50 protein-coding genes and 5 tRNA genes are annotated in these 55,205 nt (G+C 74.3%); 27 read left to right on the top strand and 28 right to left on the bottom strand.

Annotated features, from left to right (window positions below):
- Positions 1-192: 192 nt before the first annotated feature.
- The 8 genes from AB0F68_RS31790 to AB0F68_RS31755 all read right to left on the bottom strand — a co-directional run bounded on the left by AB0F68_RS31790 (position 193) and on the right by AB0F68_RS31755 (position 9,831).
- The gene (locus AB0F68_RS31790; RefSeq protein ID WP_357344951.1) at positions 193-840 is read right to left on the bottom strand and encodes a hypothetical protein; all 648 of its coding nucleotides are present in this window, start codon (positions 838-840) and stop codon (positions 193-195) included.
- A 205-nt stretch (positions 841-1,045) separates the two neighbouring features.
- Complete coding sequence (locus tag AB0F68_RS31785) at positions 1,046-1,837, bottom strand: zf-HC2 domain-containing protein (RefSeq protein ID WP_357344949.1); 792 nt, start codon at positions 1,835-1,837, stop codon at positions 1,046-1,048.
- Positions 1,834-2,532 carry a sigma-70 family RNA polymerase sigma factor gene (locus AB0F68_RS31780; protein WP_357344947.1) on the bottom strand — a complete coding sequence of 233 codons (699 nt, stop codon included), beginning with the start codon at positions 2,530-2,532 and terminating at the stop codon, positions 1,834-1,836. Before AB0F68_RS31780 ends, AB0F68_RS31785 begins: the two co-directional genes overlap by 4 nt.
- Positions 2,533-2,613: 81 nt before the next feature.
- The gene (locus AB0F68_RS31775; protein ID WP_357344945.1) at positions 2,614-3,471 is read right to left on the bottom strand and encodes a fused MFS/spermidine synthase; all 858 of its coding nucleotides are present in this window, start codon (positions 3,469-3,471) and stop codon (positions 2,614-2,616) included.
- Positions 3,471-4,430: a hypothetical protein gene (locus tag AB0F68_RS31770; protein ID WP_357344943.1), complete on the bottom strand. Its 960-nt coding sequence runs from the start codon at positions 4,428-4,430 to the stop codon at positions 3,471-3,473. Before AB0F68_RS31770 ends, AB0F68_RS31775 begins: the two co-directional genes overlap by 1 nt.
- A gap of 19 nt (positions 4,431-4,449) precedes the next feature.
- Positions 4,450-6,924, bottom strand: coding sequence for an SMC family ATPase (locus AB0F68_RS31765; RefSeq protein WP_357344940.1), 2,475 nt, complete (start codon positions 6,922-6,924; stop codon positions 4,450-4,452).
- Positions 6,924-8,072 (bottom strand): exonuclease SbcCD subunit D, encoded by a 1,149-nt coding sequence (locus AB0F68_RS31760; protein ID WP_357344938.1) that lies wholly within the window; start codon positions 8,070-8,072, stop codon positions 6,924-6,926. The genes AB0F68_RS31765 and AB0F68_RS31760 overlap by 1 nt, the downstream gene beginning before the upstream one ends.
- A gap of 10 nt (positions 8,073-8,082) precedes the next feature.
- Positions 8,083-9,831 carry an ATP-binding protein gene (locus AB0F68_RS31755; protein ID WP_357344936.1) on the bottom strand — a complete coding sequence of 583 codons (1,749 nt, stop codon included), beginning with the start codon at positions 9,829-9,831 and terminating at the stop codon, positions 8,083-8,085.
- 237 nt (positions 9,832-10,068) lie between these two features.
- Between AB0F68_RS31755 and AB0F68_RS31750 the strand changes: the two genes are divergently transcribed.
- Positions 10,069-11,703, top strand: coding sequence for a hypothetical protein (locus tag AB0F68_RS31750; protein ID WP_357344934.1), 1,635 nt, complete (start codon positions 10,069-10,071; stop codon positions 11,701-11,703).
- 15 nt (positions 11,704-11,718) lie between these two features.
- Here the strand turns inward: AB0F68_RS31750 and AB0F68_RS31745 are convergent, their stop codons facing one another.
- Positions 11,719-12,126, bottom strand: a complete 408-nt coding sequence (locus tag AB0F68_RS31745) for a hypothetical protein (protein ID WP_357344932.1) — start codon at positions 12,124-12,126, stop codon at positions 11,719-11,721.
- A 342-nt stretch (positions 12,127-12,468) separates the two neighbouring features.
- Here AB0F68_RS31745 and AB0F68_RS31740 point away from each other — a divergent pair, with 342 nt between their 5' ends.
- Positions 12,469-14,004, top strand: a complete 1,536-nt coding sequence (locus tag AB0F68_RS31740) for a M4 family metallopeptidase (RefSeq protein WP_357344930.1) — start codon at positions 12,469-12,471, stop codon at positions 14,002-14,004.
- Positions 14,005-14,128: 124 nt separating this feature from the next.
- Here AB0F68_RS31740 and AB0F68_RS31735 read toward each other — a convergent pair whose 3' ends face one another.
- A complete protein-coding gene (locus AB0F68_RS31735) occupies positions 14,129-14,962 on the bottom strand; it encodes an alpha/beta hydrolase (protein ID WP_357344928.1) in 834 nt (277 codons plus the stop codon).
- 73 nt (positions 14,963-15,035) lie between these two features.
- On the opposite strand from AB0F68_RS31735, the gene AB0F68_RS31730 reads away from it, so the two are divergent.
- Positions 15,036-16,076 carry a sigma-70 family RNA polymerase sigma factor gene (locus tag AB0F68_RS31730; protein ID WP_357344926.1) on the top strand — a complete coding sequence of 347 codons (1,041 nt, stop codon included), beginning with the start codon at positions 15,036-15,038 and terminating at the stop codon, positions 16,074-16,076.
- 21 nt (positions 16,077-16,097) lie between these two features.
- Here AB0F68_RS31730 and AB0F68_RS31725 read toward each other — a convergent pair whose 3' ends face one another.
- Positions 16,098-16,883, bottom strand: coding sequence for a pyrimidine reductase family protein (locus AB0F68_RS31725; protein WP_357344924.1), 786 nt, complete (start codon positions 16,881-16,883; stop codon positions 16,098-16,100).
- A 150-nt stretch (positions 16,884-17,033) separates the two neighbouring features.
- On the opposite strand from AB0F68_RS31725, the gene AB0F68_RS31720 reads away from it, so the two are divergent.
- From AB0F68_RS31720 to AB0F68_RS31695, 6 genes are all read left to right on the top strand, one after another.
- A complete protein-coding gene (locus AB0F68_RS31720; protein ID WP_357344922.1) occupies positions 17,034-17,579 on the top strand; it encodes a plasmid pRiA4b ORF-3 family protein in 546 nt (181 codons plus the stop codon).
- Positions 17,580-17,826: 247 nt separating this feature from the next.
- Positions 17,827-19,137 (top strand): extracellular solute-binding protein, encoded by a 1,311-nt coding sequence (locus AB0F68_RS31715; RefSeq protein ID WP_357344920.1) that lies wholly within the window; start codon positions 17,827-17,829, stop codon positions 19,135-19,137.
- Between the two features lie 128 nt (positions 19,138-19,265).
- Positions 19,266-20,249 (top strand): sugar ABC transporter permease, encoded by a 984-nt coding sequence (locus tag AB0F68_RS31710; RefSeq protein WP_357344918.1) that lies wholly within the window; start codon positions 19,266-19,268, stop codon positions 20,247-20,249.
- Positions 20,250-20,320: 71 nt separating this feature from the next.
- The gene (locus AB0F68_RS31705) at positions 20,321-21,154 is read left to right on the top strand and encodes a carbohydrate ABC transporter permease (RefSeq protein WP_357344954.1); all 834 of its coding nucleotides are present in this window, start codon (positions 20,321-20,323) and stop codon (positions 21,152-21,154) included.
- The gene (locus AB0F68_RS31700; protein ID WP_357344916.1) at positions 21,151-22,584 is read left to right on the top strand and encodes a GH1 family beta-glucosidase; all 1,434 of its coding nucleotides are present in this window, start codon (positions 21,151-21,153) and stop codon (positions 22,582-22,584) included. The genes AB0F68_RS31705 and AB0F68_RS31700 overlap by 4 nt, the downstream gene beginning before the upstream one ends.
- An 82-nt stretch (positions 22,585-22,666) precedes the next feature.
- Positions 22,667-23,713 carry a LacI family DNA-binding transcriptional regulator gene (locus AB0F68_RS31695; protein WP_357344914.1) on the top strand — a complete coding sequence of 349 codons (1,047 nt, stop codon included), beginning with the start codon at positions 22,667-22,669 and terminating at the stop codon, positions 23,711-23,713.
- 13 nt (positions 23,714-23,726) lie between these two features.
- Here AB0F68_RS31695 and AB0F68_RS31690 read toward each other — a convergent pair whose 3' ends face one another.
- Positions 23,727-24,938 carry an acyl-CoA dehydrogenase family protein gene (locus tag AB0F68_RS31690; protein ID WP_357344912.1) on the bottom strand — a complete coding sequence of 404 codons (1,212 nt, stop codon included), beginning with the start codon at positions 24,936-24,938 and terminating at the stop codon, positions 23,727-23,729.
- Positions 24,938-26,011, bottom strand: coding sequence for a phosphotransferase family protein (locus tag AB0F68_RS31685; protein WP_357344910.1), 1,074 nt, complete (start codon positions 26,009-26,011; stop codon positions 24,938-24,940). Before AB0F68_RS31685 ends, AB0F68_RS31690 begins: the two co-directional genes overlap by 1 nt.
- Positions 26,012-26,161: 150 nt before the next feature.
- Here AB0F68_RS31685 and AB0F68_RS31680 point away from each other — a divergent pair, with 150 nt between their 5' ends.
- Both AB0F68_RS31680 and AB0F68_RS31675 read left to right on the top strand, forming a co-directional pair.
- Positions 26,162-26,866 carry an amino acid-binding protein gene (locus AB0F68_RS31680; RefSeq protein WP_357344908.1) on the top strand — a complete coding sequence of 235 codons (705 nt, stop codon included), beginning with the start codon at positions 26,162-26,164 and terminating at the stop codon, positions 26,864-26,866.
- Between the two features lie 80 nt (positions 26,867-26,946).
- Positions 26,947-28,029: a GNAT family N-acetyltransferase gene (locus AB0F68_RS31675; RefSeq protein WP_357344906.1), complete on the top strand. Its 1,083-nt coding sequence runs from the start codon at positions 26,947-26,949 to the stop codon at positions 28,027-28,029.
- 64 nt (positions 28,030-28,093) lie between these two features.
- Here AB0F68_RS31675 and AB0F68_RS31670 read toward each other — a convergent pair whose 3' ends face one another.
- The 3 genes from AB0F68_RS31670 to AB0F68_RS31660 form a co-directional block, all read right to left on the bottom strand.
- Positions 28,094-29,659, bottom strand: coding sequence for an aldehyde dehydrogenase family protein (locus AB0F68_RS31670; protein ID WP_357344903.1), 1,566 nt, complete (start codon positions 29,657-29,659; stop codon positions 28,094-28,096).
- 267 nt (positions 29,660-29,926) lie between these two features.
- A complete protein-coding gene (locus tag AB0F68_RS31665) occupies positions 29,927-30,451 on the bottom strand; it encodes an isochorismatase family protein (RefSeq protein WP_357344902.1) in 525 nt (174 codons plus the stop codon).
- A gap of 99 nt (positions 30,452-30,550) precedes the next feature.
- Positions 30,551-31,330: an LPXTG cell wall anchor domain-containing protein gene (locus AB0F68_RS31660; RefSeq protein WP_357344900.1), complete on the bottom strand. Its 780-nt coding sequence runs from the start codon at positions 31,328-31,330 to the stop codon at positions 30,551-30,553.
- 360 nt (positions 31,331-31,690) lie between these two features.
- Between AB0F68_RS31660 and AB0F68_RS31655 the strand changes: the two genes are divergently transcribed.
- Complete coding sequence (locus AB0F68_RS31655; protein ID WP_357344898.1) at positions 31,691-34,621, top strand: glycoside hydrolase family 9 protein; 2,931 nt, start codon at positions 31,691-31,693, stop codon at positions 34,619-34,621.
- Positions 34,622-34,680: 59 nt separating this feature from the next.
- Here the strand turns inward: AB0F68_RS31655 and AB0F68_RS31650 are convergent, their stop codons facing one another.
- A complete protein-coding gene (locus AB0F68_RS31650) occupies positions 34,681-35,502 on the bottom strand; it encodes a hypothetical protein (RefSeq protein WP_357344896.1) in 822 nt (273 codons plus the stop codon).
- Between the two features lie 111 nt (positions 35,503-35,613).
- On the opposite strand from AB0F68_RS31650, the gene AB0F68_RS31645 reads away from it, so the two are divergent.
- Complete coding sequence (locus AB0F68_RS31645; RefSeq protein ID WP_357344894.1) at positions 35,614-36,135, top strand: DUF488 domain-containing protein; 522 nt, start codon at positions 35,614-35,616, stop codon at positions 36,133-36,135.
- 51 nt (positions 36,136-36,186) lie between these two features.
- A complete protein-coding gene (locus AB0F68_RS31640; RefSeq protein ID WP_357344892.1) occupies positions 36,187-36,711 on the top strand; it encodes a GNAT family N-acetyltransferase in 525 nt (174 codons plus the stop codon).
- Positions 36,712-36,732: 21 nt separating this feature from the next.
- Here the strand turns inward: AB0F68_RS31640 and AB0F68_RS31635 are convergent, their stop codons facing one another.
- Genes AB0F68_RS31635 through bioB form a run of 3 tightly spaced genes read right to left on the bottom strand, consistent with a single transcriptional unit; the run spans position 36,733 to position 38,468 of the window.
- A complete protein-coding gene (locus tag AB0F68_RS31635; RefSeq protein WP_357344890.1) occupies positions 36,733-37,239 on the bottom strand; it encodes a GNAT family protein in 507 nt (168 codons plus the stop codon).
- 1 nt (position 37,240) lies between these two features.
- The gene (locus AB0F68_RS31630; RefSeq protein WP_357344888.1) at positions 37,241-37,465 is read right to left on the bottom strand and encodes a hypothetical protein; all 225 of its coding nucleotides are present in this window, start codon (positions 37,463-37,465) and stop codon (positions 37,241-37,243) included.
- Positions 37,466-37,472: 7 nt separating this feature from the next.
- On the bottom strand, positions 37,473-38,468 hold the full coding sequence (bioB, locus tag AB0F68_RS31625; protein ID WP_355643452.1) for a biotin synthase BioB: 996 nt from the start codon (positions 38,466-38,468) through the stop codon (positions 37,473-37,475).
- 169 nt (positions 38,469-38,637) lie between these two features.
- On the opposite strand from bioB, the gene AB0F68_RS31620 reads away from it, so the two are divergent.
- The 4 genes from AB0F68_RS31620 to AB0F68_RS31605 are packed head-to-tail and all read left to right on the top strand — an operon-like array spanning position 38,638 to position 42,929.
- Complete coding sequence (locus AB0F68_RS31620) at positions 38,638-39,774, top strand: 8-amino-7-oxononanoate synthase (RefSeq protein WP_357344952.1); 1,137 nt, start codon at positions 38,638-38,640, stop codon at positions 39,772-39,774.
- Complete coding sequence (bioD, locus tag AB0F68_RS31615; protein ID WP_357344886.1) at positions 39,771-40,505, top strand: dethiobiotin synthase; 735 nt, start codon at positions 39,771-39,773, stop codon at positions 40,503-40,505. The genes AB0F68_RS31620 and bioD overlap by 4 nt, the downstream gene beginning before the upstream one ends.
- Positions 40,506-40,560: 55 nt before the next feature.
- A complete protein-coding gene (locus tag AB0F68_RS31610; RefSeq protein ID WP_357344883.1) occupies positions 40,561-42,255 on the top strand; it encodes a histidine kinase in 1,695 nt (564 codons plus the stop codon).
- Positions 42,252-42,929 carry a response regulator transcription factor gene (locus AB0F68_RS31605; RefSeq protein ID WP_357344881.1) on the top strand — a complete coding sequence of 226 codons (678 nt, stop codon included), beginning with the start codon at positions 42,252-42,254 and terminating at the stop codon, positions 42,927-42,929. The genes AB0F68_RS31610 and AB0F68_RS31605 overlap by 4 nt, the downstream gene beginning before the upstream one ends.
- Before the next feature lie 15 nt (positions 42,930-42,944).
- Here the strand turns inward: AB0F68_RS31605 and AB0F68_RS31600 are convergent, their stop codons facing one another.
- From AB0F68_RS31600 to AB0F68_RS31585, 4 genes are all read right to left on the bottom strand, one after another.
- Positions 42,945-43,766 carry an ABC transporter permease gene (locus AB0F68_RS31600; protein ID WP_357344879.1) on the bottom strand — a complete coding sequence of 274 codons (822 nt, stop codon included), beginning with the start codon at positions 43,764-43,766 and terminating at the stop codon, positions 42,945-42,947.
- Positions 43,763-44,695 (bottom strand): ATP-binding cassette domain-containing protein, encoded by a 933-nt coding sequence (locus AB0F68_RS31595; protein ID WP_357344877.1) that lies wholly within the window; start codon positions 44,693-44,695, stop codon positions 43,763-43,765. Before AB0F68_RS31595 ends, AB0F68_RS31600 begins: the two co-directional genes overlap by 4 nt.
- A 69-nt stretch (positions 44,696-44,764) precedes the next feature.
- Entirely contained in the window at positions 44,765-45,928 is a 1,164-nt protein-coding gene (locus AB0F68_RS31590; RefSeq protein ID WP_357344875.1) for a cytochrome P450, read from the bottom strand.
- 9 nt (positions 45,929-45,937) lie between these two features.
- Entirely contained in the window at positions 45,938-46,606 is a 669-nt protein-coding gene (locus AB0F68_RS31585) for a 50S ribosomal protein L11 methyltransferase (protein WP_357344873.1), read from the bottom strand.
- A gap of 195 nt (positions 46,607-46,801) precedes the next feature.
- Between AB0F68_RS31585 and AB0F68_RS31580 the strand changes: the two genes are divergently transcribed.
- On the top strand, positions 46,802-47,635 hold the full coding sequence (locus AB0F68_RS31580; RefSeq protein ID WP_357344871.1) for a hypothetical protein: 834 nt from the start codon (positions 46,802-46,804) through the stop codon (positions 47,633-47,635).
- 20 nt (positions 47,636-47,655) lie between these two features.
- Here AB0F68_RS31580 and AB0F68_RS31575 read toward each other — a convergent pair whose 3' ends face one another.
- A complete protein-coding gene (locus AB0F68_RS31575) occupies positions 47,656-48,258 on the bottom strand; it encodes a TetR/AcrR family transcriptional regulator (protein ID WP_357344869.1) in 603 nt (200 codons plus the stop codon).
- 274 nt (positions 48,259-48,532) lie between these two features.
- Between AB0F68_RS31575 and AB0F68_RS31570 the strand changes: the two genes are divergently transcribed.
- The 3 genes from AB0F68_RS31570 (at position 48,533) to AB0F68_RS31560 (ending at position 48,799) form a co-directional block, all read left to right on the top strand.
- Positions 48,533-48,605: transfer RNA gene (locus AB0F68_RS31570), tRNA-Gly, on the top strand.
- A gap of 34 nt (positions 48,606-48,639) precedes the next feature.
- A tRNA-Cys gene (locus AB0F68_RS31565) sits at positions 48,640-48,710 on the top strand.
- A 14-nt stretch (positions 48,711-48,724) separates the two neighbouring features.
- Positions 48,725-48,799, top strand: a tRNA-Val gene (locus AB0F68_RS31560).
- Between the two features lie 49 nt (positions 48,800-48,848).
- On the opposite strand, the gene AB0F68_RS31555 is transcribed toward AB0F68_RS31560, so the two are convergent.
- Positions 48,849-49,838, bottom strand: a complete 990-nt coding sequence (locus AB0F68_RS31555) for a helix-turn-helix domain-containing protein (protein ID WP_357344867.1) — start codon at positions 49,836-49,838, stop codon at positions 48,849-48,851.
- A gap of 69 nt (positions 49,839-49,907) precedes the next feature.
- On the opposite strand from AB0F68_RS31555, the gene AB0F68_RS31550 reads away from it, so the two are divergent.
- Positions 49,908-50,726 carry an isocitrate lyase/phosphoenolpyruvate mutase family protein gene (locus AB0F68_RS31550; RefSeq protein ID WP_357344865.1) on the top strand — a complete coding sequence of 273 codons (819 nt, stop codon included), beginning with the start codon at positions 49,908-49,910 and terminating at the stop codon, positions 50,724-50,726.
- 87 nt (positions 50,727-50,813) lie between these two features.
- Here the strand turns inward: AB0F68_RS31550 and AB0F68_RS31545 are convergent, their stop codons facing one another.
- On the bottom strand, positions 50,814-51,053 hold the full coding sequence (locus tag AB0F68_RS31545) for a DUF6458 family protein (protein ID WP_091311496.1): 240 nt from the start codon (positions 51,051-51,053) through the stop codon (positions 50,814-50,816).
- A gap of 173 nt (positions 51,054-51,226) precedes the next feature.
- Here AB0F68_RS31545 and AB0F68_RS31540 point away from each other — a divergent pair.
- The 3 genes from AB0F68_RS31540 to AB0F68_RS31530 all read left to right on the top strand — a co-directional run bounded on the left by AB0F68_RS31540 (position 51,227) and on the right by AB0F68_RS31530 (position 52,151).
- A tRNA-Gly gene (locus tag AB0F68_RS31540) sits at positions 51,227-51,299 on the top strand.
- Positions 51,300-51,355: 56 nt separating this feature from the next.
- Positions 51,356-51,430 (top strand) — tRNA-Val (locus AB0F68_RS31535).
- A 103-nt stretch (positions 51,431-51,533) separates the two neighbouring features.
- Positions 51,534-52,151, top strand: a complete 618-nt coding sequence (locus AB0F68_RS31530; RefSeq protein WP_357344863.1) for a hypothetical protein — start codon at positions 51,534-51,536, stop codon at positions 52,149-52,151.
- An 11-nt stretch (positions 52,152-52,162) separates the two neighbouring features.
- Here AB0F68_RS31530 and AB0F68_RS31525 read toward each other — a convergent pair whose 3' ends face one another.
- Positions 52,163-53,113 (bottom strand): hypothetical protein, encoded by a 951-nt coding sequence (locus AB0F68_RS31525; protein WP_357344861.1) that lies wholly within the window; start codon positions 53,111-53,113, stop codon positions 52,163-52,165.
- 288 nt (positions 53,114-53,401) lie between these two features.
- Here AB0F68_RS31525 and AB0F68_RS31520 point away from each other — a divergent pair, with 288 nt between their 5' ends.
- A complete protein-coding gene (locus tag AB0F68_RS31520) occupies positions 53,402-55,048 on the top strand; it encodes a PKD domain-containing protein (protein WP_357344859.1) in 1,647 nt (548 codons plus the stop codon).
- Positions 55,049-55,205: the final 157 nt, after the last annotated feature.

Here is a 55,205-nt window from a genome sequence, read left to right as displayed (position 1 = left end):
CGGGCAGGGCCAGCACGGCCGACTCGACGAAGAGGCCCTCCGCGGCTGGCAGCCCGAGCCGCTTCTTGACCAGCCCGTAGCCGGCGAGCCGCGCCGGGACGCGGGGCTGCCGGTTCGCCGCTGTCCCGGGACCACGACGGTGTCCGGCCGCGCCCTCCCCGGCTGCGACCGGCCACCGTGTCCGGGGGTCCGTCAGTACGAGTAGCCCGAGTCCCCACCCGAGTCACCCGACGCCGGCGGGGCGACCGCCTTCGGGGTGCCGGTGGGCAGGCAGGTGAGGTTCTTCTTGCCGTTCGGGCTCACGACGAACCAGGTGCCGCCGACGCCCTGGCCCTTCCACTGGCCCGGCTTCTTGTCCCCGATGTAGCGGTAGACCGGCCAGCCCCCGATGGTGATCTGCCGGGTGCCGTCCTGGCGGGTGACGGTGCCGACCTTGTCGTCGGAGACCCCCTGGAGCTGCGGGTTGCCGTCGGTCAGCGCGGGCGGCCAGACCTGGGCGCACTTGTCCACGCAGTTGGACTGCGGCGGGTCGGCCGAGTCCTTGTCGAACCGGTACAGCACCCAGCCGTCCTGGTCGGTGACGACCTGGCCCATCCGGGGCAGCTTCTTGCCGACCAGCTCGTCGGTGAGCTTCACGTCGGACGGGGGCGCCTTCTCGACGGCGGGCGCGTCCGGGGACGCGGAGGCTTCCGGTTCGGCCGACGCGGTGGGTTCGGCCGCGGCGACGGCGACCGGCTCGGCCGCGCTCGAGTTCGCCCCGTCGTAGCCCGCGGGGGCGCAGGCCGTTAGTGCGACCATCGCGCTCGCGACGATGACGGTCGTCCGCTTCAGGTGTGCCACGTGCCCTCCTCGTTCTTGGCAGTTCGCCGAGTAGTACGGGCGGTGCGCTGTCAAGGTTGAAGAGAAAAGGGTGCTCCATTTCACAGTGGATCCGTTGAACCGATCCGGTCGCCGGCGCGTACGGGAGCACGGCGGGTCACGATCCCCGGGCACGACGGAACGGCGCCGGGCGGTGTCGCTGCCCGGCGCCGGCGTTCCGGCGGGATCAGAGGTCGTCCACCGTCACCAGCGGGCTGGCCACACCGTTGACGTCGACCGACTGCACCTGGATCTTCTCGATGTCCTTGAGCGGCGCCGAGGTGGAGGCGCTCAGCTCCAGCGGCAGCTGGTTGGTGTTCGTGCCGTAGCCGCCGCCCGGCACCGACCAGGTGGAGACCACCTCGCTGGTGGCGTTCTTCCGGACCACCACGAGCCGGCAGGTGCGCGGCCCGGGCAGCCGGGTGAGCTGGAGGTCGATCTGGGTGCCGTACTCCTTCGACGCCAGCCACATGGTGGTCTTCACGCCGGTGCCGGGGTCGACCGCGTTGTGCTGGTCGCCCTCCTGAGCAGTGCCGTTGCCGACGCCGGGGTCGTTGGGGTCGGACGGCTCGCCGCTCGGCGGCCCGGTGACGGGCGCGGTCAGCGTCGGCTCCGCCTGCGGGATCCGCTTCCCTTCGTCGCCGTCGAACCCCCCGGCGGCGGCGACGCCGCTCAGGCCGCCGAACACCACCACGGCCGCCGCAGCGGCCAGCATCTGCCGCATCCGGGTCCGCCGCCGGTCGCGGCGGACCGCCATGAGGGTACGGTCCAGCAGCGCGGGATCGGTGTGCGTCTGCTCCAGCGCGGCCATCGCCTCGCCGTCGATGCCGGAGAGCATCCCCACCACCGGGACCATGGTCTCCAGCTCCGCCGCGCACGCCCAGCAGGTGGCCAGGTGCTCCTCGAACCGCTCCGCGTCCTGCGGATCCAGCACGCCGAGCGCGTACGCGGCGACGTCCATGTGGTCCGCGCGGCTCATTCCGTCACCCCCCTCTCCTGCAGAGCCGTGCGCAGCGCGCGCAGCGCGTAGTAGACCCGCGACTTCGCGGTGCCGAGCGGAAGGCCCAGCTCCTCGGCCGCCTCGGGCACGGTACGCCCCCGGAAGTACGTCGCCACCAGGATCTCCCGGTGGGACTGGCTCAGCGTACGCAGCGCGTCCGCCACCGTCATGGTGCGCAGCACCCGGTCGGTGCTGTCCGCCTCGGCGAACGCGGTCAGGTCCCGGTCGTAGGCCTCCGCCGGGCGGGCCTGCTCGCTGCGGTGCTCGTCGATGGCGATCCGCCGGGCCACCGTGACCAGCCACGGGCGCAGCGAGCCCTGGCCCTGGACGCCCAGCCGGTGCGCGTTGCGCCAGGCCCGCAGCAGCGTCTCCTGCACGATGTCCTCGGCGCGCTGCCGGTCCCCGCCGGTCAGCCGCATCACGAACATCAGCAGCGGCCCCGCGTGCTCGGCGTACAGCAGCCGGATCAGCTGGTCGGAGTGGCTGGCCTCGGCGGACGTCGCCTGGTGGCGTCCGGGCGCCGGTCGCGGCGTCACCGGGTCATTCTGGCGATCCGAGGGGCGGGCGTCGAGCCCTCGACCCGACCTCGACGCGCGCGACTGGGGCTGTGCCCGGGCGAACATCCACTCGGGCCTCGCCACCTCGCCGTGCCAGCCGGCCGCCACCGCATGCATGAGACCTCCGCTGTCCAATGACGTCAGCCGACCCCCCACGGGCATGGCCGCCCGGTGGTACGGACCGGCCCGCCGAGCGGATCAACGCCGGACGGAAAAAATTCCGGGCGGGGGTGGGGTGGAGTCGGTGGCGTCGGCGTCGTGGACCACCGGGACGCCCCCGGCGAACCGGTCCAGCTCGGCGCCGGCCAGCACCCGGCCGGGGAACCAGTCGCCGGCGGCCCGCCGGGTCAGCTCCGGCACCGGCGGCTCCACTCGGGACGCGACCAGCACCAGGTTGCCGTAGCGCCGGCCGCGCAACACCGCCGCGTCACCGACCAGGCAGGCCCGGGGCAGCACGGTGCGCACCGTGGCCACCTGCCCGCGGGCGTGCCGCAGCGGCGGGCCGTCGGCGACGTTCGCCAGGTAGCAGCCGTCGGGCCGGAGCACCCGGGCCACCTCGGCGGCGTACTCGACCGAGGTCAGGTGGGCGGGGGTGCGGGCGCCGGCGAAGACGTCCGCGACCACCACGTCGTAGCTGCCGTCGCGGCTCGACGTCAGGGTGGCCCGGGCGTCGGCCACCCGGACCCGCAGCCGGGGGTCGGCCGGCCAGGGCAGCTCCCGCCGCACCAGGTCGACCAGCGCGCCGTCCACCTCGGACACCCGCTGGGTCGAGCCCGGGCGGGTGGCCTGGACGTAGCGGGGCAGGGTGAGCGCGCCGCCGCCCAGGTGCAGCACCCGCAGCGGCGCGCCGGCCGGTGCGACCAGGTCGATCGCGGCGGCCAGCCGCCGGACGTACTCGAACTCCAGGTGGGTGGGATCGGTGAGGTCCACATGCGACTGCGGGGCGCCGTCGAGCAGCAGCGTCCAGGAGCCCGGCCGGTCCGGGTCGGGCACCAGCTCGGCCTGCCCGGTGTCGACCTGCGCGACCGCCCGGTCCGCGCCGCGTCGCCGGCCCATCAGCGCCGGATCCCCCGGGCCGCCGCGGTGAGCACCCGGTGCAGCAGCCGGGCGTCGCCGAGCATCCCGCGCAACCGGCGCTCCAAGCCGGCGATCGGGATCAGGTTCTGCGGGGCGCGCGGATCCTTGTACGGGGTGGAGGCGAACCGGGGCAGCGTGACCAGGGACAGGTCAGCCAGCTCGATCGCCTCGGCCTCGGTCAGGTCGGCGGAGCACTCCACCCGCACGATGCCGGCCCAGGGCGCGCCGCCGGCCACCGGCAGCCGCAGGTACCAGGAGTAGCCGCCCCACGCGGTGCCCAGCCGGAACACCGGGCAGCGCTGCCCCGGGGCCAGCCCGGTGACCACCGCGGTGAGCCGGCCGTCCAGGTACTGGCTGTGCTGGGTCTTGATGTAGCCGAGGGTGCGGGGCAGGTTCCGCCGGCTGCGCAGCGGCCCGTCGACCACCAGCAGGTCGCCGTCGGTTCGCACCGCGTCGGAGACCGCCACCTCCAGGGCGGTCAGCGGGCCCTGCACGGCGGCGGGCAGCTTGCTCAGCTCGCCGGTGCCGCTCACCCGGTGCACCGGGTAGCGGATCGCGCCGGCCACCACGTCCTGCGCCGACGGGCTGGCGGTGAACAGCCCCCGGCCGACCCGGGCTCCGGCCAGCTCCGCCGCGCCCCGCTCCAGGTCGCAGCGGACCACCCCGGCGGCGTACGAGGCGGCGATGCCCGGGAACGAGGCGCCGTCGTCCTCCGCCGTCCACACGCTGGCGTCGATCCGCCGCACCCCGTCGACCAGCAGCACCACGTGCGGGGTCGCGACGTCGCGCCGGACGTCGACGGCCCTCCAGTCGGTGGCCGGCAGTTCGACGTCGGCGTCGACCTGGGCGCTGCTCGGCGCCGCCGGCCCGCCCCCGCCGGCCGCCTCGAACGACGCCCCGTACGCCGGGTCCCACGCGTCGACGAAGAACCTCGTCACAGGGCCGCCCTTCTCACGCTCACAGGCCGGTTCGTTCCACGCGGGCGGTGCGGGCGTCCTTGCGGACCTCGAAGCGGACCGGGATCCGCTCGGCGAGCGCCGGCACGTGGGTGACCACGCCGACCATCCGGTCACCCCGGGCCGCCAGGTTCTCCAGGGTGGCCGCGACCGTGTCGAGGGTGGCCGCGTCCAGCGTGCCGAAGCCCTCGTCGAGGACGATCGACTCCAGGCTGGCCGCGCTGGTGGACATCCCGGCGAGCTGCTCGGAGAGCGCCAGCGCCAGGGCCAGCGACGCCTGGAACGTCTCCCCGCCGGACAGGGTGCGCACCCCGCGCCGCAGCCCGGCGTCGTGGTGGTCGACCACAGAGAACTCGCCCTTGTCGTGCACCAGGTCGTACTGGCCGCCGGAGAGCTCGCGCAGGATCCGCGAGGCGCCGTCGACCAGCAGGTCCAGGGCCTCGGCCAGCAGCCAGCGCTCGAAGTTGTTGGCCCGCAGGTGCCCGGCGAGGGCGCGCGCCACCCGCGCCTCCCGCTCGTGGCCGGCCCGCTGCTCGCGCAGCTCGGCGGCCTGCTCGCGGCGTTCCTCCAGCCGGCGCAGCTCCGCCTCGGCCCGCTCGACCGCCACGGCGGCGTCGCGCTGCGGGTCCTCCGGCGCGGCCAGCCCGGCCGCGTCGAAGAGCCCGCCGATCCGCTCCGCCACCCCGCCCGCCGCGGCCTCGGCGGTGTCGACGGCGGCGGCCAGCCCGGCCCGGTCGGCGCGCCGCCGCCCGGCCTGCTCACCGGCCCATTCGGCGAGGGCCGTCCAGGCGGCGGCCACGTCGTCGCGGTCGGCGGCCGGCGGGCCGAACCGGGCCAGCCCGTCCCGGGCGGTGTCGAAGTCGCGCCAGGCCCGGCGCAGGCGCTCCTGCGCCCCGTCGAGGCCGGCGCGGGCCCGGCGGGCGGCGTCCCGGCCGGCGCGCACCGCGACCGCCGCCTCCTCCAGCGCGCGGCGCAGCCGGGCGTGCTCGGCCAGGGACGCGCGCAGCGCCTCCGGCGGGACGGTGTCGGCGAGCTGCGCGTCCAGCTCGGCCAGCCGGGCCCGGACCTGGTCGTGCTCGGCCCGGGCGCGTAGCAGCACCCGGTCCAGCTCGCGGGCGGCCGCGTCGCGCTCCTGCACCACCCGCTTGGCGGCCTCGCTGGCCGTCCGGGCCGCCTTGCCGGCCGCGAGCGCCCGGGCCACCGCCGACCCCTTCGGCACGGCCGGCACCCGGGGGACGGGCTGCTCGCAGACCGGGCAGGGGGCGCCGTCGACCAGGTGCGCCCGCAGCGCCACGGCCTGGTCGGTGGCCTTCGCCTCCTCGTGCGCCCGGAACGCCGCCTCCAGCTCGGCCTCGGCCCGCTCGGCGTCGGCCCGGGCCGCGGCGAGGGCCCCGGCCGCCGCGTCGTGCTCGGCCTGCGCCGCGTCCACCGCAGCGCGGACCGCCGCCGCGTCGCCGGTCAGTTTCTCCCGGTCGGCGTACGCCCTGAGCTGGAGGCGCAGCGCGCTCTCGTCGCCGGCCGCGGCCAGTTCGCCGCGCAGCTTCTCCTCGCGCTCCTCGGCCAGGCCGACGGCGGTGACCGCCTCGTCGGCGGCGGTGCGCGCGGCCGCCACGGCCCGGGCCAGCTCGGCGATCCCGTCCGGTGGCCGTACCCCGGCCAGCACGGTCAGCTCGCCGTCGAGCGCGGCGAGGGCCGCCGCCTGCTCGCGCGCCGTCGCCCGCGCTCGCTCCAGCTCCGGTACGGCCGCCGCGACCGCCCCGGCCAGCCCGCGCATCCGGTCGGCCCGCTCGCGGGCGGCGGCAAGGCTCTCCTCGTCGATGTCGGCGAGGCCGCCGAGCATCTTGTCGACCGTCTCCAGCTTCGCCTCGGCCTGCCCGGCGCGCTCGGTGGCCTTCTTCTGCACCTCCTCGTAGACGCCCAGCCCGAGGAGGTTGACCAGGATCTGCTGCCGGGTGGCCGGCTTGGCGTGCAGGAAGTCGGCGAACTGCCCCTGGGGCAGCACCACGCAGCTGGTGAACTGCTCGTAGGGCAGGCCGACCGCGTCGAGCACCGCCTGCTCCATCTCGGCCGGGGTGCCGGCCACCACCTCGCCCAGGTCCTCGGGGCTGAGCCCGGTGTCGAGCTTGGTGATGTCGAACCCGGGCGGCATGAGCTGGAGCCCGGCGTTGGCGGTCTTCACCGTGCCCCGGCCGTCGCGGCGGACCACCCGGGTGGCCACGTACCGGTCGCCGGCGGACTCGAAGACCAGCCGCACCCGCGCCTCGGTGGCGGACGGGGCGAGGGCGTTGGCCAGGCCCCGGGTGCCACCCCAGCGGGGCACCGTGCCGTAGAGGGCGAAGCAGATCGCGTCGAGCACCGTCGACTTGCCCGAACCGGTCGGCCCGACCAGCGCGAAGAAGTCGGCGTCGGTGAAGTCGACGGTGGTCTCCTCGCGGAAGACGGTGAAGCCCGCCATGTCCAGCCGCATCGGCCGCATCAGTGATCGACCTCCTCGAGCAGCTCGTCGAAGAGCTCCTGGACGCCGTCGTCGGCGTGGCCCCGGCTGCCCAGGTAGTCGGCGAACAGCTCGCGCGGCGAGCGGCCGGCCCGCTGGGCGGTGCGGGTGCCGGTGCCCGGTGCGGGCACCAGCTCCGGGTCGATCCGGATCTCCAGGGCGCGGGGGAGCAGTTCCTGCACCTCCTCGCGCAGGCCGGCGCGGGGCTGCTCGCGGACGTAGACGCGCAGCCAGCCCTCGGGCGCCTCGATCTCGGCGAGCTGGGCCAGCGTGCCGCGGACCGTGCGCAGCGGGACGGCCCCGGGCACCGGCACCTCCCGGATCTGCGCCGCGGTCGTCGCGGTCACCTCGACGATCGTCACCGAGCCGATGTTCTCCTGCTCGCCGAAGTCGACGGCGAGCGGGCTGCCGCTGTAGCGGATCGGGCAGGGGCCGATCACCCGCTGGGAGCGGTGCAGGTGGCCCAGCGCCACGTAGTGCGCGTTGCCCGGGAAGACGGTGGCCGGCACGGCGTAGCCGAGCACCGTGTGCGCGTCGCGCTCGCCGCCGCCGGTGCTCGCCCCGACCACGGTGAGGTGGGCGGTCACCAGGTGCACCCGATCCGGTTCGCCGAACCCCTCGGCCAGCCGGGCGAGGACCCGCCCGAGGTGGTCGGCGTAGGTCTGGTTGGCCTCGGCGGGGGTCAGCTCGTACATCTCCACGGCCCGCACGGCGTAGCGCTGGGAGAGGAAGGGCAGCGCGGCGACCTGCCAGCGCTCCCCGTCGCGGGTGGCGCCGTCGATGACGTGCTCGGCCGGGTTGTCCCGGACGCTGCCGCGCAGCGTGATGCCGGCGGCCTCGGCCCAGGGGCGCAGCGCGTCGAGCGCCGCGCCGTTGTCGTGGTTGCCGCCGATCGCCACCACGTCGGCCCCGGTGCGGCGCAGCGCGGTCAGCGCCCGGGTGACCAGCCGGGTCGCCTCCGGGGTGGGCGCGGCGGTGTCGTAGAGGTCGCCGGCCACGATCACCAGGTCGGGCCGCTCGACCCGGGCGATCTCGATCACCTGGGCGAGCACCTGCTTGTGCTCCTCGGCCCGGGACTGCCCCTTGAGGACCTTGCCGACGTGCCAGTCGGAGGTGTGCAGGATCTTCATGGTCAGCCCTCTAGAACGGGATGTCGTCGTCGGCGGTGCCCGAGCCGACCACCGCGAACGGGTCGGCCGCCTGGGTGATCGAGCGCAGCGTCTCCGAGGGCGCCCGGCCGGCCTCGGAGACCCGGGTGGCCCAGGCGGGGAAGGGGAACTCCAGGCAGAGCGGGACCGGGATGTCGGGCTGGTTGACGAACATGGTGCCCGGCTTGGCCAGCAGGGCCCGCTGGCGCTGGGCGGGTGGGAGGAAGCCGTATTCCGGGCGGGAGGCCTCGGCCGGGTCGAGCCGGCCGACCACCCGGACCGCCGAGTTGGTGACGATCCGCCGCTCCACCTCGCTGGCGGTCTGCTGGGCGCCGACCAGGATCACCCCGAGCGAGCGGCCCCGCTCGGCGATGTCGAGCAGCACCTCCTTGATGGGGGAGGAGCCCTCCCGGGGGGCGTACTTGTTGAGCTCGTCGAGGACGACGAAGAGCAGCGGCTTGGCAGTGCCGGCCTTCTCCTTGCGCTCGAACTCGCTCTTGAGCGTCACACCGACCACGAAGCGCTGCGCGCGGTCCGGCAGGTTGTGCAGGTCGACCACGGTGACCTGGGCGGACTCGGCGGTGTTGATGGAGTGCGGGCGGCGGGTGGCCAGGTCGCCCCGGATCAGCCGGCCCAGGTCCTTCTTGCTGCCGATCAGCCGGCGGGCGAACGCGTTGACCGTGCCCAGGCCGACCGCGCTGCCCGCCCAGTCGCTCCGGGTCTCGTCGTCGTTGAGCTGCTCGACGACGTGGTCGACCAGGTCGGCGTAGGAGCCCAGCCGGACCCCGTCGATGCTCACCCCGCCGTCGGCGGGCTGAGCGTATCGGGCCAGGTGGGCGGCGACCGAGTGCACGACCATCGTGTACTGCTGCCGCTCGTCGTCGGCGTCGGCGAAGACGTAGGGCAGCAGGCGGTCGGCGCAGAACTCGCTCAGCGTCCAGTAGAAGCTGTCCACCCCGGTGAGCCGGCTGCTCACGTCGGGCGTGCCGGAGGAGTCGCCGACCCGGGGCGGGGCGTAGACCCGGACGTCGGGGAAGGCGCCCGCGTCGAGCCCGAGCTTGGCGTAGCCGGCCCGGGTGGCGTCGTCGAGCCGGGTGTTGGGGTGGTCGAGGAAGAGCAGGTCCTCACCCTTGACGTTGAAGATCAGCGCCTTGGCGTTGACCGCGTCGCCGCCGAGCACTCCGGAGCGGAAGACCGAGTAGAGCAGGAAGGTGGCGAAGCTGGTCTTGGTGGCCACGCCGGAGATGCCGGAAATGGAGACGTGCGCGCCCCGGGTGCCGTCGAGGAAGTCGGCGTTGAGGTAGACCGGGACGCCGTCGCGGCCCATGCCCATCGGGATGCGCCGCTCCATCCGGTCGAAGTGCAGCGCCCGGGCCCGGGCGTCGCCCTCGGCCCGGTGCACCACGGCGCCCGGGGTGGGCGGCACGTAGAACTCCGGGTCGACCCGGGTGGTGGTGATCTCGGCGGCCTCCTGCACCTGGGCCGGCAGGGTGCCGTCGGCGATGGCGAACACGTCGGAGTCGAACTGCGCCCCCTCGTGCCGGGCGCGCACCTGGGTGACCACGCCGGCGATGGTGACCGGCTCCCGGTCGGGCAGCTCGCGGCGGGTCACCACGACGTCGTCGAGCTGGAGGTAGCTGCCGGGGGCGACCGCGGTCCAGAAGGTGAGCGGGGTGGCGTCGGCGGTGCCGAGCACGCGGCCGACCCCGTCGCCGGGGCCGTCGAGCAGGTCGTCGGTCATCGGCTGTCTCCGGTCGGCTGGTCGTCCCGTTCGCGGCGCACGTCGTGCATCCTGCCCGAGGGATGCGACAGGTTGCCACGCGACGCGGCGGACGACACCTCGCCGGTCCGCCGACCCTGCGCAGCGGGACCGCCCGCTGACTCTCCGTACGCTCCGGTCGGCCATTCCGGCACCGCCGGGCCGGCTCCCGGGAGATCCTGCAAGGGCCCGAGGACGGAAGGCACTGAAGGAGCGGCGGTGGAGGCACTCCGGAGCCGGACGGCGATGCTGCTGGTGCTCGCCGTGCTGCCGCCGGTGGTGCAGGAGGCGGTGCTGGTCGGCATCGGCTTCCACGGCGCCCGGGGGCTGGCGCCCCAGGTGACCGCGGTGTGGCCGTACGACTCGTACCACGACCTGCGATGGCTGCTGGTCTACCACGACTCCTGGTGGAACTTCCTGCTCGGGCTGGTGGCGCTCACCGTCTTCCGTGGCCTGCTCAGCGCCGGGCTGACCGCGCTGGCCTGGCCCGCGGGGCCGGCGCGTCCCGCGTTCGGCTGGCTGGTCCGGCGGAACCTGGAGGTGGCCGCCCTCGCTCTGGTGATCATCTCGCCCTGGGCCGCCATCTCGGTGGCCTTCTCGGCGGTCGCGCTCTCCCTCTACCTGTTCGCCTCGCTCGCCCCGATGCTGGTGCTCGCCCCGTTCCTCCAGCGCGCCGGAGTGGTCCGGCACTGGTGGCGGGGCCTGCCGACGGTCGAGTTGCTCGGCTGGTCGGTGCTGAACTTCGTGGTGCTCACCGTGGCGGGCGCGGTCATCTCCAGCACGCCGGGATGGTGGGGCGTCCCCCTGGCCGCACTGGCCGGCCTGATCAACGGCCTCCTCTGGCAGCGGACCGTGGCGGCGGCCGTGCTGCCCGCCCGGATCCGCCTGGCCCGGATCCCGGTCGCGCCGGTGGCGATCATCCTCACCATGGCCGCCGCGGTCGGGTCGCAGTCGCTCGTCGCCGTCGCGGTGGGCCCGCCGAGGGAGTGGCTGCCCCCGGTGGTCACCGAGCGGCTGCCCGACCGGGTGCCGCACGCGGTCATCGCCATCGCCGGGCACGACTCGCAATGGAGCGGCGTGCTGCCGACGGACCCCCGGGTGGAGCGTTTCTCCTACGCGGGCCTCGACCGGCAGGGTCGGCCGCTGCCCTACGGGCCCGAGGCGACACACCGCTCCCTGGACTCCAGCGCGGTGCTGCTCGCCGCGCAGATCGACGAGCTGCACCGCCGGACCGGGCGGCCGATCGCGTTGCTCGGGTTCAGCGAGGGGGCCATGGTGGCGCGGACCTACCTGGACAAGTGGGCGCAGCCGCTGCCGGTGGAGGCGGTGCTGCTGTTCAGCCCGCTCATCCAGCCCGGCCGGGCCTACTACCCGCCGCCGGGGTATTCCGGGTGGGGCGTGGCGGCCGGCTGGGAACTGCGCGGGATCTTCTGGCTCGCCAACCTGGGCCGGCGGGTCAAGAGCCATCCGGACGAGCCGTTCGTGCGGTCGGTGCTGGTCAACGCGCCCTTCTACCGCAACCGCACGCTCTGCCCGGTGGCCGGGGTCCGCATGATCGCCTTCCTGCCGACGGTCAGCGCGGCCGAGGCACCGCCCGGCGAGTACAGCCGGATTCCGGTCTTCCAGATGCCCGCCCTGCACGGCGGGCTGATCGGCCAGCGGATCGCCGAGGAACGGGTGGTCGACTTCCTGGCCGGCGGCCGGGTCGACGAGCCACGCCGGGAGTACCGCCTGCTCCAGCGGCTGGGCGCCGCGTGGCAGGCCCCGCCGCTCGCCCTGACGGTCAATCCGGTGTGGGCGGCCGGCCGGGAGGGCGACCCGGCCTTCTCCGCGCGGATCTGCGAGCCGCGCTGACCGGAGGCGCCGGCCTCACCCTCCGCCGGCCGTGCGGCGGTGGCGGAGCAGCAGCCGGATCGCCGCGACGTCGACGGCGGTCACCAGGACCGCCCGGATCGGCGCGTACGGCAGCATGAGCAGTTCCACGGCGATCGCCAGCGCGGCACAGCAGATCGCGACGGTGGCCGCGCCGCGCCGGCCGGTGAGCGCCATCAGGCCGGCGAGCGCGACCGCGGTGCCGGTCGTCAGGTGCAGCCAGATCCAGCCGGTGACGTCGACGGGGTAGAGCCCGCCGTCGGCCAGCACCATGAACGCCCCGGATCGGAGCATGCCGTACGCGGCCAGCACGTCGGCCAGGCCGGTGGCGACCAGCAGCCCACCGGCGAGCAGCGGGCGACCGGTCCGCTCCGGCGCCGTCCCGGTCACCTGCGCAGAACGCATTCCCCGAGGTTACGGCGCTGACGGCGGGCCGGTTCGCGAGTCGGCCGGACCCGATCCGGAGGACCGTGGCGCCCCGCGCCGGAGGCGCCCTCACCGCGCCGGGCGGTGAACGGGACGCGAAAAGTCTGGAAAAAATCTTGGCCGCAGGTCGTGACAGACAAGGGTCGGGTGCGGCAAGAATGTGCAACAACGCATCGAGGATCTTTCCTCCATCGATCCCTGGTGCGTAGCCGCTGCCGTGTGACCTGCACAGACGCGGCCGATCCGGCGTGCCCTCCCACGGCGGGTCACCCGTCGGTCGGAACCCCCCCGACCGGCAGTCCTAGTGAAGGTAGGAACTTCATGCGTCGTACCACTCTCCTCGGTGGGCTGGCCACGGCGGCGCTGCTCGCCGCCACCGGCACGCTGCCCACCACGGCCTCCGCCGCCCCCGTCTCCGGTGACGCGTTCACCCGGGCGGTCGCCCAGCTCAAGGCCCACTCGGGCAGCGCGCTGGTCGCCGACGGCCAGAGCTTCACGCTCAAGAACGTGCAGACCGACGCCGACGGCACCGAGCACGTCCGGCTCAACCGCTACTCCGACGGCCTGCCGGTGCTGGGCGGCGACACCGTGGTCCACCTCGGCAAGGGCAACACCTGGAAGGGCGCCAGCCAGAGCCTCGCGGCCGCGCCGACCCGGGGCGCCAAGGCCCGGGTCAGCGCCGCGACCGCCGGCCGGGTCGCGCTCGCCGCCTCCACCGCCGCCACCCGCCGGGTCGACGGCAGCCAGCTCGTCCACGACGCCGACGCCACCGGCACCACCCTGGCCTACGAGGTCGTGGTGGGCGGCGCGTACGCCGACGGCACCCCCAGCGAGCTGCACGTGCTGGTGGACGCCACCACCGGCAAGGTGCGCGACTCCTGGGAGGGCGTGCAGAGCGAGGGCACGGGCAACACCTTCCACTCCGGCACCGTGACCGTGGGCAGCACCCTCTCCGGCAGCACCTACCAGCTCGCCGACGCCACCCGGGGCGGTCACAAGACCTACGACCTCAACGGCGGCACCAGCGGCACCGGCACCCTGGTCGCCAGCGCCTCGAACGTGTTCGGCGACGGCACGCTGGCCAACCGGCAGACCGCCGCGGCCGACGCCGCGTACGGCGCGCAGAAGACCTGGGACTACTACAAGACCGTGCACGGCCGCAACGGCATCCGCAACGACGGGGTCGGCGCGTACAGCCGGGTGCACTACAGCAGCAACTACGCCAACGCGTTCTGGAACGACTCCTGCTTCTGCATGACCTACGGCGACGGTGGCTCCGGCTGGTACCCGCTGACCTCGCTGGACGTGGCCGGTCACGAGATGACCCACGGCGTCACCAGCAACACGGCCGGCCTGCGCTACAGCGGTGAGTCGGGCGGTCTCAACGAGGCCACCAGCGACATCTTCGGCACCCTCGTCGAGTTCTCCGCCGCCAACAGCAACGACCCGGGCGACTACCTGATCGGCGAGAAGGTGCGCAGCAGCGGTCCGCTGCGCTACATGGACAAGCCCTCCAAGGACGGCTCCTCCGCCGACTGCTGGAGCAGCTCGGTGGGCCGGCTCAACGTGCACTACTCGTCCGGCGTCGCGAACCACTTCTTCTACCTGCTCGCCGTGGGCAGCGGCTCGTCGGCGTACGGCAACAGCCCGACCTGCAACGGCAGCACCGTGACCGGCATCGGCAACGCCAAGGCCGGTGCCATCTGGTACCGCGCGCTCACCCGCTACATGACCTCGCGGACCAACTACGCCGGCGCCCGCACCGCCAGCCTGTCAGCCGCCGCCGACCTGTACGGCACCAGCAGCGCCGAGTACAACACGGTGGCCGCCGCCTGGTCGGCCGTGAGCGTCAACTGATCGCCCGCCCCGGCGTCGGCGGCCTCCTCCGCCGTCGACGCCGGGCAGCCGCGCTCCCGACGGCGGGCGCGGGTACGCCACCCCGGCGTCCCGCGCCCGCCGCCGTCATGCCGGGGAGTGCGCCTCAGCCGTCGGCGAGCACCTCGCGCAGCCGGGCGGCGAAGGCCGGCGGGTTCTCGGCGAAGCCGATGTGCCCGCCCGGGAACATCGTCGGCGACGTGCCCAGCTCCGCGGCGAGCGCCCGCGAGGTGCGGTCGCAGACCTCACCGGTCGACCGCTCGCCGAGGCCGACGACGACCCGGGTCGGGCCGTCGCGCAGGGCGGCGACGTCGGGCCGGAACCGGGTCGTGCCGCGGATCATGTGCAGGTACTGGAAGTGCTCGTCGGCGGCCGCCTGCGGGTCCGGCTCGCCGCCGAACATGCCCAGGACCATCTCCTCGGGCAGGTGGATGTTGGCGTTGGCGAGGAACTTGCGCCCGGCGCCGAGCCGATCGCCGGCGCGGTAGGTGGCGATCATGTCGTCCTCCCGGGCCAGCAGTTCCTCCCGGTCCGGCAGCAGGCCGAGCAGCGGCGGTTCGTGCGCGACGATCGTGTGCACCTGCGCGGGACGGGCCTGGGCCAGGGCGAGGACGGTCACCGCGCCGCCGCTGGACCCGAGCACGGCCGCCGGACCTGCGTCGACGTGGGCGAGGAGCCGGGCGAGGTCCTCGGCGCGCAGCTCGGGCGTCGAGTCGCGGTGCGGGTCGTGCAGGACGCTGCGCCGGATCCCGCGCGGGTCGGTGGTCAGCACGGTGTGCTCCGCGGCCAGGAGGTCGGCCAGCGGCGCGAAGGCGTCGGCGTCCATCGGGGCGGCGACCAGGGCCACGAGCGGGCCCTGCCCGCGCACCTCGTAGTACAGCCGCCCGTCGGGCACCTCCAGGGTGCCGGCGGTGACGGGCGCGGTGGACATGCTGCTCATCGGGTCCTCCAGAATCGTGCCGGGGCGAGCCGTACACCTTCCAGACCCCGGTGGTGGGGCAGAATCGTCGGTTGTGAGCGTCATTTCGTCGACCGCCACCGGAGCTCCGGACCCGGCCCCGGTCGACGAGGTCGCCTTCACCGCGCTGGTCGCGCCGCTGCGCCGGGAACTGCACGCCCACTGCTACCGGATGCTCGGCTCGGTCCACGACGCCGACGACGCCCTCCAGGACGCGCTGCTGCGGGCGTGGCGCGGACTGCCGGCCTTCGCGGGACGCGGCTCACTGCGCTCGTGGCTGTACACCGTGGCGACCCGGGTGTGCCTCGACGCCATCGCCGGTCGCGCCCGGCGGGCCCTGCCGGTCGACCTCGGCCCGGCCAGCGACCGCGCCGTACCGGACAGCCGCCCGGACCACGAGGTCTCCTGGCTCGGCCCCTACCCGGACACCGGCCTCGCGGCCGGTCCCGTCCCGCCGGGCGCGCGGTACGAGCAGCGCGAGGCGGTCGAGCTGGCCTTCGTGGCCGCGGTGCAGCACCTGCCGGGCAACCAGCGGGCCGCCCTGCTGCTCTTCGACGTCCTCGGCTACTCCGCCGCCGAGATCGCGGCGATGCTGGGCACCTCGGCCAGCGCGGTGAACTCGGCGCTCGCGCGAGCCCGCCGGGTGCTCGCCGAGCGGGCTCCCGCCGCCTCCCAGCAGCGCACCCTGCGGATGCTGGACGACGTCCGGCTGCGGGAGGTCGTCACCGGCTACACCACCGCCCTGGCGAACGGTGACGCCGATGCCCTGGTCGCCCTGCTCGCCGAGGACGTCACCTGGTCCATGCCACCGATGCCGCACTGGTACCGGGGCGTCGCGACGGTGCTGGACTTCGCCCGGTCGGCGCCGCTCGGCCCCTGCGGCGCCTGGCGGCACCTGCCCACCGGCGCGAACGGCCAGCCCGCCGTCGCGGGCTACCTACGCGCGGGCGCGACCGGCCCGTACCTGCCGTGGTCGGTCGACGTGCTGACGCTGCGAAACGACCGGATCGCCCGGATCACCTCGTTCGTGGGCGCGGCGCACTTCGCGGCGTTCGGGCTGCCGGACTCGTTGCCGTCGGACCCGCCGGGTCGCTGATCGTGTGAAGGGCGCCGGCGGTCAGGCGGCGGGAGAGGCGCCGGCGGGCGGCGCGCCACCCGGGTCGCGGGCGTAACGCAGCATCAGCACCCCGTCGGCGGCGGCCAGCACGTGGCGCAGCGGCAGGTGCCGGGGCGCGCTGCCGTCCCCGGCGGTGATCCGGCCCGGGCCGGCCCCGGCGAGCAGCGGCGCGACGGTCAGGCACAGCTCGTCCACCAGGTCGGCCGCGGTGAGCGCGCCGAAGAGGTGCGGCCCGCCCTCGCAGAGCAGTTGGCCCAGCCCCCGCCGGCGCAGCTCGGCCAGGCCGGCGGCCAGGTCGACCCGCTCCGCGCCGCAGCGGACGAGATCGGCCACCTCGGTGAGCCCCGGCGGCGGTTCGGCGGCCGCGCCGGTGAGCACCAGCGGCCGGACCGGCGCGTCGGCGAAGCACGCCTGGGCCGGGTCGAGGTCCAGCGAGCCGGAGACCACCACCAGGGTCGGATATTCGGCCAGGCCCTGCTCGCGGCGCCAGGCCCGGCGCGCGTCGCCGAGCCGGACCGCCCGGTAGCCCTCGTGGCGCAGCGTGCCGGCGGCCACCACCAGGCCGTCGCAGAGCATCCGCAGCAGGCCGAAGACCCGCTTGTCCGGCTCCCCGGAGAGCCCGGCGGAGTAGCCGTCCAGGGTGACCGCGCCGTCGGCGCTCGCCACGAAGTTCACCCGCAGGTGGGGGTGCGGGGCGCGGCCGTAGAGCGCGGCGAGTTCCGGGTCGGTCAGCGGCCCGGTGACGGGCGCCGGCCAGATCCGTTCGATCGGGGTTCCGACGCTCATTCGCCGGCCGGACCGGTGACCGGAGGGGTGGGTTCGGGGGTACGGTGCTGGCAGTCGCACCACTTCCGGCCTGGACAGTCGTCGTGCCGCCGCTCCCGGCACGCTCGGCAGATCATGTAGGCAGCCTATGCCGAGGAAGGATGGGACAGCATGTCGCGTCAGATCTTCCAGCTGAAGGTCTCCCTCGCCGGGGTCCGGCCGCCGGTGTGGCGGCGGGTGCTGGTCCCCGGCGGCTACACCCTGGACCGGCTGCATCGGGTGGTCCAGCATGCGATGGGCTGGCGGGACTGCCACCTGCACTCGTTCGACATCGACGGCCGCCAGTACGGCGTACCCGATCCGGACGGCGAGCTGGCGCTGCGGGACGAGTTGGACGTCCGGCTGGACGCGGTGGTGGGCAAGGGCGACCGGTTCCGCTACACCTACGACTTCGGCGACTGGTGGGAGCACGACCTGGTCGTCGAGGACGTCTGCGCGGCCGACCCGGACGAGCGCTACCCGGTCTGCGTCGAGGGGGAGCGTGCCTGCCCGCCGGAGGACGTCGGCGGCCCCGCCGGGTACGCCGTACTGCTGGCCGCGCTGGCCGACCCCGGGCACGCCGAGCACCGGATGATGCGGGAGTGGGCCGGCCCGGGCTTCGAGCCGGACTCCTTTGCCGCCGACCGGGCCACCACTCTGCTGCGCCGCTTCTGCTGACCGCACTCCCCGGAGGGCTCCGGGGATCGACGCGGTAACGATCTGGGAACGCTCCCAACGATCTATTGACACCCCTGACACCTGGCGGCAATCTCATGGGAGCGCTCCCGGATGACGTGTGTCTCAAGCCACATCGCTCGTCGCGGCGGCGCCCCAGAACCAAAGCCTCACCACGTGACCTGCCGGCCGACGGGCCGGCGCGGGTCAGAAACCACCACACGGATTACCCACCTGAGAGGGGTCAGGGATGAGCGTCATGAGGCGCCGGCTCCGCACTGTTGCGGCCGTCGTGCTCGCCGCGGGCGTTGCTCTCGGCAGCGCAGCGTGCAGCAAGAAGAACGACGAGGGGTCGACCGGCGAGGGCGGCCAGGTCAAGCTGGTCCTGCAGACCTTCCAGAACTTCGGCTACGACCAGGCCATCAAGGACTTCGAGGCGGCGCACCCGAACATCAAGGTCGAGCACCAGAAGATGGGCGAGCTGCGCGACTTCCAGCCGAAGCTGGTGCAGTGGCTCGCCGCCGGCAGCGGTGCCGGCGACGTGGTCGGACTGGAGGAGGGCGTCCTGCTCGGGTACGTCCAGAACCCCGACAAGTTCGCCAACCTGCTCGACCTGGGCGCCGGTGAGGTTAAGGCCAACTTCCCCGAGTGGAAGTGGAACAACGCCCTGACGCCCGACGGCAAGAAGCTGATCGGGCTCGGCACCGACGTCGGTGGCCTGGCCATGTGCTACCGCAAGGACCTGTTCCAGCAGGCCGGTCTGCCCACCGACCGGGACGAGGTCTCGAAGCGGATGACCACCTGGCAGGACTACATCGCGCTGGGCAAGGAGTTTAAGGCCAGCGGCAAGGTCAAGGCCGCCTGGCTGGACAGCGCGACCAGCCTGATGCAGCCGTACGTCATGCAGAACTCGGAGACCTTCTTCTTCGACAAGGACAACAAGTTCATCGGCGACACCAACCCGGTGATCAAGCAGACCTGGGACATGGGCCTGTCGATGGCCAAGGACGGGCTGACCGCCAAGACGCAGCGGTGGAGCGCCGACTGGGACGGGGCTTTCAAGAACTCCGCGTTCGCCACGCTCCCCTGCCCGGCCTGGATGACCGAGGGCGTCATCGCCCCGAAGTCCGGCCCGGCGAACTCCGGCAAGTGGGACATCGCCAACATCCCCGGCGGCGGCGGCAACTGGGGTGGTTCCTACCTGGCCGTCCCGGCGCAGACCAAGCACCCGAAGGAGGCGTACGAGCTGGCCAAGTACCTGACCAGCAAGGAGGGCCACCTGGCGGCGTTCAAGGAGGCGGGCGCGATGCCGTCCGACATCGCCGGCCTCGACGACCCGGCGTTCAAGGACAAGACGAGCGAGTACTTCAGCGGTGCGCCCACCGGCAAGATCTTCGGTGAGAGCGTCAAGAACATGAAGCCCGTCTTCCTCGGCGCCAAGCACCAGCAGGTCTGGGAGACCATCTTCGAGCCGCAGATGCAGGCGGCCGAGCGTGGCCGGCTCAGTTCGGATGCCGCCTGGAAGAAGGCGGTGGACGAGGCCAAGAAGGCGACCAGCTGAGTCGCCGGTGACCGGCCGAGCCCACGGGGATCCGCTGCCCGTGGGCTCGGCGGCGGCGCCCACACCCGACGCAGGGTGTGGGCGCTGCGGCGAGGTCGCCGCCGCCCCACCTCCCGGAAGGACCTGCAATGAGTTCTACTGTCGGCGCGGTGCCACCATCGCGCGCCGCCTCGCCGCCCCCGTCCGCCCCGCTGCACCGGCGCCGGTCGTACCGGCTCGGCCGCTGGGACCTCAAGTACTCCCCGTACCTGTATGTGGCCCCGTTCTTCGTCCTCTTCGGGGTCTTCGGCCTCTTCCCGGTCCTCTACACGGTCTACGTGTCGCTCTTCGACTACGAGCTGCTGAGCGGAACCAAGGAGTTCGCGGGGCTGGAGAACTACCGCCTCCTGCTGCAGGACGCCCAGTTCTGGAACGCGGCCTACAACACCCTCGGCATCTTCGTGCTCAGCACCGTGCCGCAGCTCATCGTGGCGCTGATGCTCGCCAACCTGCTGAACCGGCAGATGAAGGCCCGCACGCTGCTGCGGATGGGTGTGGTCATCCCGAACATCACCTCGGTGGCCGCGGTCGGCATCATCTTCGCGCTGATCTTCGCGGACCGGTACGGCCTGATCAACTGGTTGCTCGGCACGGTGGGATTCGACCCCATCGCCTGGCGGGACAACCGCTTCGCCTCCTGGTTCGCCATTGCCTTCATGGTCGACTGGCGGTGGACCGGCTACAACGCGCTGATCTACCTCGGTGCCATGCAGGCCATCCCGAAGGACCTGTACGAGTCGGCGTCGCTGGACGGCGCCTCGACCTGGCGGCAGTTCTGGGCGATCACCGTGCCGCTGATCCGGCCGACGATCCTCTTCACGATCATCATCTCCACCATCGGTGGCTTCCAGATCTTCACCGAGCCCCTGATGTACGGGAACGGGCTGGTCCGCGGCGGGGTGGACCACCAGTTCCAGACCCTGGCCATGTACATCTACGAGAAGACCTTCACCGGGAACTCCGAGTACGGGTACGGCTCCGCGATGTCCTGGTTGCTGTTCATGATGATCATCATCTTCGCGCTGATCAACTTCGCGCTGGTACGCCGGTCCGTGAAGGGGGACAAGAAGTGACCACCACGCAGACCCTGCCGCGCTCGGTCACCCCGCCTCCGGTGCCGTCCCGCCGCCAGGGCCGCGGTCGGCTGCCCGGCGCCCAGCTCTGGCAGGCCAGTCCGCTGACCTACCTCGCGCTGATCCTCGGCGGCGTACTGTCGATCTTCCCGATCATCTGGTCGTTCATCATCGCCTCGCGGGACAACAGTGCGGTCTACGAGATGCCGCCGATCCCCGGCGACCAGCTGTTCACCAACGTCGACCGGATGCTCGCCAACGAGGACGCCGCGTTCGTCTACGGTCTGGTCAACTCGGCCGTCGTGTCGACCGTCGTCACCATCTCGGTGATCTTCTTCTCCAGCCTGGCCGGCTTCGCCTTCGCCAAGCTCAAGTTCCGGGGCAGCAACGCGCTGCTGCTGATCATCATCATGACCATGATGGTGCCGACCCAACTCGGTGTCATCCCGCTCTACCTGATGATGGTGGAACTCGGCTGGACGGGCACCCTGCAGGCGGTCATCGTGCCGTTCCTGGTGCAGGGCTTCGGCGTGTTCATGATGCGCCAGTACGCGATGTCCGCGATCAGCGACGAGCTGATCGAGGCAGCCCGGCTCGACGGCTGCTCCAGCTGGCGGATCTACTGGAACGTCGTGCTGCCCGCGCTGCGGCCGGCCGCGGCGGTGCTCGGCCTGCTGACCTTCATGCAGACCTGGAACGAGTTCCTCTGGCCGTTCATCGTGCTCACCCCGGACACCCCGACGGTGCAGTACTCCCTGAAGATCCTCTCGTCCGGGCTGTACCAGACGGATTACGTGGCACTCTTCGCTGGCACCGCGCTGGCGACCCTGCCACTGTTGATCGTGTTCATCATCTTCGGCCGCCAGATCATCGGCGGAATCATGGAAGGCGCCGTCAAGTCGTGAGCAACCCAGCCAGCCCGCCCGCCGTCGGCGTCCTCGACCAGGGCGCGGCCCTGACCTTCCCGCCCGGCTTCCTCTGGGGCGCGGCGACCGCCGCCTACCAGATCGAGGGCGCGGCGACCGAGGGCGGCCGCACCCCGTCGATCTGGGACACCTTCAGCCACACCGAGGGGCGGACGGTGGCCGGGCACACCGGTGACGTGGCCTGCGACCACTACCACCGGATGCCCGACGACGTGCCGCTGATGGCCGACCTGGGGCTGCGGTCCTACCGCTTCTCCGTCTCCTGGCCGCGGGTGCAGCCCGGCGGCGCCGGGGCGGTCAACGAGGAGGGGATGGACTTCTACCGGCGCCTCGTGGACGAGCTGCTGGGTCACGGCATCGAGCCCTGGCTGACCCTCTACCACTGGGACCTGCCCCAGTCGCTGGAGGACGCGGGCGGCTGGCCGGCCCGGGACACGGCCGCCCGGTTCGCCGACTACGCCCAGCTGGTCGCCGACGCCCTCGGCGACCGGGTGAAGTACTTCACCACCTTCAACGAGCCGTGGTGCTCGGCCTTCCTCGGCTACGGCTCCGGCGTGCACGCGCCGGGCCGCTCGGACGGGGCGGACGCGGTCCGGGCCGGGCACCACCTCATGCTCGGGCACGGGCTGGCCGTGCAGGCGCTGCGGGCGTCCCGCCCGGAGGCGCAGCTCGGCATCACGGTCAACCTCTACCCGGTCACCCCGGCCACCGACTCGCCGGCGGACGCCGACGCCGCCCGCCGCATCGACGCGCTGGCCAACCGGTTCTTCCTCGACCCGGTGCTGCGCGGGGCGTACCCGGCGGACCTGACCGCCGACCTGCGCAAGCTCACCGACTTCGGGCACGTCCGGGACAGTGACCTGGCGGTCATCTCGACCCCGCTGGACATGGTGGGGGTCAACTACTACAGCCGGTACGTGGTGGCCGCGCCGGTGGAGAGCGCCCCGGCGGAGGAGTACTGGCGGGCGCCGTCGTGCTGGCCGGGCAGCGAGGACGTGCGGTTCGTCACCCGGGGCGTCCCGGTGACCGACATGGGCTGGGAGATCGACGCCCCGGGCCTGGTGGAGACGCTGGAGCGGGTCCACCGGGACTACACGGACCTGCCGCTCTACGTGACCGAGAACGGCTCCGCGTTCGTGGACGCGGTGGTCGACGGCCGGGTCGACGACCAGGACCGGCTGGCCTACTTCGACGCGCACCTGCGCGCCGCGCACGCCGCGATCAGCGCCGGCGTGCCGCTCAAGGGCTATTTCGCCTGGTCGCTGATGGACAACTTCGAGTGGGCGTGGGGCTACACGAAGCGTTTCGGCATGGTGTATGTCGACTACGACAGCCAGGCCCGGATCCCGAAGTCCAGCGCCAGGTGGTACGCCGATGTGATCCGACGCAACGGCCTGGCCGCACAATAGGCTGGGCCAGCCAGTAACGGGCGGCCCGGCGCCGACGCCTCAACAGGTGCCGGGCCCGCCCGATGTCGGAGGAGCACAGACGATGACAACGCAGCGCACGCGGTCGCTCGGGCGCCCGACCCTCGACGCGGTCGCGGCCCGCGCCGGCGTGGGCCGCGGCACGGTCTCCCGGGTGGTCAACGGCTCGCCGCAGGTCAGCCCGGAGGCCCGGGCGGCCGTCCAGGCGGCCATCGCCGAGCTGGGGTACGTGCCGAACCGGGCGGCCCGGGCGCTGGTCACCCAGCGGACCGACTCGGTGGCACTGGTGGTCTCCGAGTCGGGGGAGCGGGTCTTCACCGAGCCGTTCTTCGCCGGCATCGTCCGGGGCGTCAGCTCGGCGCTGCTGGAGACCCCGATGCAGCTCTGGCTGGCCATGGCGCAGACGCAGATCGAGCGGGAACGGGTCGAGCACCACCTGACCAACCAGCACGTCGACGGCGTGCTGCTGCTCTCGCTGCACGACGCGGACCCGCTGCCCACCCTGCTGGAGGAGCGTGGCCTGCCCACCGTGCTCGGTGGCCGGCCGGCCCGGATGCTGCACCCGAACGCCCAGCCGGCCTGGTTCGTCGACGTGGACAACGTCGGCGGCGCCCGGCAGGCGGTGGAGCACCTCTTCGCCCGCGGCCGGCGGCGCGTCGCCACCATCGCCGGCACCCAGGACATGGGCGCCGGCCTGGCCCGGTTGTCCGGCTACAAGGAGGCGGTCCGGGCCGCGGGCGGCGACCTCAACCCGGACCTGATCGCGTACGGCGACTTCAGCGAGGGCAGCGGCACCGCCTGCATGCGCCGGCTGCTGGAGGTCTGCCCGGACCTGGACGCGGTCTTCGTCGCCTCCGACCTGATGGCCTTCGGCGCCCTCCGCGCGTTGCGCGAGGCCGGCCGCCGCGTGCCGGAGGACGTGGCGGTGGTCGGCTTCGACGACGCCCCGATCGCCCGGCAGGCCGAGCCGCCACTGACCACGGTCTTCCAGCCGGTGGAGGAGATGGGCCGGCAGATGGCCCGGCTGCTGGTCTCGCGGATCCGCGGCGAGGAGCTGCCCAGCCCGCACGTGCTGCTGGACACCAAGCTCATCCACCGCGCCTCCGCCTGACCCCCGGGCGGGGTCAGGACCAGCGGCGCAGTTCGCGCTTGGCCAGCGACGACCGGTGCACCTCGTCCGGGCCGTCGGCCAGGCGCAACGTGCGGGCCTGCGCCCAGAGGGCCGCCAGCGGGGTGTCCTGGCTGACGCCGGCCGCGCCGTACCCCTGGATGGCCCTGTCGATCACCCACTCGGCCATCGCCGGCGTGGCGATCTTGATGGCCTGGATCTCGGTGTGCGCGCCCTTGTTGCCCACGGTGTCCATCAGCCAGGCGGTCTTGAGCACCAGCAGCCGGGCCTGCTCGATGCGCACCCGGGACTCGGCGATCCACTCGCGGATCACGCCCTGCTCGGCCAGCGGGCGGCCGAACGCGATCCGGTCCAGGGCCCGCCTGCAGAGCAGTTCCAGGGCGCGCTCGGCCATGCCGATCAGCCGCATGCAGTGGTGGATCCGGCCCGGGCCGAGCCGGGCCTGGGCGATGGCGAAGCCGGCGCCCTCGGCGCCGACCAGGTTCGCCGCCGGTACCCGCACGCCGGTGAAGTCGATCTCGGCGTGCCCGCCGTGCGGCGCGTCGCGGTAGCCGAAGACGGTCATGCTGCGGCGTACCGTCACGCCCGGGGTGTCCCGGGGGACCAGGATCATGCTCTGCTGGCGGTGCCGGTCGGCGCCCGGATCGGTCTTGCCCATCACGATGAAGATCTCGCAGCGCGGGTCCATCGCCCCGGACGACCACCACTTGCGGCCGTCGACCACGTACTCGTCGCCGTCCCGGACGATCCGGGTGGCGATGTTGGTGGCGTCGGAGGAGGCCACCTCCGGTTCGGTCATGCAGAACGCGGAGCGGATCTCCCCCGCCAGCAGCGGCGTGAGCCAGCGGTCCCGCTGCGCGTCGGAGCCGAACTCGGCCAGCAGCTCCATGTTGCCGGTGTCGGGGGCGGCGCAGTTCAGCGCCTCCGGTGCCAGGTGCGGGCTGCGCCCGGTCAGCTCGGCCAGCGGGGCGTACTGGAGGTTGGTCAGCCCGGCGCCGTAGCGCGGGTCAGGCAGGAAGAGGTTCCACAGGCCGCGGGCGCGGGCCTCGGCCTTCAGCTCCTCCAGCACGGGCGGGCGGGCCCACGGGTCGCCGGCCGCGAGCACCTGCTCGTGGTGCACCGGCTCGGCCGGGTGGACGCACTCGGTGAGGAACGCCTCGACCCGCTCGCACAGCTCGACCGTCTTGGCGTCGTACGCGAACTCCATCACTGTCCCCTCACCGCGCGCAGACCGTGCTCGACCAGCGGCGCCACCATCTCGCCGATCCGGTCGAAGCCCTCGCCGAGCGTCTGCCCGAGGGTGTGCCGGTAGTGGATGCCCTCGCAGATCACCGCGAGCTTGAAACAGCCGAGCGCGACGTGCCAGTGCAGCGGCCCGACGTCGACGTCACTGCGGCCGGCGTACCGGTCGATCAGTTCGGCGCCGGTGGGGAAGCCGGCCCGCGGGCCGATGCCGTCGGCGACCGGGTTGCCGTCGGCGCTGTCGCTGTCGCCGAGCACGTCCCAGTAGGTCAGCAGCAGGCCCAGGTCTGCGAGCGGATCGCCGAGGGTGGCCATCTCCCAGTCGAGCACCGCCCGCACCGCCACCGGCTCGACCGTGGCCAGCAGGTTGTCCAACCGGTAGTCGCCGTGCACGATCCGCCCGGCGTTCGCGCCCTCCGGCACGCTGCCGGCGAGCACGTCCCGCAGCTCGTCGATACCGGGCAGCGGGCGGCTGCGGGAGCGGTCGAGCTGCCCGGCCCAGCGGCGGACCTGCCGGGCCAGGTAGCCGTCGGGGCGGCCGAAGTCGGCCAGCCCGACCGCGCCCGGCTCGACCATGTGCAGCCCGGCGAGAGTGTCCATCATCGCCATGGCCAGGTCGCGCCGCTGGCCGGCGGTGAGCGCGTCGGTCTGCTCCCGCCGCCGGTAGACCTCTCCGTCGACCTTCTCCATCAGGTAGAACGGCGCGCCGATCACGTCGGCGTCGGGGCAGAGCAGCAGCGCCTCGGGGACCGGCACCGAGGTGGGGGCGAGCGCCGAGATCACCCGGTACTCCCGGGCCATGTCGTGGGCGGTGGCCAGCACGTGCCCGAGCGGCGGTCGGCGCAGCACCACCTCGCGGTCGCCGGCGCGCAGCAGGTAGGTCAGGTTGGACTTGCCCCCGGCGATCAGGCCGGCCGAGAGCGGCCCGGCCAGCTCCGGCCGGTGCGCGGCCAGATACCCGGCCAGCCGGTCGAGGTCGAGCCCGCGCGGGGCCGAGCCGGCCGGGAGCTGCGGTGCGTCGACGGCCGGATCGGTCATCCGGTTAGTTGATGGCAGCTCAGCTTTGTTGTCAAGGTCGGATGTTCCCGGCGGGACATGCCGCTGCAACGGGGGCGAAATGGTCAACCGGCAGGCTGGGGCCCAGCCTGCCGGCCGCCACGGCCGGCCCGCCGAGCGGAGGGACCAGACATGCTGCTGAGAGTTCGGGTGACCCTGCCGGACCGACCGGGCACGCTCGGCCAGGTGGCCCGGACGCTCGGCGTCTCCGGCGCCGACATCGTCCAGGTGGTGGTCCTGGAGCGGCTCGGTGGCCGGGCGGTCGACGACTTCACCGTGGTCTGGCCGGGCGCGGCGCGGGTGGAGCGCCTGCTCGCCGGCCTGGCCGCGATCCCCGGCGTACGGGTGGACGGGGTGTGGCGGGCGATCGGCGCGCCGACCACCACGGGGCAGGACGCCGAGCTGCTCGCCCAGGTGGCGGCGAACCCGACCGACGGGGTGGCCACCCTCGTCGACGCGGTGCCCGGGCTGCTCGCCGCGGACTGGGCGGTGGCCGCGGTGGTCCCGCTGGACTGGGCGGCGCGCAGCGGCGGCGCCGGCGCGGCGACGGTCGGGTACGCCAGCTGGCGCGCCCCGGTCCCGCCCCGGCTGCCGGAGGTGACCCCGCTGCGGGCCCGCGCCATGACCGCCCCGGACGGGCAGCACTACGCGGTCGCGCCGTTCGGCCGGGCCGGCCTGGTGTTGGTGGTGGCGCGGGAGCACACCGAGCCGCTGGCCGCGGCCGCCTTCCATGCCACCGAGGTGGACCGGCTCGCCCAGCTGGTCCGGGCCGGCGCGGTGATCCTCGGCGACCGGCTGGACCTGGTCGGCGCCCCGCCCGTGACCACCATCACCTGACCGCTCCCGCCGTTTCACCGGTGGGCAACGGGGGCGCAACAGGCGGCGGGCAGGGTCGACGGTGAGGAAGGGAGCGAACCATGGCGCTGTGGCGGATCCGTGCCACCGTGGACGACCGGCCGGGCTACCTGTCGGTGCTCACGGCGAGCCTCGCGTTGCGCGGGGTCAACATCCTCACCGTGCAGGTGCACACCACCGAGGTGGGGGCCGTCGACGACTTCCTGGTCGATGCGCCCGACCAGCTCACCGAGGCCGACCTGCGGGCGGCTGTCGAGCGGGGCCGGGGCCGGGACTGCTGGGTCGCGCGCAGCGAGGCGCGCGGCCTGGCCGACCAGCCGACCCGGGTGCTCGGGCTGGCCGGCCGGCTGGTCCGGGACCCGGACGCGGCCGGCGAGAGCCTGCGCGTCCTGCTCGGCGCGGACGCGGTGACCTGGCGGCCGACGCCGGCCGTCCCGCTGGGCGGGGTGGACGAGACCACGATGCTGCTGGCCGACCCGGTCGGCGGCTCGTACGAGCTGCGCCGCCGGGAGCCGAGCTTCACCCCGGCCGAGTACGCCCGGGCCCAGGCCCTGGTCGAGTTGGCCGCGACGGTGGCCCGCCGGGACGCCGACCGGGTCACCCTGGTGCTGCCCGACGCGGCCGAGGTGCTGGTGCGGCCCGCCACCGCCGACGACCTGCCGGGCGTGCTGGAGCTGCACGCGGGGTGCTCGGACCGGAGCCGGCAGCGGCGCTACCTGAGCGGGACGGGGCACCCGCCGGCCGCCCGGCTGCGCCGGCTGCTCGAACCGGTCCGGGGCCTGACCCTGGTCGCGATGGCCGGCTCCGGTGGGGCGGCGGAGGTCGTGGCGATGGCCAACCTGCTCGGCGAGGGGGACGAGGCGGAGGCAGCGCTGCTGGTACGGGACGACTGGCAGCGCCGGGGTCTCGGCTCGGCCCTGCTGCGGCGCCTGCTCGGGCACGCCGACGCGGCGGGCCTTGCCGCCGTGCTGCTGCACGTCCAAGCCGGGAACACCCCGATGCTGCGCACCGTACAGGGGCTGAACCGGCCGACGTCGGTGGGGCGGGACGGCACGCTGCTCACCGTGACCGTGCCGCTGGCTCCCCGCCGGTCCGGGGCGCCCCGGCAGGCCGACGCGACCGCGCGGGCACGACGGTCGTACTGACCCCACGGCCGCACGACAGGGCCCCCGGTGCGGGGGCCCTGTCCGTGTCCGGGCCGGCCGACGGTCAGGTGGCCGGGTAGCTGCTGTAGTCCGGGAAGTTGCCGTAGAGCCGGCCGTCGCCGCCCACGGTGACCGCCTGCACCAGCAGGTCGCCGCCGACGAAGGCGCCCTTCCAGGACGCGCCCCGGCCGCCGAACGGCTCCTCCCGGTCGCCGCGGGAGCGGGGCTTGTTGATACCCACCTTGAACGCCTGGAGGTCGACCGCGAGCTTGCCGGCCAGCTCCTCGTCGTCGCAGGCGAGGGAGGCGACCAGCGCGCCGTTGGAGGCGTTCATCTGGGCCAGCAGCTCGTCGGTGGTGTCCACCACGACGATGGTGTCCACCGGGCCGAACGGCTCGGCGTGCATGAGCCGGGACCGGCCGGGCGGGGCGAGCAGCACCGCCGGCGCCACGTACGCGGAGGTGTCCTGCCCGTCGAGGAAGGGGGCGCCGTCGAGCTTGCCCCGGTGCAGCGGCACCGCGCCGCCGCGGACCGCCTCGTCGACCTTGCGGCGCAGCTCCTCGGCCTTGGCCGCGCTGATCAGCGGGCCGAAGTCCAGCTCGGGCAGCGGGTCGCCGGCCGACCAGTCGTCCCCCACGGCGAGCGGGTGTCCGAACCGGACGGAGCGGACCACCGGCAGGTAGACGTCGAGGAACTCGTCGACCAGGTCGCGCTGCACCACGAACCGCGGGTACGCGGTGCAGCGCTGTTTGCCGTACTCGAAGCCCTTCTTCAGGTGCGTGGCGAGCAGGTCCCACTGGGAGAAGTTCCAGATGCCCCAGGCGTTGAGGCCCTCCTGCTCGATGAAGTGCCGCTTGTCGGAGTCGAGCAGCGCGGCGGCCACCTTGCCGCCGTTGGAGCGGCCGCCGACGAACGCCACGGCGCCGATCTCCGGGGCGCGGACCAGGACCTCGGAGAGCTCCTCGCCGCCGCCGGAGAGCAGGGTGGCGGGCAGCCCGGCGCGACGCATCAGCGCGTGTGCCACGGTGAGGCAGACCGCCCCGCCCTGGGACGGGGTCTTGGCGATCACCGCGTTGCCGGCCAGCAGCTGCACCAGCTCGGCGTGGACCAGGACGCTCATGGGGTAGTTCCAGGAAGCGATGTTGCTGACCGGGCCCGGCAGCGGCTCGCGGCCGTCGGCGAGCATCCGGTCGATCTCCTGCACGTACCAGCGGACGCCGTCCAGCGCGCGGTCGACGTCGGCGCAGGCCAGCCGCCACGGCTTGCCGATCTCCCAGACCAGCAGCATGGCGAGCAGGTCGCGGTGGGCGGTGAGGGCGTCCAGGGCGTCGTCGACCCGGGACTTGCGCTCGGCGAGCGGGGTCTGTGCCCACTCCCGGTGCGCGGCGGCGGCGTGCGCGACGGCGCCGCGCGCCGCCTCGGCGTCGAGGCGGGCCAGGTTGACCAGCACCGTGTTGTCGACCGGGGTGCGTACCGGGCTCGGCGTGCCGACCGCCCGCCACCCGCCCTCGACGAGGTTGTGCAGGGTGGCGACGCCGTCGGGCGCGGTGCCGAAGGCCTCCGGCGCGGCGGCCACCGCGCGGGCCAGGGTGTCGGACCAGGAGGTGCCGTCGGCGAGTCTGAGAGCCATCGCGTTCTCCTCAGGGTTGTCCGGGGGAGCGGCGGCGTCGATGGCACCGCTGGTGTCGCGTACTGTCCCGCGCGGCCGAGCGCGCGGGCAACCGTACGCTCGTATGCCAGGACGGCCGTCCCGCCGCCGCGACACGTCGCCGTCCGATCGGTGCCGGCTTGACCTGGGGGTACGCGGGCAATCTATAGAAGTCCGTCGATTATGTGATCCAGCTCCGGGCGGCGTCGACCGGGTTACCCGTCAGTACGGATCGGTCCCTCGGCCGGTTCAACCGCGCAGCGCGGCGATCGCCTCCGCCGTGGTGCAGACGGTGCCGAGCCGCCGGAAGACGTAGTCGACCGCGAACTCGTGGGCGTACGCGTCCAGACCCGACATCGCGTCGTGCGGCAGCACCACCCGGTAGCCGATCTCCTCGCCGATCCGGGCGGTCTGCTCGACGCCGAAGTTGGTGGCCAGTCCGCCGATCACCAGGGTGTCGACCCCGCGGGCCCGCAGTGCGGCGTCGAGCCCGGTCTCGTGGAAGGCGCCCCAACTGTGCTTGACCACCGCCAGGTCGCCCTCGCGGGGCGCCACCTCGGGCAGCAGTTCGCTCCCCGCCGGCTGCGGATCGGGGCCGGGCCGGTCGACGCGGACCACCACCACGGTGGCGCCGGTGGCGCGGGCCGCGTCGGCGAGGGCGAGGCAGCGCTCGACCACCTCGGGGCCGGTGTGCGGGGCGGTCGGCAGGTCCACGATGCGGCGCTGGAGATCGATCAGGACGACGGCGGTGCGGGCGGGGTCGAGAGCATCCACTTCAAGATCATATCGAACCCGGGTCGCCATGGCGGCCCGGAACGGCGGAACCGGCCGCCGGACGAAGGTTCGACGGCCGGTTCCGGGCCGGTGTTCGGCTCAGCTGGTGAAGGTGATCTTGTCCCGGCGGCGACGCAGCGCCATCAGGAGGACACCGCCGCCGATCAGGGCGAGGCCGGTGAGCGAGATGCTGGTGACGGCCACGCCGGTGAGCGGCAGGCCGCCCTCGGTGCCGCTGCCACCGCCCGCGCCGCCGCTGACCGAGATGCCCGGCGCCGGGGTGCCCGACGGGTTCTCGGACGGGTTCTCCGAGCCGCCCGGCGTCGGGGTCGGCGTCTCCTCACCCGGGGTGGATGTGGTCGGCGGCGTGGTCGGGGACGACTCGCAAGGCTTCAGCCAGAAGACCTTGTGCTTGTCGTCGAACGCCTTGCCGTCGGTCAGGTCCACGTCGAGCTTGATGTGGTAGCCCTGCTGCTCATTGAGCGTCAGCCCGGTGAGGTCGAGGTCGTTCGCGGAGAGCTTGATGACCTCGTCGTGGTCGTTCTCCGCGCCGGAGGCCGGGTCGTCGCTGATCAGCACGTTGCTCTTCGACCAGACGATCTTGTCTTTCGGGGTGGCTGACGGCGGCTGCGCCCAGAGCGTGATGTTCGCCTTCTGGTCCTGGTCGAAGTTGAAGAACTCCAGCTCGAAGTCGCAGGTGACGTGCGGCTGGTTGTCGACCTTGTCCGAGAAGGGCGCTCCGTCGATCTTGACGGTGCCGTTGTCGCCCGGCGGGTTGTGCGGGTTGCCGGTGGCCCAGGCCGGGGTGGCCAGCCCGAGGATGGCCGTGGCGGCGGCTGCGGTGAGGGCCGCGCGCGCCACGTGCCGACGCTGTGGCATGAGGAATCCTCCGAGATCGGGAGAGGGGACGGCACATCATGCCATGTCGGCACCCGTCCGGCGACATCGGACGAACGGCCTGAGCTGCGACGATGTGCCGCGCGAAGATCGAAGTCGATGCCACTTCCTGCGCGTGTCGGCGTAACGCGGAAGAGGGCTACGGCGCTGCGCACGTTCCGGGCCCGCCGACGGCCCGTCTTCCCAAACCGGTGACGTCGAGATTACATTGTCGACTATCCATGGGAGCGCTCCCGCGCCTCCGCGGTCCACCCCACCACCACAGCCGTCGGCAGCCCGGACCTCCCGAGGCCGTCCCCCTCCGGTCCGGCTGCCGCCCGGCGCCACCCACAGGAGCTCGCCATGCCCCGTCCGACCCCGCCACCTCGTGGCCGGTCCCGGCTCCGCCGGCTGCTCGCCGCCGGCGCCGCGCTGGCCGCCGGCCTGGCCACGGCCGTCGCCGTCATACCGTCCACGCCGGCCGCCGCCGCGCCCGCGTTCAACTACGGCGCGGTCTCTGCCAGCACCGGCGCGCGGACCGGGAGCGCCCTGGCCGCGCCCGCCTTCAATTACGCGGAGGCGTTGCAGAAGTCATTGTTCTTCTACGAGGCGCAGCAGTCCGGGAAGAAACCCGCCTGGAACCGGGTCTCCTGGCGGGGCGACTCGGCGCTCACCGACGGCGCGGACGTCGGCCTCGACCTCACCGGCGGCTGGTACGACGCCGGCGACCACGTGAAGTTCGGCTTCCCGATGGCGTTCAGCGCCACGATGCTGGCCTGGGGCGCGGTCGAGTACCGGGAGGGCTACGTCGCCTCCGGCCAGCTCCCGCACCTGCTGAACAACCTGCGCTGGGTCAACGACTGGTTCGTCAAGGCGCACCCCGCGCCGAACGTCCTCTACGGACAGGTCGGCAAGGGCGACGACGACCACAAGTGGTGGGGACCGGCCGAGGTGCTGCCGATGGCGCGGCCCGCGTACAAGATCGATGCGAGCTGTGGCGGCGCGGACCTGGCGGGGGAGACGGCGGCCGCGATGGCCGCCTCGTCGATCGTCTTCCGCCCGACCGACGCCGCCTACGCCGACAAGCTGCTCGGCCACGCGAAGCAGCTCTACACCTTCGCCGACACGGTGCGGAAGAGCTACCACGAGTGCATCACTGACGCGACCAGCTTCTACCGGTCCTGGAGCGGCTACCAGGACGAGCTGGTCTGGGGCGCGGTCTGGCTGTACCGCGCCACCGGCGACGCCGCGTACCTGACCAAGGCGGAGAGCGAGTACGACAAGCTCGGCACCGAGCCGCAGTCCACCACCCGCTCCTACAAGTGGACGATCGCCTGGGACAACAAGCAGTTCGGCACGTATGTGCTGCTGGCCAACCTGACCGGCAAGCAGAAGTACGTCGACGACGCCAACCGCTGGCTCGACTACTGGACCGTCGGGGTCAACGGACAGCGGGTGCCCTACTCGCCCGGCGGCATGGCCGTGCTCGACTCCTGGGGCGCCCTGCGCTACGCCGCCAACACCGCCTTCGCCGCACTCGTCTACAGCGACCGGACGAGTGACGCCACCCGCAAGGCGCGCTACCACGACTTCGCCGTCCGGCAGATCAACTACGCGCTCGGCGACAACCCACGCAACTCCAGCTACGTGATCGGCTTCGGGACGAACTCGCCGAAGAACCCGCACCACCGCACCGCGCACGGCTCCTGGTGGGACAGCCAGACCGTGCCCACCGAGACCCGGCACGTGCTCTACGGCGCGCTGGTCGGCGGCCCGTCCTCGGCCAACGACGCCTACACCGACAGCCGTTCGGACTACGTCATGAACGAGGTCGCCACCGACTACAACGCCGGCTTCACCTCCGCCCTGGCCCGGCTGGCCTCCGAGTACGGCGGCAGCCCGCTCGCCGGCTTCCCCATCGCGGAGACGCCCGACCTGGACGAGTTGACCGTCGAGACCACGGTGATGCAGGCCGAAACCCGGGCCACCGGGCTCAAGGCGATCATCTACAACAAGTCCGCCTTCCCGGCCCGAGCGCTGACCACCGCGAAGTTCCGCTACTACTTCCGCCCCGACGGCACCGGCCCGGTGCAGGTCACTCCCGGCTACACCCAGGGCTGCCCGTCACCCACCACGGCCAAGCAGCTCTCCGGCGACATCTGGTACGTCGAGGTCGACTGCACCGGCTGGACCATCGCGCCCGCCGGGCAGTCGCAGCACCGGATGGAGGTGCAGTTCAAGGTCGGCGTGCCGGAGGGCGGCACCTGGGACCCCACCAACGACCCCTCCTACCAGGCCACCGCCGGTCCCAACCGGAAGGTGCCGCTCTACGCCGGCGGGACGCGGGTCTGGGGCGAGGAACCCGGACCGGCCACCCCGGACACCACCGCGCCCACCGTGCCCGGCACCCCGGTCGCCTCGGCCGTCACGGCCACCGGCCTCACCCTGACCTGGCCCGCCTCCACCGACACCGGCGGGAGCGGCCTGGCCGGCTACGAGGTCACCCGGGCACAGACCGGCAGCGACGCGCTCGTGCTGGTCGAGGCCCCGACCAACACCCTCGCGGTGACCGGGCTGCTGCCCGAGCGGACGTACCAGTTCACGGTGCGCGCCCGCGACGGCGCCGGCAACCGGTCGGCGGCCTCACCGGCCCTGACGGTGACCACCCCGGCCGCCCCCGCAGCGGACACCACCCCGCCCACCGCCCCGGGCACGCCCACCGCCTCGGCCCTCGGCCCGACCGGCCTCACCCTCGCCTGGGGCCCGGCCACCGACAACGTGGGCGTCACCGGCTATCGGGTCTACCGGTCCGGGAACATCCTCGTCGGGTCGACCACCGGGACCACGCTGGCGGTCACCGGGCTGACCGCCGCCACCGCGTACACCTTCACCGTGGTCGCGGTGGACGCGGCCGGCAACGTCTCGGCGGCCTCGCCGTCGCTCACCGTCACCACCGCGGACCCGCCGACCGGCGGCGGCTGCGCGGTGATCTGGACGGCCAGCACCTGGGACACCGGGTTCACCGCGAACATCACCATCACCAACACCGGGACCAGCGCGATCAACGGCTGGACGCTCGCCTTCACCTTCCCGAGCAGCGGGCAGAAGGTGGGCCAGGGCTGGTCGGCGAACCTCACCCAGACCGGCACGGCGGTGACCGCGACGAACGTGTCCTACAACGGCACCCTGGCGGCGGGGGCGTCGACCAGCTTCGGCTTCAACGGCACCCACACCGGCACCAACCCGAAACCCACCACCTTCACCCTCAACGGCTCCCCCTGCACCGTCTCGTAGCGGTTGTTCGCGCGATCTTGGACAGTTGCCGTTCATCCCGAACGGCAACTGTCCAAGATTCACTTCGGCGGATGCCAGCCGGCGGCGCGGAGGGCGCGGCGAAGGGTCTCGGCGACCTCCTCGGGGTGGGTGCGGACCAACCAGGCGGGGAAGCGGAGGATCCGGTCGCCGCTGGTCCAGATGTCGTTCTGCCGTCGCATGTCGTCGGCCCAGTGCCGGACGTCCATGTGGTGCGCCCCGTCGACCTCGACGTGCAACCGCCACTCCCGCCAGTACGCGTCCAGCCAACGGACCCGGCCGGTCTGATCCGTGCGGCGTTTCTGCAGGTCCGGGCGGGGCAGCCCATGCCGCCGGCACAGCGCCAGGAAGTCCAGCTCCGACAGCGCCTGGGCGCCGCCCGCGATGTCCGCCGCCGTCTGCCGGACCAGGTCGCGGCGTCGCGCCCGAGGCAGCACCGTCAGCACGGCCTCGATCTCCTCCGGAAGCACCCGGCGCTGCTGGCAGGCGGACGCCAGGACGAGCTGGGCCTCCCGCGTGCTCCGCGCCCAGCTCGCGCCATCGACCACCGCCCGTGCCGTCGTGGTCCGGGGCGGCCGGGCGCGCTGGAGGTGCGCCTCGGGCAGCACGGTGGTGCGGTGCGCCACGACCCCGGGCATGTCGATCGGGAGCCGGCGCGGCAGCGTCCTCACCCGCCGCTCCGCCGGTACCAGCACGTGCAGCGGCTCTGGTGGCAGGCCACGGACACCGGCCTCGGCCGCGGCGGTCACCCCGGCCAGCACGGCGCGCGGTCCAGCGGCCTGGCCGGTCGTCAGCACCCCCGCCTGCTCGAACGCCAGCCACTCCAACGTCCCCGCCTCGTCGGCGGGCAGCACCCTCACCACCCGCCCGAGTCTCCGCCCGACGATGCGGCTCCGCCGTCCCGTCCACAGATCTTGGACACTTACCGTCCGCGTCGAACGGTAAGTGTCCAAGATCTGGGGGAACCTGAGGGCGTGTTGGTGACGGTGGGGCACGGGGCCGCGGATCGGGAGCAGTTGGGGGACCTGCTGGCCGGTGCCGGGGTGGCGCTCGTCGTGGACGTGCGCCGCTATCCGGCGAGCCGGACCAACCCGGACGTCCGGCGTGAAGCGCTCGAACGCTGGCTGCCCGAGCGGGGAATCGACTACCGCTGGGAGCCTCGCCTGGGCGGCCGCCGGCACGTCCGCGCCGGGGAACCGGAGCCGGACACCTGGTGGACCGTGGCCGCCTTCCGGGCGTACGCCGCGTACACCCGCACGCCGGACTTCGACACGGCGCTGGACGACCTGCTCGCCGACGCCGACCGCCGGACGACCGCGGTGATGTGTAGCGAGAGCGTCTGGTGGCGCTGCCACCGGCGGTTGATCGCCGACGTGGCGGTGCTCGGTCGCGGGGTGCCGGTGGCGCATCTCATGCCCGACGGCCGGCTCACCCCGCACCGCCCCGCCGAGGGCGCCCGCCGCCTCCCCGACGGCCACCTGCTCTGGGACGGCTGACCGCCCCGAACTCGGTGGCCGAGCCACGGATCACGCCGCTAGCCTGCCCGCATGCCGGAGCTGACCACCCCGACCGCCCGCCTGCACCGGTCCTGGCTGGCCGCCCGGGACGACTGGGGGCGGGGCGTCCACCAGGACGGCAGCGGCCTGAAGCCGAGCGACGACGTCGACTCGCCGGAAGGCTTCGCCACCTGGGTACGCCAGCTCAACGACGCCGCGGACGAGTCGCGTCTGCCGGCCGGGCTGGTCCCGGCGCTCTACTGGTGGATCGTCGAGGGCGACGTGGTGCTGGGCGCCGTCACCCTGCGGCTGCGCCTCAACGACTTCCTGATGCAGGCCGGCGGCCACATCGGCTACGGGGTGCGGCCCGCGGCCCGCCGGCGCGGGCTGGCGACCTTCGCGCTCGGCGAGGCGCTCGCCGAGGCGGCCCGCCGGGGCATCGACCCCGTCCTGGTCACCTGCGACGTCGACAACACCGCGTCGGCGCGGACCATCGAGCGGCACGGCGGCGTGCTGGAAGACGTGCGGGACACCGAGCTGGGCCGTCTCCGGCGCTACTGGATCCGGACCCGCTGAGCGGGGGCGATCGCGGCCGGCTCAGTCGCGCATGTCCTCGGCGAGCAGGTCCATGAGCAGGGCGTCGTGCCAGCGGCCGTCCGCGCCCCGCTCGTAGCGGCGCATGATGCCGACCGGCCGGAACCCAACCTTCGCGTACGCCCGGATGGCCGCGGTGTTCGCCGCCGCCGGGTCGATGGTGAAGCGGTGGTGGCCGTACTCGTCCGCCAGGTGCCGGGCCAGGGTGCGGATGGCGTCCCCGCCGAGGCCGGCGCCCCGGGCCTCCGGGTCGAGGAAGATGTCCAGGCTGGCGTGGCGGTAGTCGGGGTCGGTCTCGGCGTACCACTGGATCGCGCCGACCAGCTTTCCGTCGTGCTCGATCACGTAGACGGTCAGGTCGTCGTCGGCCAGGTCGGCGCGGACCGCCTCGTCGAGGTCGTCGTCGCCGCGCCACCAGCGGCGTACCTCAGGGGTGGCCCGGATCGCCGCGAGCGCCGGCACGTCGGCGTCGGTCGCCGGCCGCAACGTCACCGCCCGCCCCCGCAGCATGTCAGCCCCGAATCTCGCCGTGCTCGACGCAGACCGCCGACCAGCCGGTCGGCACGACCTGCACCTTCATCCGCCGCCGGCAGTGCGCACACCAGCGTGGCGGCTCCAGCGCCCGGGCCGCCGCGCACGCCTGGTGCGGGCCCCCCGCCACCGACCCGCCGCAGCGGTCGCACCAGCGCGGCAGCGCGGCGCTGGCGGGCGTCGCGGGCTCGACAAGCTCGGTCACGTCGTCCTCACAGGGTGGCGGAGAGCGCCTTCACCGGCATCTTCAGGTCGTCCAGCAGCTTCAGGTCGTCGGTCGCCGGCCGGCCCAGCGTGGTCAGGTAGTTGCCCACGATGACCGCGTTGATCCCGCCGAGCAGGCCGTCCCGGGTGCCCAGGTCGCCGAGGGTGAGCTCCCGGCCGCCCGCGTACCGGAGGATGGTGCGCGGCATGGCCAGCCGGAACGCGGCGATGGCCCGCAGGGCATCCTTGCCCTCGACCACCGGGCGGTCGGCCAGCGGGGTGCCCGGGCGGGGGTTGAGAAAGTTCAGCGGCACCTCGTGCGGGTCCAGCTCGGCGAGCTGCGCGGCGAACTCGGCGCGCTGCTCCACCGTCTCGCCCAGGCCGAGGATGCCGCCGCAGCAGACCTCCATGCCGGACTCGCGGACCATCTTCAAGGTCTCCCAGCGCTCCTCGAAGGAGTGCGTGGTGACCACGTTCGGGAAGTAGGAGCGGCAGGTCTCCAGGTTGTGGTTGTAGCGGTGCACGCCCATCTCGACCAGCTCGTCGACCTGCTCCTGGGTGAGCATGCCGAGCGAGGCGGCGACCTGGATGTCGACCTCCGCCTTGATGGCGGCCACGCCCTCGCGCATCTGCTTCATGAGCCGGGCGTCCGGGCCGCGCACGGCGGCCACGATGCAGAACTCGGTCGCCCCGGTCGCCGCGGTCTGCTTTGCCGCCTCGACCAGCGCCGGGATGTCCAGCCAGACCGAGCGGACCGGCGAGGTGAACAGGCCGGACTGGGAGCAGAAGTGGCAGTCCTCCGGGCAGCCGCCGGTCTTCAGCGAGACGATGCCCTCGACCTCGACCTCCGGGCCGCACCAGCGCATCCGCACCTCGTGGGCGAGCTGGAGGGCGGCGGGCAGGTGCTCGTCGGGCAGGTTCAGCACGGCGAGGACGCCGGCCTCGTCGAGGCCGACGCCGTTCTCCAGCACCTGGGTGCGGGCCTGGTCGAGGATCTCTGGCATGGCTCGTACCCTACAAGGCCCCTCGGAGGCCGGGAAACGGCCGCGTCGGGGCCCCGCGAGCAGGCCCGGCGAGCCGGACGGCGCCACGCCGGGGCCGTCCGGCCGGGTGGTAACTTCGCCCCGCGGAAGCGCCCGGCAGGGGCGACGGGTCGGGGAAAGGGACGTGACGGTGGCGGACTGGCTGGCGGCCCTGGACCGCCGCGCCGAGCTGCGGGCCAAGGCGGGGCTCACCCGCACGCTGCACCCGCGCGACGCCGGCGACGCCGTGGTCGACCTGGCCGGCAACGACTACCTGGGCCTGGCCACCCACCCGGAGGTGACCGCCGCCGCCGGGCGGGCCCTGTCGGCGTACGGGCTGGGCGCGACCGGATCGCGGCTGGTGCGCGGCTCCACCGACCTGCACCACGCCCTCGAGGACGACCTGGCCGACTGGCTCGGCGCCGAACGGGCGCTGGTCTTCTCCTCCGGTTACCTGGCCAACCTCGCCGCGGTCCGGGGCCTGGTGCAGCCACGTACGCTGCTCGTCTCCGACGCCCACAACCACGCCTCGCTGATCGACGGCTGCCGGATCTCCGGCGCCGAGACGATCGTCACCCCGCACGCCGACGTGGCCGCGGTGGCCGCCGCGCTGGCCGCCGCCCCGGGCCGCCCCGCGGTGGTGGTGACCGAGTCGGTCTTCTCCGTCGACGGCGACCTCGCCCCGCTGGCCGCGCTGCACGCGGTGGCCCGCCGGCACGGCGCGCTGCTGCTGGTCGACGACGCGCACGCGCTCGGCGTCACCGGCCCGGCCGGGGCCGGCGGGGTGGCCGCGGCCGGGCTGGCCGGCGAGCCCGACGTGGTGGTGACCGCGACCCTGTCCAAGGCGCTCGGCGGGGCCGGCGGGGTGGTGGCCGGGCCGGCGGAGTTCGTCCGGCACCTGGTGGAGACCGGCCGCACCTTCATCTTCGACACGGCACCGCCGCCCGCGGTGGTGGCCGGGGTACGCGCCGCCGTCCGGCTGGCCCGGGCCGGCGACGGTCTGCGGGCCGAGCTGGCCGAGCGGGCCGCCCGCGCGGTGGCCCGGCTGGGCGGGGCGGGCCTGGAGGTCTCCGCCCCCGACGCGGCGGTGGTCTCGGTGACCGCCCCCGGTCCGGAGGCGGCGACCGCCTGGGCGGCCGACTGCCGGGACCGGGGCGTGGCGGTGGGTTGTTTCCGGCCGCCGTCCACCCCGGACAGCCGGTCCCGGCTCCGGCTGACCATCAGCGCCGGGGTCGACCGGGCCGGCTTCGAACGGGCACTGGACGTGATCGTGGAGTGTGCACCATGACGAACGGCAACGGCTGGACCGGGCCGGTGCTGGTGACCGGCACGGACACCGAGGTGGGCAAGACCGTGGTGACCGCGGCGATCGCCGCCGCCGCCCAGGCCGCCGGGCTGCGGGTCGCGGTCGTCAAGCCCGGCCAGACCGGTACGGCCACCGGCGACCCCGGCGACGTCGACTCGGTGACCCGGCTGGCCGCCCCGCTCACCGGCCGGACCCTGGCCAGCTACCCGGACCCGCTCGCCCCGCTCGCCGCGGCCCGGGTCGCCGAGCTGGAGCCGCTGGAGCTCTACACCGCGGTCGACGCCGTCCGCGAGGAGATCGACAAGCACGACCTGGTGCTCGTCGAGGGGGCCGGCGGGCTGCTCGTACCCATGGGGCTGCGCCCGTCGGGCGAGCCCTGGACGGTGGCCGACCTGGCGGTGTCGCTGGGCGCCCCCGCCGTGGTGGTGGCCCGCGCCGGGCTGGGCACGCTCAACCACACCGCCCTGACCCTGGAGGCCCTCGAACGGCGGGCCATCCCGGCCGGCGTGGTGATCGGCGCCTGGCCGGCCGAGCCGGAGCTGGTGCACTGGCTCAACCTGTCCGACCTGGTGCCGAACCTGCTGGGCGCGGTGCCGATGGGCGCCGGCGGGATGGACCCGGGGGTGTTTCGCCGGTCCGCCCCGGGCTGGCTCACCCCGGCCCTCTACGGCGTCCTCGACGACTGGCGCGCCTGGGCCGAGGAGAGCGGCTGAGCACCTGACTTTCGTCGGTGTCCGCACCCCGCCGGACGTCGGTAGCGTGGCCGCCGTGGAAGCGCGAACCCCGCCGCTCGGCCGGCGCCGGGGGGGTGACCTGCTGCTCTGGGCCGTGATCGCCGCCCCGGTGACGTACGCCGGGCTCACCCCGCCCTGGCCCGGCCACGCCGTGCCGCTGCTGGTCGCCTCGCTGGCGCTGCTCGGTCTCGCGGTGGCGCTCGGCCGCCGGTGGCCCCTCGCGGCGCTGCTGGCGGTGGTGGTCGGCTCGCTGGTCGACGGCAACTTCGTCTTCGCCATCCCGGTGTTCAGCTACCTGGCCGGGCGGCGCAGCGCCGGCGCCGGCCGGGTGGCCGCGGTCTTCGGCGCCATCGCGGTCGCCGGCACCGCGCTCAACCTCGGGCTGCTCGGCACCAACCCGGCCACCTGGTTCCTGCTCGCCTCGGTGCTGCTCTTCGCCGGGGTGTTCCCGTGGCTGCTCGGCCGGCTGCGCCGGCAGCAGCGGGCGCTCGCCGAGGCCGGGGCGCGGCACGCCGCGGCCGAGGAGCGGGAGCGGCGGGCCGCGGTGGAACGGGTACGGCTGCGCGAGCGGGCCCGGATCGCCCAGGACATGCACGACTCGCTGGGGCACGACCTGAGCCTCATTGCGCTGCGTGCCGCCGCCCTGGAACTGGCGGCCGATCTGCCACCCGCCCACCGGGCGGCGGCCGGCGAGCTGCGGGCCAGCGTGGCCGCCGCCACGGAGCGGCTGCACGACGTCATCGGCGTGCTGCGCGAGGAGCGGGCCGGCTCGCTGCGGCCGGCCGGCGAGACGGTGGCGGAGCTGGTCGACGGCGCCCGCGACGCCGGGCTGGCGGTCGCGCTGCGCGCCGACCCGGACGGCGCGGACCTGCCGCCGCTCGTCGCGCATGCCGTGCACCGGGTGGTCCGCGAGGCGCTGACCAACGCCGCCCGGTACGCCCCCGGCGCCCCGGTGACCGTCACCGTCGACCGGCGTGACGCGGAGGTGGCGGTGTCGGTGGTCAACGGGCCGGCTCCGGCCGGACCGCTGCCCGGGCCGGCGTCGCACGGCTCCGGCCTGCTCGCCCTGCGGGAGCGGGTCCGTCTCGCCGGGGGCGTCCTGGACGCCGGTCCCCGGGACGGGGGCTTCGCGGTGACCGCGCGCCTGCCGCTGACCGCCGCCCCGGCGCTCGTCCCGGCGGCCGTCGACGTCGGCCGGCCCGACGGCCTCGCCGTGCCGACCGCGGCCGGCCCCGACGTCGGTCGATCCGGCGGCGTGGGGGCGGGCCGATCCGGCGGCCGCGCCGGATCAGCCGGCGAGCCGGATGACGGCCTCCGGGATGACGGCCTCCGGGATGACGGCCTCCGGGATGACGGCGGGCCCGGCCGAGCGCCGGTCGACCGCCCGGGCGATGCGGAACGGCGGCTGCGGGAGGCCCGGCGGCGGGCCCGGCGCAGCCTGCTGGTGGCGTTCGGCGCCCCGGCCGGCCTCGCCCTGGTGCTCGCGCTGGTCTACTACCCGCTCGCCACGGCGGGCGCGGTCCTCGACCGGTCCGGCTACGAGCGGCTGCGGCTGGGCGAGCCGCGGGACGCCCTCGGGCTGCCCCGCCGGCAGGCCGACCCGCCGACCACGGCCGCCCCGGCGGGCTGCGAGTACTACACCGACGGGAACTTCCCGTTCGCCGAGCCGACCTGGCGGCTCTGCTTCGTCAACGGCCGGCTGGTCAGCAAGGAGAAGATCGCGTGGTGACCGACGAGCACGGGCGGCCCCTGCGGGTGGTGCTCGCCGACGACGAGGCGATGGTCCGCGCCGGGGTACGGGCAATCCTGGCCGCCGACCCGGGGATCGAGGTGGTCGGCGAGGCGGGCGACGGGCACGCGGCCGTGGAGCTGGTCCGGGCCCACCGGCCCCGGGTGGCGCTGCTGGACATCCGGATGCCCCGGCAGGACGGGCTGAGCGCGGCGGCGGAGATCCGGCGGCTGGTGCCGGAGACGGCCACGGTCATCCTCACCACGTTCGGCGACGACGACCTGATCGCCCGGGCGCTCGGTCACGGGGCGAGCGGGTTCCTGCTCAAGTCCGGCGACCCCCGGGAACTGCTGGCGGGCCTGCGGGCGGTGGCCGACGGCGGGGCGTACCTGTCGCCGCGGGTGGCGCGCCGGGTCATCGAGCTCAGCGGCGGCGGGCTGGCCCGCGGCCCGTACGCCCGGGACCGGCTGGCCGGGCTGACCGACCGGGAGCGGGAGGTGCTCGCCCTGGTCGGGGCGGGGCTGTCCAACGCCGAGATCGCCCGCCGGCTGCACCTCGTCGAGGGCACCGTGAAGAGCTACCTGACCAGCATCTTCACCCGGCTGGACGTGCGCAACCGGGTGCAGGCGGCGATCCTCGCGTACGAGGCGGGGCTGGTCCCGCCCACCGGCTGACCAGCCCCGCCCCGCTCAAGCGTCGCGGCGGCGCAGCGCCCAGCGGCCCAGCGCCAGCGCGGCGACGGCCCAGCCGGCGAGCACAAGCAGCCCGACCGCCGCCGGGTACGGCTCGGTGTCCCCGGCGAGGAAGTGGTTGCCGGCCACTCCCGGGAACGCGTCGGCGATCCGGGTGAGCACGGTGATACCCGGCTCCTGGAGTGACAGCGGCACGATCATCAGCAGCGCGAAGAGCACGGTCAGGGTGAGCACCGCGCCGCGCAGCGCCGCCGCCAGCCCCAGCGCCAGCACGCCCACCAGCGCGAGGTACGCGGCCGAGGCGACCACGTCACCCACGGTCCCGCCCAGCGGGGCGCGGCCCCACTCGCCGAGCACCGGCCGGGCGACCGCCGCGCCGACCGCGCCGACCAGCAGCCCGGACAGGAACGTCACCACGCCGACCACGACCGCCTTGGCCGCCAGCACCCGCCCCCGCGAGGGGGTGCAGCGCAGCGTCGTCCGGATCGTGCCCGTGGCGTACTCGCTGCTGATCGCGAAGAGGCCGAGGGCGAGCACGACGTACTGGGTGAGTTCCAGCGCGCCGGTGACCACCTCGCCGACCCCGACGATGCCGGGGTTGACGGTCGGGTCGTCGTCGGTGTTCGCGTTCACCGCGTAGATGGCGAGCTGGCCGGCGGCGGCCGCCATGGTCAGCACGGCGGCCAGCAGCGTCCACCAGGTGGACCGGACCGACCAGAGCTTGGTCCACTCGGCGGCCACCGCCCCGGCGAACGGGCCGTGGGTCGGGGCGGGCCGGGACGCCGGCCGGGTCGGGGTGACGGTGGGCAGCGCGGTCATCGGGTCTCGCCTCCGGTCGGGCCGGCCGCGTACTCCACGCTGCCGGCGGTCAGTTCCAGGAACGCCTCCTCCAGCGAGGCGGCCACCGGGGTCAGCTCGTGCAGCCGCACCCCCAGCTCGTACGCGAGGTCACCGACCCGGCCGGCGGTGACGCCGGTGACCGTCAACCCGCCCTCGTCGGAGGTGACCGTCGCTCCCTCGGCGGCCAGCCGCGCCCCCAGCGTCGCCAGGCCGGCCGGCTCCGGCCCGCGTACCCGGACCGAGCTGGCCGGGCGGCCGGCGATCAGCTCGGCGAGCGGCGCGTCGGCGACCAGCCGGCCCCGGCCGAGCACCACCACCCGGTCGGCGGTCTGCTGCATCTCGCTCATCAGGTGGCTGGAGATCAGCACGGTCCGCCCCTCGTCGGCGAGCCCCCGGGTGAACCGGCGGATCCACCGCACCCCGTCCGGGTCGAGCCCGTTGACCGGCTCGTCGAGCAGCAGCACCGGCGGGTCGCCGAGCAGCGCCCCGGCGATGCCGAGCCGCTGGCCCATGCCCAGCGACAGCGCCCGTCCGGGCTTGTCGGCGGCCCGCCCGTCCAGCCCGACCAGGTCGAGCACCTCGTCCACCCGGCGGGCCGGGATCCCGTTGCTGCGGGCCATCGCCCGCAGGTGCGCCCGGCCGGAGCGGGCCGGGTGCACGCCCGTGGCGTCGAGCAGCGCGCCGACCTCGTGGAGCGGGTACCGCAGCCGCCGGTAGGGCCGGCCGTTGACCAGGGCCTGCCCGGCGGTGGGCCGGTCCAGCCCCAGCACCATCCGCATGGTGGTGGACTTGCCCGCGCCGTTCGGGCCGAGGAAGCCGGTCACCTGCCCCGGTCCGATCTCGACGGTCAGGTCGTCGACCGCGGTGGCCGCCCCGAACCGTTTCGTCAACCCACGAAGTGTGATCATGCGCCGACGGTAGGGAGCGGAAGGGGCGGCGCGCCGCCACCGATGGGCAGCGGTCCGCCCTGACTTTCGTCAGGTCCGGCGGACCACGAACGCGTCGGGCATCCGGAAGGTGAGGTTGTCCGGGCACCACGGCGGCCGGACCACGGTCACCCCGTCGAGCAGCGGCGCGGCCTCGGCCACCACCACGGCCGCCTCCATCCGGGCCAGCTGGGCCCCGACGCACCGGTGCGGGCCGGCCCCGAAGGCCAGGTGCCGCCGGGAGCCGCGCTGCCCCGGCCGGAACTCGTCGGGCGCGGCCACCACCGCCGGGTCCCGGCCGGCCCGGGCCAGCCAGGCCACGATGCTGGTGCCCGCCGGCACGGCGGCCTCGCCCAGGGTGGTGTCCACGGCGGCCACCCGCCGCCAGGTGACGATCGGCGGCTCCAGCCGCAGCCCCTCCTCGACCACGTCGGCGACCGCGATCTCGCCCGCGTGCAGGCCGGCCCGCACCGCCGGCTCGCCGGCAAGCCGGTGCAGCAGCAGGGTGAGGAACTGCGAGGTGGTCTCCTGGCCGGCGACCAGCAGGAAGAAGAGCGCGCCGACCACCACGTCGGGGGAGTGCCCGGCGGCGCGCAGCCGGGCGGCCAGCCCGCCCCCGGTGGCGGCGAACGCCCGCAGCACGGTGTGGAACCGGCCGACCTCGGCGGCGAGGGCGAGCTGCCGGGCGGAGTCGAGCGGCGCCCAGAACAGTTCCAGGGCGGCCCGGGCGAAGTCCTTGACCGCGCCCACCGGGGCGTCCGGCAGCTCGACCAGCCGGGCCAGCACCAGCAGCGGCAGGTCGGCGGCGAGCCCCGCGTGGAGGTCGACCGGCTCGCCGGCGGCGAGGGCGGCGGCGAGCCGGGTCACGCGCTCCCGGACCAGGGCGGTCAGCCACGGCTGCTGGGCCGCCACCCGGTCCGGGTGCAGCGCGTCCGCGACGATCCCGCGGATCTCCGGGTGGCTGGCCGCCGCGTTGTTCGCCAGCGTCGGGGGCAGCCGGAACCGGTGCCCGGCGAGCACCCGCAGCGCGGCCACCGGGATCGGGGTCACCGCGTCGAGGGCGTTGTCCGGCCGGAACGTCTCCGGGTCGGTGAGCAGCCGCCGGACGAGCGCGTGCCGGGTCACCACCAGGTGCGGCACGCCGACGTGGTCGACCACGGTGGCCGCGTCGGGCCACGGACCGTCGACGGACTCCCCCCAGCCCTGGAACAGCACGGCGTCACGCTAGCGGGCGGCTCCCGGCGGAGCCGGGTCCAGCTCCCACACGGTGGTGTGCTTCACCCGTACGCTCTCCAGCGCCTCCGGCACCGGCACCTCGTACGCGGCCAGTTGGTGGAAGCGCTCGCGGGGCAGGAAGGCCCGGTCGGGGTCACCGACCAGCACCCGGGCCCCGGCCCGGGCGGCCCGGAGCAGGAAGCGCAGCATCCGGCGGGCCATCGCCTCGCTGTAGAAGACGTCGCCGGCCAGCACCACCTCGGCGTCCCCGGCGTCACCGTCCAGGATGTCGCCGAGTTCGGCGTCGACGCGTACCCCGTTGGCCTCGGCGTTGAGCGCGACGGCCGCGACGGCCCGCTCGTCGACCTCGACGGCCCGGACGGCGGCCGCGCCGCCCCGGGCGGCGGCGATGGCGACCAGGCCGGAGCCGGAGGCGAGGTCGAGCACCCGGCGGCCGGCGACCAGCTCCGGGTGGTCGGTGACGTAGCGGGCGAGGGCCTGGCCGCCGGCCCAGGCGAAGGCCCAGAACGGCGGGGGTTGGGCGCTGTGGAACTCGCCCTCGGTGAGCTCCCACAGACCGATCGGCTCGTCGGCCTGGTGCAGCAGCACCTCGGGGACGAAGGCGACCGGGGTGAGGCGGGCGTGCAGCCGGACGAAGGCCGCGGACAGGTCGGACACCGGGTGATTCTGTCGTACCCCGGAGGACCGCCGGCGGCCGATCCCGGGCGTGTCGGGGTGCGGGCGTGACCGGTTCACCACCGTCGGTGACAACGGGCCCCGATGTTGGCGGTTCGTGCGAACACGCCCGTCTACCGGGGGCCCGGTGGCGCTCCTAGCGTTCCGGGTGGACGCGGCCGACGGGAGGAGACGGTGGTGAGCGGGTGGCGGTACGCGCTGCGGATCGGGGTGGTGCTGACCTGTCTGGCGGGGGCCGGGCTCGGCGGTTCCGTGCCGGCCGGGGCGGCGGCCGCCTTCTCCACCGAGCTGAGCGGCCTGCCGGACGAGTTCAGCGCCGGCGATCGGGTGGAGACGCTCTCCGCCGTGGTGTCCCGGACCGACGGGGGCGGCTGCGTCAAGGTGCGCTGGTCGATGCTGCTGCGGGTGCAGGGCCTGCGGCTGGACCAGGTCAAGGTGGACCGGGTGGAGGACGGCGGCTCCTTCCCGCTGGAGATCCGGACCGACGGGGACACCGCCCGGCTGACCGACCGCGACCTGGACCCGGGCCTGCTCTGCCCGGACCGCACCGTCACGGCCCGCTACCGGGTGGCCTTCGCCGACGACGTGGCCCGGGGCCGGGTGAGCTTCGCCGCCGAGGCGTACGACCCGGAGTTGCGCCTGCTGGCCCGGCAGACGGCCGCCCGCCAGGTGGTGGGGGAGGAGCCGACGCCCGACCCGACCGAGGCGACGCCGGAGCCCACGCGGCCCAGCGCGGAGCCGACGGACCCGGCCACCGAGGAGCCGGTGGCGGACGACCCGTCGAGCGAGGCGGTGGTGGTCGAGCCGCCGCCCGGCGCGGCGAGCCGTCCGGCGTCGGCCTCGGGCGGCTTCGGCGTGGTCCAGGCCGCCTTCCTCCTCGGCGGGCTGCTGCTCTTCCTCGGCGCGGGGCTGCTGCTGCGGATGCGGCGCCTGCTGCGCCCGGTCCGAGAGGCCCCGGAGGACGCCGGGCTGGCGTTCGAGCGGCGACCGGCCCGTGGGCGGTGGCGGTAACGGCCGCCTCACGAAGCCCGTCAGTCCAGCTGGGCCGGCTCCAGGCCCAGCTCGCGGGCCGCGACGAGGCGGACCCACTCGGCGATCTGCCGGCGGGTGATCACCCGCTCGTGCACGGCGAGCTGCACCGCGAGGCCGTCCATCACCGCGCTGATCCGCCAGGCCGCGCCGGCCGGGTCGGGACATTCGAAGGTGCCCTCGGCCACCCCGTCGGCGATCACCGCGGCCAGGTCCCGCCGCCACCGCAGGTCCAGCCGGCGGGAGAGCTTCTCCAACTCCGGGGTACGCAGCGACTCCGCCCAGCCGTCGATCCACATCGACCAGGAGGTCGACCGGCCGGCCGGGGCGTAGAGGCGGAGCATCCGGCGCAGCTTGGTCAGTGGCGGGGCGGTGGAGCGGACCACCGTGTCGAGCCGGTTCAGATCCTGCTCGACGGCGTACGCGAACGCCTGCGCGAGCAGCCGGTCCTTGGTGGCGAAGTGGTAGAAGACCAGGGCCTGGCTGACCCCGGCGGCCTCGGCCACGTCGGCCGTGCGGGTGTTGGCGAGTCCCCGTTCCGCGATCACCTCACAGGCCGTGCGCAGCAGCGCGTCCAGGCGGATCTCGGCGGCACGTCTCGTCACGCCCGTTACGGTAACCCATCGGAGTGACCACGGGGAGTTACCGAAAGCGGCCGGTTGACCGCGTGACAGTCGGATCCCGGACAGTGCTCGGCGGCACGTATCCGCAGGTCGGCAGCCTGCGCCGCGCCTTGAAAGCTTCCCGCCCAGGCTCCTAGGAAGCTCCGGGCGGAGCAGACTCCGTCACCCGGACGCGCCCGGAAAGGGGGCCCGAGTTGGCAACCGTTCCCGGGCTCGGCTAAAGTTCTCATCCGTCACCGGATAACACCGGGGGCACGCGGACGTAGCGCAGCTGGTAGCGCATCACCTTGCCAAGGTGAGGGTCGCGGGTTCGAATCCCGTCGTCCGCTCGGAGATGCCGCCACGCATGTCGGGGGCAACCTCGGTGGAGTGGCCGAGAGGCGAGGCAACGGCCTGCAAAGCCGTGTACACGGGTTCAAATCCCGTCTCCACCTCGGCAATTTGGCGAGGGCGATTGGCGCAGTGGGAGCGCGCTTCCTTGACACGGAAGAGGTCACTGGTTCAAACCCAGTATCGCCCACCAGCGAAAAGGTCGTGTCGATCATTCGATACGACCTTTTCTGTTGCCCCCGTCACGCCGACGCGCCCAGCAGCGCCTCGGCCACGGCGGTCCGGCTGCTCAGCAGCGACCGCCCCTGCCGGTGGGTTACCACCAGGCCGGCCGCCCGCAGTGCGGTGAGGTGCTGCGAGACCCCGGCCGGGGACAGCCCGGTGCGCCGGGCCAGCTCGGTGGTCGACCGCGGCGCGTCCAGGGCCGCGAGCAGCCGCGCCCGGCCCCGCCCGAGCACCGCGCCCAACGCGTCCGGGGCCTCCGCCGGGCACTCCCAGAGCCCGCCGACCCCGCGGGCCGGGTAGGCCAGCTGCGGGACGTCGCCGGCCGCGACGCTGAGCACCGACGGCCAGACGAAGACCGAGGGCACCAGCACCAGGCCGCTGCCGTCCGGCACGTCCGGGGCGTCGCAGTGGCGCTGGCTGATCAGCAGGGCGTCGCCCTCCCAGCGGACCCGCTCGTGCAGGTCGTTGAGGAGCCCGGCCGCGCCGTCCTCGGCCAGCCGCCGGGCCCGGTGGAACACCTCGGCGTCGAGCACCGCCCGGATCCGGGGCCAGTCGCGGGCCACGGCCAGCCGCCAGTACGTCGAGATCTCCTCGGCGAGCCGGCCCAGCCCGGCCGCCGGGTCGGCGTACAGGGCGGCCACCGCCGCCGGCCGCGGGCCGGGACAGAGGTCGAGTTGGGCGCGGACCGTGTCGGCCGGGGTGGCGCACAACACGGCCAGCTCCTGGTCCAGGTCCGGGGCCAGGCCGGCCGGCGGCGGGGTGAGGAAGTCGGCCAGATAGCCCGGCGCGGGCGGCACGAGCTGCCCGAGCAGGCCGAGCAGGCCGGCGTCCGGGTCGAGCAGGCCCGCCTCGGCCAGCCGCGGCCGGACCCGGTTGGCCCAGGGCAGGTGGATCGCGTGCCGGCCCGGGTCGCGGAGCACCCGGACGCCGGCCATCACCTCCCAGAGGCAGGAGAGCGCGAAGCGGACCCGCGCCACGCCGCCCGCCGAGAGCCCGATCGCGACCACGCCGCCCCCTTCGTTTCAGCCAGGACTGAAACATTACGGCTGCCGGCGCCTCCGCCGGAGACTGGCCGGGTGAACGAACATCACACCCGAGCCCTGCACTTCCGTTCCCTGCACGTCGCCGGCGAGCCGCTGGTCCTGGTCAACGCCTGGGACGCGGCGAGCGCCCGGATCGTCGCCGCGGCCGGCGCCCGCGCGGTCGCCACCACCAGCGCGGGCATCGCATGGAGCCGCGGCGTCCCGGACGGCGACGCGCTCGGCCGCGAGACCGCCGTCGACGTCGTCCGCCGCGTCGCCGCCGCGGTGCCGCTGCCGGTCACCGCCGACATCGAGTCCGGGTACGGCGACACCGCCGACGAGGTCGGCGAAACCGTCGCCGCCGTGCTCGCGGCCGGTGCCGTCGGGGTGAACGTCGAGGACGCCCGGCACGCCGAGGGCGAGCCGCTGCGCCCGGTCGAGGAGCAGTGCGCCCGGCTGGCCGCCGTCCGCTCCGCCGCGGACCGGGCCGGAATCCCGCGGTTCGTCAACGCGCGCATCGACACCTTCCTGCGCGGAGTCGGCGGGATCGAGGAGACGGTGGCGCGGGCCGGGGCGTACCTGGCCGCCGGGGCGGACGGGATCTTCGTGCCCGGGGTGGTCGACCCGGACACCGTGGCGGCCCTTGCCGCCGCCATCCCGGCTCCGCTGAACGTGCTGGTCGGCCCGGGGGCCCCGGCGGTGGCGGCGCTGGCGAAGCTCGGGGTGGCCCGGGTCAGCCTCGGCTCCTCGGTCGCCGAGGCCGCGTACGCTGTGGCCCGGCGGGCCGCCGAGGAGGCGTTCACCGCCGGGACGTACGGGGCGCTGGCCGACGCGCTCGACTACGGCACGCTGAACGAACTGATGCGCGGCTGACCGGGTACGCGAACGGGGGCGCCGCCGGCGCCCCCGTTCACCCGCGGCCGCGAACCGATCAGCTCCGTCGGCCCGGGCGGGCTCGGGTCACAGCGGCGGGGTGACGTCCCGGCGCTCCTCGACCCGCCGGTACTCGACCGGCTCGGCGGTGGTGACCACCTCGCGGCGGCGGCCCCAGACCAGCGTCGTCATGATCAGGCCGAGTACGCCGGCCGCCATCAGGATCCAGCCGACGACGTCGAGGTTGACCCCGCCGATGCTGGCGTCCAGCGCGAAGGTGAGGATCGCGCCGACCGCGATCAGGAAAATGCTCGTTCCGATACCCACGACAGCCTCCTTCGGGGGGACGGTTGTGCTGTCGCAGCAGTCAGTACCCCGGCCCGGAGCAGCGCAATCACCGGGCTGTGGCGCCGGTCACCCCCTCGGTGCCCGGGCCCTGCCGGGGGCGATCTTGTCATCGGGTACAGTGGCACCCGTCGCCGACGCGAGCCGGTGACAATGCGGACGTAGCGCAGCTGGTAGCGCATCACCTTGCCAAGGTGAGGGTCGCGGGTTCGAATCCCGTCGTCCGCTCGCGATCCGCCCCTCGCGGGCCGACCGTCGCCGGTGCTTCGATCCGGCGAGCGCGCGGGCGATTGGCGCAGTGGGAGCGCGCTTCCTTGACACGGAAGAGGTCACTGGTTCAAACCCAGTATCGCCCACCAGCTCCGAGCAGCACGAAGGCTCGTCACCGCACGCGGTGGCGGGCCTTCTCCCTTGGGTAGCGCGGTGTGGCCGGCGACGGCCCGGCCTGGCAGGGTGGGCGCCGTGGCCGAGATCGCCGGGGACTTCGAGATCCATCTGACGGTGGCCGCGGCCGACGCGGACCGGGTGGCCGCCTTCGCCGAGCGGCACCGGCTGGGGTTCGTGCACATCCTGCTCGACCGGGGTTGGCAGCCCGGCCAGCCGATGCTGTCACTGCGGACCCGAGGGACCGAGGCCGAGGCGCGGGCCGTGGCCGGGAGCTGGGAGTTGCGGTTGGGTGCGGAGTCCATCCCGGTCACCCGGGTGAAGCTGGAGGCCGCGCCGTGGAACGCGGGCGTGCCCGAGCATGACGCCGACGCGGCCGGCGCGCCGGAGCGGTACTTCGAGCACCACGTCAAGCTCCTGCTGCCCGATGCGACCGGACCCCGGCTGGCCGCCGTCACCGAGGTGGCCGCCCGACACGGCGCCCGGCTGTCGCGCAACGCCCGCCGCCGCCGGCCCGACGGGCGGCAGGAACGCTTCGTCACGCAGCGCTGCCACCGAGTCGGCCGGTCGCGGGCGGCGCGTCGCCTGGACGCGCTCGTCACCGACCTGCGTGCCGCCGATTACGAGGTCGCCTCGATCGAGGCCGAGTACGTGGTGCACGACAGCTGCCTGCGCCTGGACGACGGCTGGCTCTGAGCCGCGGCGGGTCAGCCGAGCCAGGCGACCAGCTCCGGCATTCCGTGCAGCGCGGCGGCGAGCCGCTTCCGCCAGCCGGCTCGGAAGCGGTCGGGGCCGGCGGACCAGTCCACCCGCCAGGCGCGGACCGCGTCCGGATGCAGCAGGCCGGGCTCCGGCAGCCGGCACCGCAGCTCGGTCGCCAACCGGCCGGTCAGCCACGCCCCGTTCCGCTCGGCCAGCAGCACCGCGTCCACCAGGTCCTTGCCTTGGGCCGCGCCGTGGGTGTGAAGGTCCACGCAGAGCCACTGGAGCTTCCACAGCAGCGACAGCCGGGGCGAGGCCGCCCACACCGCCGACGGCGGGCCGCCGTCCTGGCGGGGCACGGCCGCCGGGCAGGGTGGCTCCGGCAGAGGCTCGTCGTAGGCGAAGTCAAGCTGGACCGTGCCGGTGCGACCGTCGGCGGCCCGCCAGGGCAGGTGCAGCCGCGCCCCACCGCCCACCGCGTCGTAGGCGTACCCCCAGGTGGTGTCCTCCGTGGCGGCGTCGGGCAGCAGGGTGACACCCCCGGCGGCCACCGGGTCGGCGCGGACCAGGTCGGTGACGAGCAGGTGCGGGCGGGATGGCGGCTCGACCTCCTCGGGCCGCAACCAGCGCAACCCCTCCGGGGGCAGCTTCGGCCGGCGCCCGCCGGTGTCGAACTCCTCGAACGTCCACATCTCGTTGCGTCCCGCGCCGTGCACGGCCTCGGCCCAGGTCTGCACCGGGTCGAGGCGGTCGAGGTACGGGTACCCCGCCTCGTCGGTGAGGATCGCCGACGGTGGGATCACGAAGTCGAGGTCGCCCGGCTCCCGGGCGTGCCCGGGAGCCCAGGCGAGCATCGCCATGCTGCCCCGCAGCACCAGCTCGTCGGCGCAGGGCGCGGCGGCGACCAGGGCGAGCACGTGGTCGAGCGCCGCGCGGTGGGACGGATCCCCGGTCACGCGTCGGCCGCCCGCGCCGCGACGGCCGTCGCCGGTACGGTGCGCTGAACCAGGATCACGGCGGCTCCGAGGGATGCGGACGGTGGTGGTCATCGTGTCATCGACGGCCGACATCCGGTGGACCGTGCCGCCGGTCGCCCGGGGCCGGCGGTCCACCGGGTCGCCGCCACTGGCCACATCGGTCGCCCGGCCGCACGGAGGACCTGGTACGGATCCGCCCAACGGATTATGGAACCGCTGGCCGCCAGCGTGACAGGGTGGGGGCCCGTGGAGCTGGGAGGCGATCGTATGCGGTCAGTCAGGCAGGGACGATGGCGGCGCACAGCCGCCCGGCTGGGCGTGGCCGCCCTGCTCGTGGCGACGGGGGTGGCGCTGGGCGCCTCGCCCGCGCAGGCGACCGCCACCCGGACCGTCGCGTTCTGGAGCATGGACGAACCGGCCGGGTCGACCGTGCTCAAGGACAGCAGCGGCAACGGCCGCAACGGCGCCGTCGGGTCCGAGGTGGTCACCGGCGCCCTCTACGCCGGCGCCACCGGGCACCGGTTCGCCACCCACCTGCCCACCGACCAGGAGTACGTGCCGGGCCACGTGAACCTGGTGCCGCACAGCACCGACTTCAACCCGGACGCCGGGGACTTCTCGTTCACCATCCGCTATCGGACCACGCACTCCTTCGGCAACATCCTCCAGAAGGGACAGGGCACGGCCGTCGGCGGCTACTGGAAGTTCGAGGCCCCGGCCGGCAAGCCGAAGTGCCTGTTCCGCGGCGGCGACGGCGCCTCCCGGACCGGCTACACCGGCGTTTCCATCGCCGACGGGCAGTGGCACACCGTCACCTGCAACCGCACCGCCAGCTATGTCGAGATGTACGTCGACGGGGTGCGGACCAGCCGGCTGACCGGGCCGACCGGCACCATCGCGAACAGCTGGCAGCTCTCCATCGGCGGCAAGAGCCAGTGCGACGGCGTGAAGGTCACCTGCGACTACTTCGCCGGTGACATCGACTACGTGAAGATCCTGAAGGGATCGGGCGGCCCCGCCAACCAGCCGCCGGTGGCCCAGCTCGTGCCGTCCTGCTCCGGGCTGGTCTGCACCTTCTCCGGCGCCGGCTCCACCGACGCCGACGGCGCGATCCAGGACCACCGCTGGGCCTTCGGCGACGGGTCCACCACCGACACCGTCTCCGTGCCGACCACCTCGCACACGTACGCGGCGTCCGGCACCTACCCGGTCACCCTCACGGTCACTGACGATCGGGGCGCCACCGGCACCGCGACCGTCGACGTCACCGTCGCGCCGGTGCCCGAGCGGATCGCCTTCGTCGGCCAGGCCACCGGGAACACCAACTGGACCAGCCACACGGTGACCGTGCCGTCGACCGTCCAGCCGGGCGACACCCTGCTGCTTCTGCTCAGCCAGAACACCCACACCGGCACCGGCGAGCCCACCGGGGTCACCGGCTGGACCCGCCTCGACCGCCTCGACGGCGGCTTCGCCACGACCACCGCCTGGTGGAAGGTCGCCGGCGCCGGGGACGCCGGATCGGCGGTACGCGTCGCCCTCGACGGCCAGGCCAAGGGCAACCTCATGGTGGCCGCGTACCGGGGGGTCGCGCCGATCGCGCCAGTCTTCGCCCGGGCCACCGACCCGGCCAGCACCGCCACCCGGATCACCCCGTACGCGCCGGTGACCGCCGAGCAGAGCTGGGCCGTGTCGTACTGGATGCACGGGGACGGGTTGTCCACGGCGCTCACCCCGCCGGCCGGCGTCGAGGTGCGCAGCAACAGCTCCCAGACCGGCGGCGGGCGGGTGACCGCGCTCCTCGCCGACTCCGGCCGCAGCGTGCCGGCGGGCAGCTACGGCGGGCTGGCCGCGGTGGGCGCGGCGGCCAGCACGACCACCACGACCTGGACCCTCGTCCTTCGCCCGGCCTGACCCGAAGATGCCGCTGGCCGGCACCCCGTGTTCGGGGTGCCGGCCAGCGTTGTTTGCTTGTATCAGCTGTTCCAGTTGTGGGCGACGATGTCGGCGGCCTGCTGCTCCCACTGGGCGTAGGCGTCGGGGTAGGCCGAGACCTGCACGGTCTGGGCGG

The sequence above is a fragment of the Micromonospora sp. NPDC023966 genome, from assembly GCF_040639095.1.
In the GTDB taxonomy this organism is placed as follows: domain Bacteria; phylum Actinomycetota; class Actinomycetes; order Mycobacteriales; family Micromonosporaceae; genus Micromonospora.
Note: the sequence above shows the minus strand (reverse complement) of the source record. Positions and strands in the feature narration are given on the sequence as shown.

What these genes read in the sequence shown, in the direction of transcription:
- AB0F68_RS31735 (WP_357344928.1), bottom strand. Translation starts at nt 14,962, where the DNA reads ATGAGCAGCATGTCCACCGCGCCCGTCACCGCCGGCACCCTGGAGGTG.
- AB0F68_RS31740 (WP_357344930.1), top strand. Translation starts at nt 12,469, where the DNA reads ATGCGTCGTACCACTCTCCTCGGTGGGCTGGCCACGGCGGCGCTGCTC.
- AB0F68_RS31690 (WP_357344912.1), bottom strand. Translation starts at nt 24,938, where the DNA reads ATGGAGTTCGCGTACGACGCCAAGACGGTCGAGCTGTGCGAGCGGGTC.
- AB0F68_RS31595 (WP_357344877.1), bottom strand. Translation starts at nt 44,695, where the DNA reads ATGATCACACTTCGTGGGTTGACGAAACGGTTCGGGGCGGCCACCGCG.
- AB0F68_RS31635 (WP_357344890.1), bottom strand. Translation starts at nt 37,239, where the DNA reads ATGCTGCGGGGGCGGGCGGTGACGTTGCGGCCGGCGACCGACGCCGAC.
- AB0F68_RS31670 (WP_357344903.1), bottom strand. Translation starts at nt 29,659, where the DNA reads ATGGCTCTCAGACTCGCCGACGGCACCTCCTGGTCCGACACCCTGGCC.
- AB0F68_RS31775 (WP_357344945.1), bottom strand. Translation starts at nt 3,471, where the DNA reads ATGGGCCGGCGACGCGGCGCGGACCGGGCGGTCGCGCAGGTCGACACC.
- AB0F68_RS31715 (WP_357344920.1), top strand. Translation starts at nt 17,827, where the DNA reads ATGAGCGTCATGAGGCGCCGGCTCCGCACTGTTGCGGCCGTCGTGCTC.
- AB0F68_RS31785 (WP_357344949.1), bottom strand. Translation starts at nt 1,837, where the DNA reads ATGAGCCGCGCGGACCACATGGACGTCGCCGCGTACGCGCTCGGCGTG.
- AB0F68_RS31655 (WP_357344898.1), top strand. Translation starts at nt 31,691, where the DNA reads ATGCCCCGTCCGACCCCGCCACCTCGTGGCCGGTCCCGGCTCCGCCGG.
- AB0F68_RS31765 (WP_357344940.1), bottom strand. Translation starts at nt 6,924, where the DNA reads ATGCGGCCGATGCGGCTGGACATGGCGGGCTTCACCGTCTTCCGCGAG.
- AB0F68_RS31680 (WP_357344908.1), top strand. Translation starts at nt 26,162, where the DNA reads ATGCTGCTGAGAGTTCGGGTGACCCTGCCGGACCGACCGGGCACGCTC.
- AB0F68_RS31720 (WP_357344922.1), top strand. Translation starts at nt 17,034, where the DNA reads ATGTCGCGTCAGATCTTCCAGCTGAAGGTCTCCCTCGCCGGGGTCCGG.
- AB0F68_RS31660 (WP_357344900.1), bottom strand. Translation starts at nt 31,330, where the DNA reads ATGCCACAGCGTCGGCACGTGGCGCGCGCGGCCCTCACCGCAGCCGCC.
- AB0F68_RS31685 (WP_357344910.1), bottom strand. Translation starts at nt 26,011, where the DNA reads ATGACCGATCCGGCCGTCGACGCACCGCAGCTCCCGGCCGGCTCGGCC.
- AB0F68_RS31725 (WP_357344924.1), bottom strand. Translation starts at nt 16,883, where the DNA reads ATGAGCGTCGGAACCCCGATCGAACGGATCTGGCCGGCGCCCGTCACC.
- AB0F68_RS31640 (WP_357344892.1), top strand. Translation starts at nt 36,187, where the DNA reads ATGCCGGAGCTGACCACCCCGACCGCCCGCCTGCACCGGTCCTGGCTG.
- AB0F68_RS31600 (WP_357344879.1), bottom strand. Translation starts at nt 43,766, where the DNA reads ATGACCGCGCTGCCCACCGTCACCCCGACCCGGCCGGCGTCCCGGCCC.
- AB0F68_RS31760 (WP_357344938.1), bottom strand. Translation starts at nt 8,072, where the DNA reads ATGAAGATCCTGCACACCTCCGACTGGCACGTCGGCAAGGTCCTCAAG.
- AB0F68_RS31710 (WP_357344918.1), top strand. Translation starts at nt 19,266, where the DNA reads ATGAGTTCTACTGTCGGCGCGGTGCCACCATCGCGCGCCGCCTCGCCG.
- AB0F68_RS31780 (WP_357344947.1), bottom strand. Translation starts at nt 2,532, where the DNA reads ATGCATGCGGTGGCGGCCGGCTGGCACGGCGAGGTGGCGAGGCCCGAG.
- bioB (WP_355643452.1), bottom strand. Translation starts at nt 38,468, where the DNA reads ATGCCAGAGATCCTCGACCAGGCCCGCACCCAGGTGCTGGAGAACGGC.
- AB0F68_RS31695 (WP_357344914.1), top strand. Translation starts at nt 22,667, where the DNA reads ATGACAACGCAGCGCACGCGGTCGCTCGGGCGCCCGACCCTCGACGCG.
- AB0F68_RS31745 (WP_357344932.1), bottom strand. Translation starts at nt 12,126, where the DNA reads ATGCGTTCTGCGCAGGTGACCGGGACGGCGCCGGAGCGGACCGGTCGC.
- AB0F68_RS31755 (WP_357344936.1), bottom strand. Translation starts at nt 9,831, where the DNA reads ATGACCGACGACCTGCTCGACGGCCCCGGCGACGGGGTCGGCCGCGTG.
- bioD (WP_357344886.1), top strand. Translation starts at nt 39,771, where the DNA reads ATGACGAACGGCAACGGCTGGACCGGGCCGGTGCTGGTGACCGGCACG.
- AB0F68_RS31675 (WP_357344906.1), top strand. Translation starts at nt 26,947, where the DNA reads ATGGCGCTGTGGCGGATCCGTGCCACCGTGGACGACCGGCCGGGCTAC.
- AB0F68_RS31520 (WP_357344859.1), top strand. Translation starts at nt 53,402, where the DNA reads ATGCGGTCAGTCAGGCAGGGACGATGGCGGCGCACAGCCGCCCGGCTG.